A 57,671-nucleotide genomic window follows, 5' to 3' on the forward strand; every position below is an offset into this window, starting at 1 on the left:
AAAATAAAGGAAATCATCCTGATGAATCTTCTTGTCACTTCCTTATTTGGTATTCTCTGGTTCACCATTATTTCCGGAGCTACTGTCAACAGTTTGATGAACAATCCTTCTTCCGGCTTAATCGATGCATTTAACACTGGTTATGAAAATGTAATTTACCAGCTATTTAACAATTTACATCTTGATACCTTCCTGGTCCCTCTTTATCTGGTCGCGGTGCTCATTTCACTTGTCACAGCATCGGATTCTACGACACTGGCAATTTCCAGCCTTTGCAGCAGCGGCATTTCCCCGGACTCACTAGAACCGCCGAAGTTTTTGATTGTAATTTGGGTAGCTGTTGTAGGAATTGTAACATGGATTATGATGTCCATAAGCGAAGGGATTACTGGTATAAAAATGCTCTCAAACATTGGTGGTTTACCTGCAATGTTTTTAATTATCCTAGTAATTGTGTGTGCTGTTAAAATCGCCATCTCTCCCCAAAAATACAACGATATCGACCATGAGTAATAACACAAAAAAGCGGTATACGCCGAAACAGCGTATACCGCTTTTTTCTACTTTTTTACATTAGAAATACACCTTTCCTCACACCCCATTCCGGCTCGTTGCCACCACCTGTATGCTGTCGGCAATGGTGTAGGTCTGGCCCACGGCCACCAGCTGGTCGTATTTGTCGTAGTACTTTTGCTTGAAGTAAAACACTGGCGTGCTCTCCGAGATACTCAGGGCGTTGATAATGTCCTGCGTTGGGCGGATCATGCGTATCTCGAGGGTTTTGTTGATTTCCTTTTCCAGAAAATAGTCGATCCGGCGCAGGTTGTCGTAATAAAACATTTTCTTGGTGTCGCCGCTGAAATGGTGCAGGAGGTACTTAATATCATAGGACACCGGCGCGTCCAGATAGGAGTTGAAGGTGCGCCGGATTTTAATGGTCTGGATATGCTCGCTGTTCTGGCTGTCAAATTCCTCCAGACCATTAAAGTCAAAAATCTGGGAGATGCTCAGGATTTTGGTGTCCAGAATGGTCTCCTTGATGTTGGTGATCTCATTAAAAAACATGTGAAACAGGTCGTTTTCGCTCTCCTTCACATAGCAGCCGGAGCGCTCCCGGGTTTCGATATAGCCCTCATTGGACAGGATGGACAGGCTGTTGCGCACCGTGATGCTGCTCACATTGTAGATTTTGGTCATTTCCTTGATGGAGGGAAGCTTGTCCCCGGCCACCAGTTCATTATTGATGATCTTGTTCTTAATGTCCTCGACAATGTTTTCATACTCTTTCACAGGTACCGCCTCCTATTCTGTCCTGGCAAAAAAACGCGTTTTATCCGGCAGGATATAAAGCTTGCCCCAGCCAAAGGGCAGGCCGCTCTGGTCATAGACGTTTAGCTCGACAAGCATCAGAATACTGCCTGCGGGTATGCGAAGTTTTTCGGCCACATCGGCATCCGCATTGACGCCCTTGATCCTCAAGTCCTGATACATTTCGTACACGGAAATTTTGTTCTTGACAAGGTCTGAGAAGTCCTTGTATTTCAGGCTTTTTTCTGAGATATTGATCCCGGCAAAGTAGGGCAGATACTTTTCATCGTAGGCGATGGGCAGGCCATCCTCATAGATCAGCCATTTTAAGGCCACGACTCTTTCGTTGGGCGCGATGTTCAGATTATAAACCATGTAAACATCCGGTGTTACCAGGCTTGAGGAGATCAGCTTGGCTTCGTCATAGCCATTGTTAAAAATGGTTTTACAGCTGTAACGCATGGAAAACTTGTTTTTCTTAACGTTTTTGATATAATTCCCCTTCCCCTGGATGGAGTAAAGGTGCCCCTCTGAAAGAAGAACGGAGATGGCCTTTCGGACGGTGATCCGGCTGGCACCATACTCGGCGCAGAGGGCCGTCTCCGAGGGCAGCGGGTCGTTATCCTTATAAATATTGGTGGATATTTTATGTTTGATGCTCTCAATGATTTCCTCGTACTTAAATTTAGAATTACTCATTGCTTCTGATCCTGTCTTTTTTCATTAAACTGCTTTTTCAGCCGGATACACTCGGTTACACCTGCTTTGGCGGTCTTGGCAAAGGCGTCAGCCCCGGAGATGGCCGCGATGTCAATATTGACCATGGCGCCGCCGATAATGGTGGTAATATCCCTTGTTTCGGGATCATTCTTCAGCAGGTCTATGGCCCGCTGGATGGCTCCCACCGTGTTGGTCAGCACCGCGCTGATTCCGATAATGCTGGGGTGGCAGCGCTTTGCTTCCTCCACAAAGCGTTCGGCCGGCACGTCCACCCCCAGGTCGATGACGTTAAAGCCAACTGAAACCGCCAGGGAGTGGAAGATCGTCTTTCCGATATCGTGAATATCGCCTTCGATGGTGCCCAGCAGAATGGTGTCTGCAAAGACCTCTGCCTGCTGGCTTGCCGGAAACTGCATCCCCTCCATGTTCAGAATATCCTCAAAAATAACGCCGGCCATCATCAAATCCGAGATGCTGTATTCCCCGCGCTCGTAAAGCAGTCCCACCTTGTCCAGGCCGTCGTTGACGGCATTGACAATTTCCATAGGGGCAGCCCCGAGATCCAGCGCCCGTTCTACAATCCGGGTCACCATTTCATCTTCCAGCTCTACGACTTTTTCGGTCAATGCTGCTAAGTTCATTTGCTTGCCTCCTGTATCTCATATTATATGCTCAAATTTCTTCTTTATTTTACTGATTATATCATAATTTAAAATCTATTGACACGGTAAAGCCCTTTCGGCCACTCTGGCCCTGTCCTTTCCGGTTTTACCCTTCGCCCTTGCTCTCGATATACTGCATGTAGACAATCGCGCTGACGGATATGACCATCCCGATGATCTGAACAGTGGAAAGCCCCTGTCCATAGAGAAAGAACCCCGCGGCGGCCGCAACGGTTGGTTCCAGAACATAGGTCATGGAGGTGTAGGACGCGTCGATAAAGTTATAGGCCGCTGTGGTGGCGCCGTATGAAATGGCGACATTGATAAAGTACAGCAGCAGTACCAGCCACAGCGCAGCGCCGTGCTGGACGGTCATACTGCCAAGCTCCCTAAAAAGATCCAAAACCGAGTAATTAAAGGAGTAGACGATCATGGCGCCCAGACAGGTATAGGTCTGGACCACATAAAAGGGAATCTCTTTCTGTATATGAAAGTAGTCGATGGTATAGGCAAAGGCCAGACTGACGGTTACGGAAACGCCCCACAAAATGCCGATTGTCGTGATCGTGTTATCCCCTCCTGAGAAGATCTCAAGCACAAAGAGGATTCCGACCAGACTGAGCAGACAGCAGATAATTTTTTTAGCGGTAATTTTCTCTTTAAAGAACAAGCGCATCAGAAAGACCAGCACCACAGCGTTGGAAAAGTTAAACAGTGAGGTGATCGCCAGAGGCAGACTCTCGATTGCTTTTACATAGGTAAAATTGTAGGTGGCATACAGAATACCCCCGCTCACACAGATGGTTGTCAGATATAAAAGCTTATTTTTTAAAATCAGGCTTTTAGGATTCTTGATCAACGCTACCGAGAAAAAGCACATAAAAACGAAAAAGGGCGTTAAAATTGTTCGTCCGCTTTCGCTGAGGCCAATGAAATCAAAATAGTTGAAAAAGATTCCAAAGATGCCGGTTGTAACAGCGCCAGCGCAGCCCAAGAGAATCCCAATCATCGGTTTCCTGTTTTTAAAAAGCTCCATTTCTTCACCTTATCCGCACATCTTCTGTGCATAATATTATATGTTCAAAACATATTTTTGGTTGATTCCGCTTTTTTAAATTTTGTTTATTATAACATGATTTTACTCGCGATCACAACAAAAAGTTTTTTTTGGGTTTAAAGCCTCTATTTTAAAGGTTTTCTTAGCTTTTTATTTGTAAATAGAAAATATTTAAGATTTTTCTTGACAAAGCTTTAGGAACGTATTAGAATACAGGTACAGTGTATAACACAATATGCACAAAATTAGGAGGAAAGAAAAAATGAATTTTACTTACGAACCCCTTACACAAAAACAGATCGAAGACGTTCATCAGGCTACCCTGGATGTGCTGGAAAAATGCGGCGTCGAAATGTGTGACGAACGAGCCCATGAAATTTTCAAAAAACACGGCGCCACCGTTGACGGCAACATTATCAAAATTCCGCCGAAGGTGGTTGAAGACTGTATGAAGCTTGCTCCGAGATCCTTCATACTGGACGCGGCCAATCCGGACCGCTCGGTCAACATCGGCGCGACAGACCGTCCGCTCATCGCCCCCAACGCCACATCCCCCTTTATCATTGACGATGAGTTCAAACGCCGCAAAGTCAATTTTGACGACATGCGCAATTTCTTCAAGCTGTCCCAGAGCAGCAGCTGTGTGGACATCGGCGGTCAGCTCATTGTGTTCCCGACCGACAACTGTACTTACAAGGAAGGCGTTATCACTGCGATCTACGAGTATTTCCTGCACATGGACAAGCCCATGAACCTCTGCTCGGTTGACCGCAATACCATCGACATGACCATGGAAATGATGCACCTGCTCACTGAAAAGGATGGCGGCTATCCTCTCTTTGCTTCTCTGTCTCCGATTTCACCGCTCCGTTTTGACGAGGATCTGCTGGACGGCCTCTTTTACGCAGCTGAAAAGAATCAGGTCATGGAGGTTACGCCCTGTTCCGCAGCCGGCCTGACCGGACCAATCACAGGGATCGACAACGTGGTGCTGACCAACGCGGAAAACGTGGCGATGTTTACGCTCATTCAGCTCATTAACCCGGGACTGCCAGTGGTTTATTCGACCTATACCTGTATCACGGACATGCGTACCTTACAGCTCTGTACCGGCGCTGCCGAAAGCATTAAAATGTGCGCCATGGCACGCCAGATGGCCGGATACTATGAAGTGCCCTTTGACATGCCCTCCGGCAGCACCGACGCCAAAAACTGCGACGTTCAGGCAGCGCTTGAAGCCACAGCCGCGATCATGAACGCTTTTGCCGCCAAGCTGGACATCGCCATGTTTATGCTGGGCAGCCTGGACAGCTTTAACAGCGCCAACTACCGCAAGTTTATCCTGGACGAAGAAATCATCAAGCACGTTCAGGCTTACATTAAGCCGGCCAAGGATATGGACATTAACAAAACGGTTGATCTGATCACTGAAGTCGGCCAGCACGGCACGTATGTCAAGCATAAAAACACACTGCGCAACTACCGCAAGGAACACAGCTTCCCGGATTTCGGTGTCCGCAGCACTTACGAGGAATATGTCATCGAGAACAAGGATATCACCCAGCGCATCGACGCTCAGCTGAAAAAACGGATGGACGCTTACGTTGCGCCTGAAATTCCGGAAGACAAAAAAGTTAAGATGAAAGAAATCTTTGACAAATATCTGCATTAAATTTTTTCGGGAGCTCTGGACTGGGCTCCCTTCCCTGCCTGTTTTATAGATTATATTTAAGGAGAGAAAAATGGACGCAACGAAAAAAAGGGGCGTAGGTTTTGGCATCTTTCTGGCCTGCAGCTCTGCTGTGGCTACCGGTACCTTCGGCATTTTCCTGCATTACCTGTCGGTATTCGGCCTCAGTGATGATACCGTCACCCTTATCGGCCCTGTCTTTATGTTTATTGCTTTTTTACTCATCGCGCTTGTCAAGGACCGCAGGCTGCTCCTTGCCCCGAAGAAGCTGTATTATTTTACAATGATTGCGGTCAGCGGTTTTGTGCTGTATCCGCTTTATAATTTTACCTATGTGCGCGTATTCGCCAACCTGCCAATGGCCATCGCTTCCTTATTCCACTTCTCGAACGCCATTGTTCTGGTATTTCTGATGCGGATTCTGTTCAAGCAGAAGATTACCAAGGAAAAGTTGATCTGCTGTATCCTGGCCATTGCCGGTATTATGCTGGTACTTCAGATTATCACCTTTGGCGCGGTGGCTCCGGAGGACAGTGTTCCGATCACTGCCATGGGCATTTTCTGGGGTGTTGCAGTGGCCTGCGCTCTGGCGCTTGTCTACTCCATCGACTATTTTCACATCAGCCACGATGTGCCGGTAATCACCACTCAGATCTATGCCTGCCTGTGCAGCTCCATCATTCTGCTGATTACCTCAAATCCGGCAGCAGTCGGCCAGAATATTATGGAATCAATCTCCGCCAACGGCCCCATCGTCATCGTGGTGTCCCTGATTTACTGCGCGGTGCTCATGTGGTCCTATTATTCCATCACAGCCTGCTACAACTACATCGACGCCTCCTACGGCGCGCTGACCTTTGTGCTGGAGCCCAGTGTCGCGGCTGTTTTAGGCTTTATCATCCTGCATGAAACCCTGACCCCGCTTCAGATGCTGGGGATCGCCATTGCGGTCTGTGCCATTGTATTTATGCAGTACTCTGAAGGCAAACGGGAAAAAGCTGAGCTGGCCGCCCAGGCCCAGTCGGCCGGCAGCACCGACCAGGATTCCAAAGGCGCCAATCCTGAAGTTGACGTCGAATAGCCCAATGCCTGAAGGAGTGTGAATGACCATGCCACTGCTCAAACATAAGGGAACCGCTTACGGTATTCTGTTAGCCGGTTCTTCTGCTGTAGCGACCGGAACCTTCGGCCTGTTTTTAAACTACTTTGACAGCCTTGGCATTTCCGAAAACGCCATGTCGACCTTTACGCCGTTAGCTGTCCTGGTTTTTTACCTCATCTATACCCTGGTCACCCAGCCAAAGGTTCTCAGGCTGCCCAGAAAGCGCTTCTATTTTACCCTCATCGTGTGCAGCGGAATGATCGCCTCGCCGCTTTATATCTATACGTCGATCCGTTCCTTTAACGCGCTGCCCATCGCCGTGGCCTCACTGCTTGACTTTTCCAACGCGATTGTTCTGGTTTTTCTGATGCGCCTTTTCTTTAAATCAAAGATCACAAAAGAAAAGCTTATTTCCTGCGCCATTGCTGTTTTCGGTATGGTGCTGGTGCTTAACCTCCTGGGAACACATGTCAGCGATCTCACGACCATCGGTATTTTCTGGGGGCTGGCCAACTGCTTTAGCTTAGCCGTTGCCTATCTTTTTGATTATTACCACATCACCAACGGCGTTTCCTATCTGGCTTACCTGGTTTATTCCAACGCCATGGGACTCCTTGTCTTCTCCTTTAAGGCAACGCCGCTTCAGGTATTCAGGGAATTTGTGGCCGCTGCCCCTTCCGGCGGCCTGACGATGTGGCTCATGCTCCTCGGCTATTTTGCCGTTCTGGTCATATCCTATGGAACCATCGCGGTTTCCTACAACTATATCGAAGCCTCCACGGCTTCTCTGGCCTTTGTGCTTGAGCCCACCACGGCCGCGCTCCTCGGCTTCTTTGCCCTGAGCCAGCATCTCGGTTCCCTCCAAATCGTCGGGATGATCATCGCCGTGGCCGCCATTGTCTATATGCAGTACACCGGCAGCAAGGCCGACGAAGCCGCCGTAAAAACGAATGAAAAGAAAAAAGTGGTTCAGAACGAGTGATAAATATGGGAATGAAAAAATAGCAGCCGTCCCCATCAGGGTACAGACTGCTATTTTTTATGCTATTTTTTGATAAAGTTTCTCAAAAACATCAGTATAGCTCATGGTGATCCGCTCACATATTTTAGCGGCTGCTTCATCACTATAGAGATGTGAGGTAGCATTGCGGTCATTGAGTATCTGTAACCAGAGTGCTTCGTCCTCTATGAGCCCATCGGCAAAGGCTTCCCGCATGGTTGCTTTAGGACTGTTAAATCCGCTATAGCCCTGGTCAAGGAGATACTCTCTTGTCGTTTTCCAGGCGAGCTCTGTTGTGAATTCAAAGCGCTGAATCACACCATCGCGCATGGTTTTATTGCCGCCGCTGGCTTCAAAATCTGCAATGGCTTCTTTTAAACGAGCGATCGCCAGACCGAAGTTCTCCTTTTTCGTCCCTAGTTTATCCATAATGACTTTTCCTTCTTTATAAATATTATCAAGCAGTGCCGGCTCTGTATCATTATCCACAAAAACAAGGTCAAACTTTTTTAGTGAAGCAAGATTTAAGATATCCTCTGTAAATTGTGTCTGCTCTCTGAGGTTTTCTCCTTTTGTAAAAATGGCGAGATCAATATCGCTGTTTTCTCTGGCGTCTCCCCGCGCAGTTGAACCAAACAGAATTATTTTAACGATCTCCGAATACTTGCTGCCAACCACTGCAATGGCATCCATAAGCTGCTGCATTCTCTCACTCCTTTGTGTCTATTATACCCTACAGGCCCTGTTTTTGCAAAAAACGCAATTTATTTTTTCTTCACCTAAAATTCTTAAAAACATCATAAATTCATCACATTTGTAATGTAAAATTTTTGTAAAGTTTGAAATGAAAGGAAAAACACATGAACACATTATCACAAAACAACAGCGTTTTTCAGCGGATTGAGAAAAAATACCGTCTGTCCGGTGAAAAGTACTGGACGCTGATTCAGGCTTTGAAGCCTTACATACAGATGGATGAATACGGACGCCACACCATCTGCAATATTTATTATGATACCGAGCACTTTGACCTGATCCGGCATTCCATCGAAAAGCCGCCCTATAAGGAAAAGCTGCGGCTGCGCAGCTACGGCGTTCCGGGGCCGCAGGATACGGTTTATATCGAAATTAAGAAAAAGTGGCGGCGTACGGTTTACAAGCGCCGCACCGCCATGACCCTCACCCAGGCCCAGGCCTACCTTAACCACGGAATACGTCCGGAAATGGACAGCCAGATTCTCCGGGAGATCGACTATTTTCTGAATTTTTACCGGCCTGTCCCCAGGCTCTTTCTGGCCTACGACCGCATCGCCTGCTACGGCATTCAGGACGATGACATCCGGATTACCTTTGACGCAAACATCCGAAGCCGCGAGAATGACCTGAAGCTTGCCAGCGGCGACGCCGGCACAGCGCTTCTTGAAAGCCAGGAGGTACTCATGGAAATTAAAATTCCCAACGCCATGCCGCTGTGGCTGACGCGCATCCTCTCTGAGCTTCAGATATACCCAACTTCTTTTTCAAAATACGGAAACATCTACAAGCACAGCCTCGTGCAGGAAAGGAGAACAAGACTTTGTTCACAACAATCATAGATACCGCCACCACCGGCCAGATGACCATCAGCACTGCGCTGATCTGCACCTTTGTCTCTCTGGCGCTGGGATTTGTCATCGCCATCGTTTATATGGCACACGGCACCTATTCCAAAAACTTTGTCATCACACTGGCGCTGCTGCCCGCCATGGTGCAGATCGTTATCATGCTGGTCAACGGCAATCTGGGCACCAGTGTCGCGGTTCTCGGGGCTTTCAGTCTTATCCGTTTCCGGTCTGTACCGGGCAGCTCCCGGGAGATCAGCAGCATCTTCTTCTCCATGGCGGTCGGTCTGGCCACCGGCACGGGCTATGTGGTCTTCGCGGCTGTTATCACCGTGATTATCAGCCTGGTAATGCTGGTTCTCTGCCGTTCTCCCTTTGGCGAGCGCAAGCCGCTGGATAAGGAGCTGCGCATCACCATTCCCGAAAATTTGGATTACTCTGAAATTTTTGACGATATCTTTGAAGTCTATACCAAGAAAGTCTCGCTGGAACAGGTCAAAACCACAAACCTCGGCAGCATGTACGAGCTTTCATATCACATTGTGCTGAAACGGGCCGGGGACGAAAAGGCCTTTATTGACGCTATCCGCTGCCGCAACGGCAATCTGACCGTGGTCTGCGGACGGCCCCAGACCATTTCGGAGGCCCTTTAGGAGATAAACCATGAAAAAGACAAGCTTTTTACTTTTAGCCTTTATACCACTTTTTATAGCACTGCTATTGTTTACTGCTGGCTGTTCCGCGGCCAAAACCGACAGCGCATCAGCCACCGGCAGCACCCCCAGCACCGGCTATGACGCCGAGGATTACGACACCGACTACAGCGATGAAAACCCACAGTCCGTCACCCTGAACGGTAGCACCATCGACTTTTCCGGTGACGGCGCGACCGTAAACGGCAGCACCCTGACCATCACAGGTGCCGGCGCCTATGTGCTCTCAGGCACCCTGAACGATGGCAGTATTATCGTGGACGCTGATAAAAATGCCACGGTCCGCCTGGTACTTAAGGACGCGAACATCACCTCAGGCACCGGTGCGGCCATCTACAGTAAACAGGCCGGAAAAACCCTGATCACCCTGGAGTCTGGTACTCAAAACAGCCTGAGTGACGGCGCGGCGCGGGACGCGGCGGACACCGAAGCACCCACCGCTGCCCTCTACGTCCAGGATGACCTGACCATCAACGGTGACGGTGCGCTGTCTGTCACTGGCAATTATAACGACGCCATCACCTCAAAGGACGACCTTAAAATCATGTCGGGCAGTATCACCATTCCTTCCTCTGTGGATGACGGCATTGTGGGGCGTGACGCCACCAAAATCGCCGGCGGCACCCTGAATATCAGCGCCACCGGCGACGGAATCAAGGCAACCAACGACCAGGACGCCGCAAAAGGCACCATCCAGATTGATGGCGGCACCATCGACATCACAGCCGGCGCCGATGCTGTCCAGGCTGAAACCACCCTGACGGTAAATGGCGGTTCCTTCAAGCTGAACACCGGCGGCGGCAGTGCCAACAGCAGTGACAAGGCCGGAACCGCCGGCAACACCTGGGGGAACTGGCAGCAGGCGCCGCAGACCGCGGCCGACGACACCAGCGACGCAACCCAGAGCGCCAAGGCGCTGAAGGCCGGCAGTGCCATCACCATCAGCGGCGGCACCTTCGACATCGACTCCTCTGACGACTCGATCCACTCAAACGGCACCATCGACATCAAGGACGGAACCTTTAACCTGAGCTCTGGCGATGACGGTATCCATGCCGACACCGCGCTGACCATCGACGGCGGCACCTTTGACATTGCCAAATGCTACGAGGGGCTTGAAAGCATGAGCATTACCTTAAACGGCGGCAAGGGCAGTATTGTGGCCAGCGATGACGGCATCAACGCGGCGGGCGGTGACGGCTCCTCCCAGAACGGCCGGCCGGGCCAGAACCCGATGGAAACCGCCAGCGTGGATGACGGCTCCATTGTGCTGAACATTAACGGCGGCGACTGGGCCATCAACGCCGGAGGCGACGGCCTGGATTCCAACGCCTCCATCAACCAGACCGGCGGCACCGTCACCATCGACGGCCCGACCGACAGCGGCAACGGCGCTCTGGACTATGACGGCACCTATAACCTGACTGGCGGTACCCTGATCGCAGCCGGCAGCTCCGGCATGCTCCAGACACCGTCCACCAGCTCCAGCCAGAACAGCATTTCGCTGACCTTCACTTCGTCACAGGCAGCTGGCACAGCCATCAGCCTGAAAAATGACAGCGGTCAGGAAATCGCAAGCTACACCCCCTCAAAGGCGTTCCAGAACATCATCATCAGCACGCCGGATATCCAGACGGGTACGACCTATACCCTGACCAAAGGCGGGGCTGACCTCACCACTGTAACGTCCTCCTCTTCCGTCACAAGCATTGGCGAGGACGGCAGTACTTATAGCGGCGGCATGGACGGCGGTCCCGGCAATATGGGCGGCCCTGGCGGCACCCAGCCCGGCGGCAGCGCTCCGCAGGATATGCAGGGTGGACAGCCGCCGCAGGGTGGTCCCGGCAATTAAGCATCAAAAAGAGCTGCATCGCAATGCAGCTCTTTTTTAGATGGTTTTATTCATAAATCGTTTTTCAAATTCCTCTACCGGCATCGGCCTGGAATAATAAAAGCCCTGGGCCGCGAGACAGCCGCATTCATTCAGGAATCCCGCCTGGTCGCCAGTTTCCACGCCCTCCGCGATAACCTGAAGCTGCAGGTCATTAATCATGCCGATGGTATGCTCAATGATGGTCTTGCCCTTCTCGGTTGCCACGCTTTCGTTAAAGAACTCGCGGTCCAGCTTGATGGTGTTGACCGGCACATTTTTGAGCATATTGAGCGAGGAATAGCCTGAACCAAAATCGTCCATTGAGAAGGAGATGCCCTCCTCACTGAGCCGCTCCATGCCGTGGTACAGATCCACCGTGTTCTCCACAAAGCTGCTCTCTGTCAGCTCAACCTCCAGCAGCTCCTTGGGAATATCGTAGCGTCTTATGATGTGCAGCAGCTTTTTATAAAAATTCGGGTTATACACCTGCACTCTGGACACATTGACTGATACCGGAACCGCTTCCATTCCCCTGTCCAGCCAGGATTTTATCATTCGGCAGGTTTCCTCCCAAACGTATTCGTCCAGCTTGATAATAAAGCCATTGCGCTCAAAAAGCGGGATAAAACGGTAAGGTGTCAGGAATCCCCTTTCGGGATGATCCCAGCGTACCAGCGCTTCCGCACCGATCACTTCGCCTGTCTGCACATTGTGCTTGGGCTGGAGATACACCTTAAACTGGCCCTTCTTCAGCGCGTCATCCATCTCGTTTTCAATCCGCTGCTCCTCAAGCTGCTTGGCCCTCAGCTTTTTATCATAAAAGGCCCACTGTTTGATCAGACTCCCCTTTATGGTCTTCTGGGCCAGATTTGCCCAGTCACAGAGAATACTGATCTGGACGCTCCGGTCCCTCACAATGCAGATACCGCAGGAGGGCATCACCTGATAGGTTTCTGAATACCGGTTGATTTCTTCGAGTATCTTCTGGATACGCGCAAGCAGAGGCCTGCCGGAGCCGTAGGACACACAGAGGCAGAACACGTCGCTGTTCATGCGCCCAAAGGCGTCCAGCGGGCCCATATGAGACGAAATAACCGTTGCCATAAAACGGAGCAGCCGGTTGCCCTCCTCACGCCCGTACAGATCGTTAATAAACTTAAACCGGTTAACATCCAGGCGCACCACGGCATACTTCTGCTCTGGGTGCTCCTGGATCAGCTTTTCTGCCTGAGTGTAGAAGGTGTTGATGTTATAGATACCGGTCAGCATATCAAATTCTGCCCGGTACTTCAGCGTCTCGTGGGCGCGTTTGGACTCGTCGATGTTGTTCAGAGTGCCGATCACCCGGTTAAGTCCGCCGCCTTCGTTGTACAGCACATTAAATACGATCTTGCACCAGACATAGCGGCCCTTTTTATTGCAAAGGCGGATTTCCAGCTCTACCTGCCCATTGCTGATGGCGTCCATGCTCATTTTCTGCTTTAATGTCTTAATGTCCTCGGGATGGACGACTCCGTCGTTCAGCCAGATTATTTTGATATCCCGGCCATCATAGCGGCCCATAAAATTTTGCGAAAACTCCGGTGCGTAATAGCGCTTACCGGTCTCAATGTTCCACTCAAACACCAGGGTGTTTGTCTGACCCACGACCAGACGGTAGCGCTCGTCGTCCACCTGCTTTTTCTGGAGCGTTTCGTTTTCCTTCTCCACGGCCTCCAGCTGCTTTTTATATTCAATGTCCATGATAAAGCAGAGCAGGATCTCATCCTGCTCGCCCTCAATTTCTGCCGGAAAAACCGTCAGCGAAGCCCAGTGATAAACGCCGTCCACCCACAGCTTTCTAAACTCTCCGATGACACTGGTTTTTCCGGAATCCAAAACCGCGTGTATTTTGTCAATATCAAAAAAATCCAAAAAACGTCTCGAATCCTCCGGATGGATCATGTGAGCAGCCACATCGGCAATGCCGTCTGATAAAGCCCCGTCTTTTGCCGGGATGACGTATTTACCCTCGACATGATAGATGAGCCGATAACGATTTTTGGTCACATTCAGTTCATAGAGCTCGTCGTAAATATTGCGCAAAGCTACACTATAAACATTATTTTCAATGGTTTCATTTGTCTTTTTCCCTGCCATTTCACAGCTCCTATTATGGGTTTAACTGCAGCTGGCTGCCCTACAGTATATCTGTTTAGGCCCTGTAGCTTTGCGTCTCTGTTTTTCAGCAGATTTGCCCTAGTATTAGTTTCGTTTATATTTCATTCTATTATATAATAATTATTTTTGAAACACAACTCCTATTTTTTACAAAAAAAGCAGGCGTAAGCCTGCTGTATTTCGCTTTATTCGCTGTCATCCTCTTCGTTAATCAGATAGGTTAATGTAAACAGGCTGTCGGTGATGTTCACACTCTCAACCACCACATCATCCGGCACTGTCAGGTCCAGAGGCACGAAGTTCAAAATAGCCTTGATTCCGAGCTCTACAACATGGTCTGTGGTTTCCTGCCCAACCTGCTGCGGTACACTCAGGATACAGATGTCAATCTTGTGATGCGCCACAAAGGCGTCGAGATCGTCCATGTGGTATACGGTCACATTGCCCACCTTTTTACCGATCTGATCCGGATCCACGTCAAACATGGCCTTGAAATGAATGCCCTCTTCCTTAAAGCGCTCGTAATTGACAATGGCATGGCCCAGGTTCCCAGAACCGATGATAATGCAGTTATACTGGAGGTCCAACCCCAGAATCTTGCGGATAGCTTCCTTCAGCTCTTTTACCTTATAGCCGTACCCCTGCTGACCGTACGCGCCGAAGGAATTCAAATCCTGACGGATCTGCGAGGCGGTCAGCCCCATCATAGCCGCCAGCTCCTTAGACGAGATTTTTTCAATATGTTGATCCTGTAAATCGGTTAAATACTGGTAATACTTGGGCAGACGCTTAACAACTGTCATCGATACCCTTTTTGAAAAAGTTTGCATTCTGCACTCCCCTCCTGCGTCGTACTTATCCTTTTTATTATATCAAGTTGTTAAAAAAACGTCAATTTTTATGACCGAATTAATTAAAAATTTGTCAAAGTTTTTTGATTCCTTCAGAAATCCCGCAAACAAATGCCTTTGCAGTGTCTTGAAAAGCAATTAATCGGTGATGTCGGACATCAGATTAAGATGCGGACTGCCGATCACCTTGGCCACATCCAGCACAAAGGCGATGCCCATACCCGGCTTGTCGATTTCAATTTTTTTCTGAATCGAGCAGAGCACCGCCTTTCGGATCGCCGCGTCCACCAGAATCAGGACAATCTCCTTTTCCGGCTCAATGGTAATGCCAAAAAACCGCGCGTTTTCATGGATACCGGACCCGCGCCCGTACATGACGGTCGCGCCGTCGGCCCCGCCCTGCTTGGCGGCGTCGATGACCTCGCCGGACATATCCTTTTCCACAATCACCACAATCAGCTCGGTCTTAATTTTATTTCTGTCTTCCATTTTTTCCTCCATCATTCGCTAAGTAATCTACATATTATATATGATTAAAATCTTATGTCAATACGGGTTAAGCATCACGGGCCTGCTTTTCACACTGCCTTTTTCTGTAGGCCTCCTTCTGCCTGTAAAAAAAGCCCAGCAGCAGGGTTGTCAGAATGGGTGCGAGGGCGATCAGCGCCACCACGCCAAAGCCGTCCAGCAGCGGATCGCGCCCCGGCGTCGCACCTGCCACAGCTACTGAAAGCGACAGGATAAAGGTCGAGCACATGGGCCCTGTGGCCACTCCGCCGTTGTCAAAGGCCATGGCCAGAAAATTCGGCTCTACAAAGCGGCCGAGAATAAAGGCCAGGATATAGCCAGGAATCAGAATCCACCACAGCGAAATGCCCACCAGCAGCCGGATCATGGCTGTCATAACCGCCAGCGCCACCCCCAGCGAGATGGCCAGCAGCATGACCCGCGCCTTGATGGCGCCGCTGGTCATTTCCTCAACCTGCTTGACCATGACCTGGACGGCCGGCTCGGCAAAGGCCACCAGAAAGCCGATGGCAAAGCCCAGCGGAATAAGGATCCAGCTGTACTCAAGCTCCGCGAGGGCCGCGCCTAAAAACTCACCTGCGGGCACAAAGGCGATATGTACTCCCTGGAGAAAAAGCACCAGTCCCAGGTAGGTTACCACAAAGCCGCCGATAATCCGCTTAATGACCGGCGGCCGCAGCCGCAGTCCAATGGCGTTCAAAAACAAAAAAATCAGGACGATGGGCAGAATGGCCAGGAAAACCTCCCATGCCACCTCTGTTATACCATCCAATAAATGACTGATCAGGTTCATCTGAAGATCACCCCCAAAATCATGACGGCCAGCACCGGCCCCAGAGAGGACAGGGCGACCATGCCAAAGCTGTCTGTTCCTTCCCTGCTGGTTCTTACACCGCTGGTGATCCCGCTGCCCAGACTCAGGATAAAGGGCACCGTAATGGGACCTGTGGTCACGCCGCCAGAATCAAAGGCGACAGGGGCCATCTCAGGGTTTGTAAAAAAGGACAGGGCAAAAACAGCAATATACCCAATGATCAGAATATGATACAGCTTCATCTGAAAAACAAAACGGAGCAGCGCGATGACCAGAAATACACCAACCCCGACACCGACCACAGCGATGAGCATCGTCCGGTTGATCGTCCCATCCGAAACCGCTGCTACCTGGCCGGCCAGCACCTGCACATCCGGCTCGGCGATGGTCACAAACATGCCCACAAAAAAGCCCGCGGCAACGAGTATTTTCAGGCTTCTTCTGGATACCAGATAATTTCCCACACGCTCGCCCACCTCCATCATGGAGATATCTGCGCCGAACAAAAAAAGTGCCATGCCGATCATCATCATGACAGCGCCGCCGATAAAGGATACAAGCATTTCTGGCGTAAAGGGCGCCCAGATACCGCTGATGATTAAAATCAGAACGGTCATCGGTAAAATTGATACAAGGACTTCTTTAAAGCTATTAAGCAGTTTTTTCATCAAACCTCCTCCTCATGTTGTAATTTATTCTTTTATACCCATTTAGATGCAAAATATTCATCATTTTGCAAATTTCTTTTTCCTGCCGCTGTCCGCAGTCGACACACCTCCTCTTTTTTGGTATCATATATAAGGAATACTATGGAAAGAACAGGCAGAAAACCCTATGCTTATAAATATTGAAAATCTTAGTTTTAGTTACGGCATCAATGAAATCTTTAACCAGCTGAGCCTCTCCATACAGGAAAAGGAGATGATCGGCCTGGTGGGGCGCAACGGCTCAGGTAAGTCCACCTTTCTCCGGCTGCTCGCCGGCAGCCTCACGCCCGACAGCGGCGTCATCAGCAAAAAATCCAGTTTATCCATCGGCTATCTGGCCCAGGAGGCCGATTTTCCGGCAGACACCACCCTGAATACCCTTTTCCTCTCTGTCTTTGATCCGCTCATCAAAATGGAGGAGCGTCTGCGTCAGCTGGAGCACCAGATCGGTGAAACAAGCGGTCCGGAGCAGGAAAAGGTCATGAAAACCTACGGCGAGCTGCAGGACCGCTTCGCAGAGCAAAAGGGCTACGAATACCCCAGCCGTATCCGCGGCATTGCCAAGGGCCTCGGCTTTACCGATGAGGATATGGCAAAGCCCTTTGGCGTTTTGTCCGGCGGTGAAAAGACACGGGCCGCCCTGGGGCGCAACCTGCTTCAGGAGCCTGAGCTGCTGCTGCTCGATGAGCCCACCAACTACCTGGATATCGACTCCCTCCAGTGGCTGGAGCAGTTTTTAAAGGCCTATGACGGCGCTTTTGTCATCATCTCCCACGACCGTTACTTTCTGGATAAGGTCTGCGGCCGTATTCTGGAAGTCTCCCGCCATTCGCTGGACAGCTACATTGGCAACTACACCACCTATGTGGAGAAAAAGGAAAAACAGCTCATGGACCTGGACCACCAGTATGCCCAGCAGATGCGCGAGATTAAACGCCAGCAGGAAATGATCGCCCGCTTCCGCCGCTACAACTCTGTGCACAGCTCCAAACGCGCCGCCAGCCGGGAGAAGGCTCTGGCTAAAATGGAGGTGGTGGAAAAAGTACAGACCGAATCCGACGCCCATTTTAACTTCAAGCCCCGTATCCAGAGCGGCAAGGATGTCCTGACCGTCCGCGATGTGTCAAAGTCCTTTGACGGACAGCCCCTTTTCCAAAATATCTCCTTCGATATCCACCGCGGCGACAAGGTGGGCATCATCGGCGCCAACGGTATCGGCAAAACGACCCTGTTCCGCATTATCCAGGACAAGGTTTCCCGGGACAGCGGTGTCATTGAATACGGACATAAGGTCCATGTTGGTTATTATGACCAGGAAAATAACGACCTTAAGCAGTTTTACAACGAGAACCTGCTGGAGGCCCTGTGGGACATTGACATCCATTTTACCGAGGGCGAGCTGCGCAGCATTCTGGCCGCTTTCCTGTTTACCGGCGACGATGTGTTCAAAGCGGTCAGCTCGCTGTCCGGCGGCGAAAAGGCCCGTCTTCTGCTGGCGCGCCTGATGCTGTCCCAGTCCAACTTTCTGCTCATGGACGAGCCCACCAACCATATCGACATGCGCACTAAGGAGATTCTCGAAAACGCCCTGATCGCTTATCAGGGAACACTCCTGTTCATCTCCCATGACCGATACTTCCTCAACCGGGTGGCGACTAAAATATACAACTTCACCCCAACCGGTATTGAGGTCACGCTGGGGAATTATGATGACTATATCCATTACAAGGACGAAGCCGCCCTGCGTCAGGCCCTGGAGGCTGAGAAAAACCGGACCGTGGTCACCAAAACCCAGCAGAAAGCAGACCGTAAAAAACAGAAGGAGCAGGAAGCCGCATTCCGCAGTAAAAAGAAAGAGCTGAAAACCGTGGAGGCAGATATCGAGCGCCTGGAAAACGAAATCGCCGCCTGTGAAAGCGAGATGTGTCAAAACGATTTTTACGACGATATGGACCGGGTAAGCGCCGTAACAGCTGCCTACAATACCGCCAGAGAGGCTGTGGCCGGCCTGACCGACCGCTGGGAGGAGCTGCTGCTCGAGATTGAGGAATGGGAAGAACAATAATATTCTTCATATCCCGCCAGATAATCTCTTGATTGTCATGGGATAATTGTTATAATAATCTAAAAACAGAAACCAAGGGGATAAAAATATGAAATTAAACGAACAGGAAAAAAGAGTCCTGAACAGTCTGTTCAGCGGCATCACAGGAACGACCCGAAACGAGATGCTCTGTGCGCTTTACGCTGCCAAGCCGGCCAACGACGGCACTGTGGATTCCCAGGAGATTATCACGCTGGTCAACGGGCTCATCTTGAAAATTTACAACGCAGAACCGGAGGAAATGCAGGAGGTATTCGCCGGCATTCCGTACGAGGTTTAGAAAAAAAGCTGCATGGCCATGCACAGGTCATACAGCTTTTTTATTATTCCGCCTTAACGCTCCATTTCATGAGCTCATTATAGTCCGGGTACGCACCCTTTTTCCAGATCTCACCGCCGACGACGGTGATGGGCATCGCTTCGACACCCTCCTGCAGCAGCACCTGCTCCACAGGACGGACCTCTGTCATCAAGCTCGGATTGTCCCAGATATTAAACACGTTAATGGTGATCCCGGCATTCTGGAAAGCCTTCAGAAGCACATCAAAATCAATGACTCCCTGCTCACCGTTATGATTTAATGTCGTTTCATAAATATTAATTTCTGCCATCGCCCAAACCTGCTTTCTTTCGTTTTTATCATTATAACACAAACCGCCGCGGCAGGTTAATGGCAATATCTGTCCTCAAAGAGAAAAATATCGAAAAAAACGGTATACGCCAAAACGACGTACACCGTATTATTTTATCCCATTTTTCAGCATTCAGCGCGAGAGAGCATATTTTTTATTATGTGACCGAGCTCAGAACACACGGCAACACAGCAGTTCAGGCGTTTTTGACGCCAGAATTAGTACCAGCCTTTAAGTTTCATAGCCTTGGCGATTTTTTTGATGGCGTAGTTGAAGGCCGCGGTACGCATGTTGGAAGCTTTTTCATTGACCAGCACGTCGTATACGCCGTTGAAGGCTTTGACGATCAGGTCTTCTTCTTTTTCAAAAACTTCTTCCTTGCTCCAGTAATAGCCCTGAAGGTTCTGAACCCATTCAAAGTAGGATACAGTTACCCCGCCGCTGTTGGCCAAAATATCCGGCACGATGAACACGCCCTTGTTAATTAAAATTTCGTCTGCTTCTGGCGTTAAAGGTCCGTTGGCGCCTTCGCTGATGATTTTTGTCTTAATTTTATCCGCGTTGTCCTTGGTGATGGCTCCGCCCAGACCGCAGGGCAGGAGGATGTCACATTCGATTGAGAAGATTTCGTCCTTATCAAATGGTTTTGCATCTGGGTAACCTGCCAGATCGTTGCCGTTTTCTTCGTAGTATTTCATTAAGGCCGGGATGTTCATACCTTCAGCGTCGTATAAACCATTACGGCTGTTGGCAATGGCGATGATCTTGCAGCCCTGCTTGTAGAGCCATTCTGCCGCAAAGCTGCCGACATTTCCAAAGCCCTGGAGTACGACGGTCGCGCCCTTAAGATCCAGACCGATTTTAGCGGCTGCTTCACGTACAGTAAAGCCTACGCCGTAGCCGGTAGCTTCAGTTCTGCCCAGGGAGCCGCCCAGCTCCAGCGGTTTACCGGTGAACACACCGATATTCTGACTTCTGGTAATGGCATTGTACTCATCAATCATCCAGGACATGATCTGGCCGTTTGTGTTAACGTCCGGCGCCGGAATATCAAATTTTTCTCCGAATGCCGGGTGCATTGCTTTTACAAAGCCTCTTGTCAGGTTTTCAAGCTCACGTTCAGAGAGCTTTTTCGGGTCAACGGTGATACCGCCTTTACCGCCGCCGTAAGGGATACCGGCTACAGCACACTTCATTGACATCCATGCAGATAATGCCTTGACCTCGCCTTCATCCACGCCTGGATGGAATCTCAAACCACCCTTTGTTGGTCCAAGTGCGGAATTATGCTGTGAACGGTAGCCCTTAAAGACCTTTTTGCTTCCATCGTCCATCTGGACCGGGAAAGATACTTCATAAAAGCGGTTTACCTCGCTCAAAAGATCATATACGGCTTCCTTATTATCCAGTTCCATTTCATCAATCGCGTTGCGCAATTGCTGTCGGTACATTTCAAATTCACTCATCATTTTACGTGTTCCTCCTACGTATTGTTTTAAGTTGTTGCTTCCTTGATAAACATTATAATATTAATGTATACATTAGACAATATTTTTTTGCTAATCTTTGGTTTTTTTTTAATACACTAAAGCAAAAGGCCGAATCCCGGACGGATTCGGCCTTGATTTTTTAATTCAATGTTTTTCTGGACCACAGTGTGACGCCTGCGATCATCAGTGTGCATAAAAACAGCGGGATAAGGTCAATCGTATCCTCGATCCCCGTGGACGGCGCTTCAGATGTTTCTGAAATCTCCGGCTGTTCTTCCGGAGACTGCTCACCCGCAGCATTATCGGCGGTTTCCACAATACCTGCCGCTGACTCCAGCTTTTCCTCACTGTTTACAATGGTCTGCTTGTTAATATTGTCAGACGCCGTCGATGTGGTAAAGCTCTGGGCCTCATCACTGGTGTTTTCCTCACTGTTGCCAAAGAAAACAGCGCCTGAAATTCCCTCGGCATTTTCCGGCATCTGGTAATCCTGGGCATTACCCTCATTGCCAAGGGGTTCGATGGCTGTCACAGCGCCATCCTTGGTTTTAACCATCATGTTGACAGACATGAGCTCACTGCCTTCGGCCGGCTCTGTGATCATACGAAAACGGGCCCCTGCCGGTATCACCGCAAGGACCTTGTTGCCAGGGCCGCTGACAATTTCATCCTCCAGCTCAATGCTGATGGTGCTGTTCAGGGCATTGGAATCCACAAAGACCTCCGCCAGGTTTTCCGGTTCTGCCGGAACCGCTGCTTCATCTTCTGGTTCCTGAACCGCTGTCTCCGGCGTTGGCGTTTCGTCTTCCGCCTGCTCCGGTGTGCCTGCCGGCGGCTTATCCGCTTCGGTATTTTCCTCCTGCGCCTCTGTCTCCGGCGTCACTGTCACAGCCGTATCCGGCGTTGCCAGCGGTTCCTGCACAGAGGGTGTTGTCTGAGATTCAACCGTCGTCGACGGCTCTGTTGTCAAGGTCGTTTGCTTTGGCGTCGTTTCCTCTGCCAAAACAGGGAGGCAAACGAATACCAGTAGGCCCGTCAGGACAAATAACATCTTCTTAATACTGTTCATTGCTCCTCCTATCTTTTTCCTTTTTAAAATTCTTAGTCATTATACCACAAGCCTGTTTTTTTGAAAAGTCATTTAAGCTGATCCTTCTTCCACAGCACAAAAGCACTGTGTTCCAGAGACCGAAGCGCTGTCTGAAACGCTCCTGAGCATACTTAAAGGGTTTTAAGCCGGATGGTGAAGACCGTTCCCTCACCCATCTCCGATACCGCGTCGATGGTTCCGCCGTGAGCCTTGATGGTGTACCGGACAATAAAGAGTCCAAGCCCCTGCGAGCCACTGCCCTCACCGCGCGTGGTGAAAAAACGGTCAAAAATTTTGGGCAGAATATCCGGCGGTATTCCCGCGCCGTTATCTGAAAACCGTATGACTGCCCAGCCCTGCTCCAATGTGAGCTCAACCACAATCCTGCCATTCATGGGTGTGAAGCTCATGGCATTATAGAACAGGTTTTCAAACACACGGTAGATCAGTTCCCGATTGCCCATCATCTCGATGGGCTTCCCAGGTTTGATCACACTGAAGCCTACACCGTTAGCCTCCGCGTCGGGCCAGTTATTCTCATAAAAGTCATCCAGCAGTCTGCCGAGATCCATTTTCTCTTTTTTCATGACAGCCTCATCCTGGCTGGTGAACTCCTGGAGGCTGCGCACCTTTGTCTGTACCTCGTTGGATTTCTGATTGATCACTTCAAGGTAGCGCTGGATTTCATCGTCCACCTGCACGTTGCCGTATTTCACCAGCTCGATAAAGCCCTGAATGGCTGATACCGGCGCTTTGAGGTCGTGGGCCAGATCCGAGAGAAATTTTTTACGCTCGTTCATCAGAGTCGTCAGCTCTCTGGTCCGCGCGGCCACCTCCTCCTCAAGATGCGCTGTGAGGCGCTTGTTTTCATTTAAAACCTGCCGGTAGTAAAAGACCATCATACCGCCAAAGATCAATACCAGAATAAAACCGCAGTACTCGCTCTGCCAGCCGGTATAGATGGGCTCAAAGGCATTGCTGCTGGTGATCTGGACCAGCAGGCTGATACCGAACACCGCGTTGGCCGCCATGAGAAAATAGGCCTTTACCTCCCTCTGCTTAAGGGCCAGAACCGCGGCGGCCATCAGATAGACAAAGACCAAAAGCTGGTAAAAATCCAGAAAACCGCCATAGGCACTGACCAGCCAGGGCGCGCCCGGCAGCACCAGCAGGGGCACCACCACCGAGACCACACACAGGGTGGCAGAAAGCGGCAGGATGAAAGCCCGGTAGATGCTTTTCCGGCTCACCTGTGATATAATACTGCTGATAGCAACCACACACAGCAGCATGACGTAGTAGGCGCAGTCCTCAAGGGCATAGAGTGATCCGGTCAGAGGCACGCCGATCCACCGCAGCGGCTGGTAAGCCACGTGCAGCCCAAAGGCCAGCGTCATGAGGCCATAGTAGAAAAAGAGCCGGTCTCTCTTCGGTGACATCCAGACCACCAGCGTAAAAAGCGCGATGACCAGACTGGCAATACACAAAAACGCATAGAACAGCTGATTCATAAAAATCAGGTGGCTGATCTCTGAAGCTTCCCCCAAAATTGGCGGATAATAGATACCGCTGTAATAATGGCTGAAATTGGCGGTGTTAATGAGAATATCTGTTTCTGCCCCTGCCTCAAAGCTGACGACCGTATTTTTTATATAAGGCTTATAGGCCTGGGGATCGGTAACCCCCAGGGATTCCACAAGCTCGCCGTTTATCCAGATATCTGCGCTCGAAAAGATTTCCTGAAAGGCGATGCTTAAAACAGCTGGCTGGCCCTCGTTGATAATTTTCAGATGGTAGGCGCCGGTTCCATAGGGTGAATGCTCACGCCCACCCATGGAGAAATCCGGATATTGACCGATATAGACATATTCTGCCGGCTCAGGCTGCTCAGATCCATCCGTCGCAAAATCCACCGGATTCAGGTGTTTTCCCTGAAAAAAAGCCCAGCCGTCCACCAGACATAACAGCTTGTCTTTAGAAAGAGTATCCGCCGTCAGTGTCAGAACGCCGTTCTCTGCCTGAGGCGTGGTCTGGGTGTACTTATTGTCCACCCGGTAGAGCCACTGTATGAGCGCCAGGCACAGGGCCGCAGAAATGATTAAAATTATCAGCCCGAGTGTAATAGCATTGAATTTCTTTTTCATTTTGTCATTCCATTTCGATTATTGATAAGGAGAACCCTATGTCCGCGATTCGTTCGGTAAAATACTTCATTTTGTTTGTGCTCCTCCTTCTTTTCTTGGGAGCCCTGCCCCGCGAAGCCAGCGCGATGATCCTCGGTCCGACGACTCCGCCCGCGGAGGAATCCCCCAGCTGCGACGCCTTTCAGGCCTGGCTGGACGAAAATCAGGATACCGGCGGAACCTATGTGCTGGACGAGGATCTTGTCATTACCGACTATCTGAGCGTCTACCTGCCCCAGGTGCCCATCATCATCGAAGCCGGACCACACCACATTTACGTTAAGGATACTGCACTGCTCGAGATCATCGGCGGCAATATCACGATCACAGGGGCGGGCGGCGCAGAAGGGCTGATCCGCATATCGCCCATGGGCACCCTTCTCTTTGAAGCCTGCCGCATGACGGCCGAAAATGGCACTGCGCTCTTTTACGAGGGCGGCGATCCCACAAACTGGTCCATTTATGTTGGAGCCTCACTGAATGGGCCCACCACCATTCAGGCTTACGGCGAAAACGCCCGCGGAATTGTCTGCGAACAGCCCGATCCCCTTGTTCTGGCCAACCTGTTCGTCGACACAGACGGTGCGGGCAGCGCCGGGGTTTCCTCAGTTTCGGATATCTCCATGACAAATTGCAGCGTCACGGCCACAGGCCTCAATGCCGCCTCTGTTATTTCACAGAACGGCAGCGTCACAGGAACTCTGTGCCGCCTTATACCGGAAGCTCCTCAGTTTTCCTGTGACAATACCCGTTGGGTCATCACCGGGCTCGACCCGCTAAATTTTGTCCTGCGGCCCTTTACCGCTTTCGAGGAAAGCGGGCTGCCGGATTATGTGACCGTCAGCATCACGAACAGCGAGGATCCATACGACACCGGGCACATTTCGCTGGCTGTCCGCTGGGACCGGGCCGCCTATGACGCCGGCCTTGAAAAAAACGAGCCTTTTACGCTTTTCGGCACCCTGGAGTCCCGCGATGACATTCTTACCGATACTGCCCGGGTGCCCACAGCGGCCATCTCCTTTAAAGAGGCCAGTCCCATTAATGACCTGAGCGTCACAACCACGCCCGATGTCCGGATGTGCAGGCTTGCCTTTGATTTTACGCCACCCGCGGGCGCCTCCTTTGTCAAGCTTCAAAAGTCAGTTGATGACGGCAACAGCTGGATCAGTGAGGATATCACCCAGGCCTACAGTCTGAACGCCGCGGGTAAAGCCTGTTATGAGGATATTCTCAAAGAACCCGGTGCTGTGCTGTACCGGCTGAAGGTAATCGGTTCAGCCTACGCGGGCTATTCCAACACGGTCGCCTGTACCTTTGAATCCCTGCCCCTCACCGGAGAGGAGCCTGAGGATATTGACGGCAGCCGCGGCGGCGGCGGAAGAAGCGAGGCCAGCCGTGACCCCGGCAGCAATATTTTTGAGAACATTCTCCGTTATACACCATTCAGCAGCTCCTCCGGCAGCGGTTCGGACGGTTCGGGGGGCATCGGGAATCTGAACGCTCCGGTCCCCGCCAGAGGCCCCGATGACATGCTGCGGCAAAACACAGCTTCTTCTGCCACAGGCGCAGACGATTCCTCCGGAGGCCAAAGCCATCCCCAGGCCTCCACTGCTGCTTACACCGCCTGGGCGGTGCTGGGGCTGCTGCTTGTCCTTTTGTTTTTCATCGGCGCGGTTCTCTGGCTGAATCCTGCCTTCCGTTCCCGTTTCTTCAAAAAATAAGTTTAAAGCTGAGGCCTCTACACCTCAGCTTTTTTTGTCGCCACAAATTTATAACCTTTTCCCCAGACCGTCTGAATATACTGGTGTTCCTTTGAAAAGGAATTGAGTTTTCTCCTGATCTGCGCCACATGAACCTGAACCGTGTGCGCGTTTCCCAGATCGGGCAGCTTCCATACTCTTTCAAAAATATTTCTCTGGGAAAATACCTGATTCTCATGATTCGCCAGAAAAAACAGGATGTCAAACTCCGCCGCAGTCAGTGAAATCGTCTCACCCTCATAGGATACGCTCCGCGCCGCCTCGTTGATGCTCAGCTTTCCAAAATCCAGGGCTTCGCAGCATTTTGTTATGCCCTCCTGCTGGCGTATGCGCGCGCAGATACGCAGCTCAAGCTCTCTCAGGCTGAAGGGCTTGATGACATAATCATCGCCGCCGGAAACAAAGCCGTTAATCCGCTTGTCCTCCTCTGCGTAGTTTGACACAAAAATAATCGGGACATTCGTACGTTTTTTTACTGCTTCACACACCTCAAAGCCATCCATATCCGGCAGCGCCACATCCAGCACAATGCAGTCCAGGGGAATGTGCGCCGCTGTTTTCAGGCACTCTCCGGCGTTTGGGGCCGTATAAACCTTATAGCCTCGGCCTGTAAAATAAATCCGCGTTACTTCCAGTATCGAAGCATCGTCGTCTACTATCAATATATTATACATTTTGCTCTCTCCTGCCTAAGCTCCAATAAAGCCATTATACATAAAAATGTCCCTTTTGAAAACTAAAAAAGCGGGATATTAAGTTTTTACTTAATATCCCGCCTGTTTTAAAATCATATCATTCTATTTATATTGGTTTTTATTACATCATTGGCATTCCGCCGCCACCCATTGGAGGCATTGCAGGAGCAGCTTCTTCCGGTAAATCAGCTACAGCAACTTCGGTGGTTAAGAACATTGCGCAGATGCTGGCAGCGTTCTGGATCGCTGTACGGGTTACCTTGGTCGGGTCGATGATACCAGCTTCGATCATGTTGACGAATTCGCCTGTCGCAGCGTTGAAGCCGATGCCGTTTTCTTTACTGCGCAGTTCGTTGACAATGACAGAGCCTTCAAGGCCGGCATTTTCAGCAATCTGACGAACAGGTTCTTCAATGGCACGGCGGATGATAGCTGCACCGATTTTTTCGTCGCCTTCCAGAGTATCGATTAAAGCGTCTACCTTGTCTAAGGTTTCGATGAATGCAGATCCACCACCAGGTACCATACCTTCTTCAACACCGGCTCTTGTCGCGTTCAACGCGTCTTCGATGCGGTATTTACGTTCTTTCAGTTCTACTTCAGTAGCAGCACCAACCTGGATAACAGCTACGCCGCCTGCCAGTTTAGCCAGACGTTCCTGTAATTTTTCTTTGTCGTAATCCGATGAGGTTTCAGGGATCTGAGCCTTGATCTGAGCAACTCTTTCTTCAACAACCGCGCGGTCGCCCTGGCCGTCAACAACAATGGTGTTGTCCTTGTCAACCTTAACCTGACGGGCACGTCCTAACATGGACATGTCGGCATTTTTCAGTTCCAGACCAACTTCTTCAGAAATCACCTGACCGCCTGTTAAAGCAGCGATATCCTGTAACATGGCTTTTCTTCTGTCACCGAAGCCAGGCGCTTTAACAGCGACACAGTTGAAGGTTCCTCTTAATTTGTTCAGTACTAAGGTTGTTAAAGCTTCGCCTTCAACATCTTCAGCAATGATTAAAAGCTTAGCGCCCTGCTGTACAATCTGTTCCAGTACTGGGAGTAATTCCTGGATATTTGTAATTTTCTTGTCTGTGATTAAGATATATGGGTTGTCTAATTCTGCAACCATTTTTTCAGTATCAGTTACCATGTAACCTGATAAGTATCCTCTGTCGAACTGCATACCTTCGGTAAATTCCAGTTCGGTTCCCATGCCCTTGCCTTCTTCAACAGTGATAACACCATCGTCGCCGACTTTTGTCATGGCTTCTGCGATTAAATCACCGATTTCGGTGTCAGCGGCAGAGATGGAAGCTACCTGAGCTTTCGCTTCTCTGGTTTCTACAGGTTTGCTGTTGGCTTTCAGTTCGTCAACAACAACTTCTACAGCCTTTTCAATCCCTTTTTTCAGAACCATCGGGTTTGCACCGGCTACAACGTTTCTGTTACCTTCTCTTACAATAGCCTGAGCTAATAAGGTAGCGGTAGTAGTACCATCACCAGCTACATCGTTTGTTTTGGTAGCAACTTCTTTAACCAGCTGAGCGCCCATGTTTTCAAAAGCGTCTTCCAGTTCAATTTCTTTAGCAATGGTAACACCATCGTTTGTAATGGTTGGAGCACCGTAGCTCTTTGCCAGGATAACGTTTCTTCCTTTTGGTCCTAAGGTTACCTTTACAGCGTCTGCTAATTTATCTACACCAGCGATCAGTGATTCTCTGGCGTCTGCACTGAATTTAATGTCTTTTGCCATTTTAATCTTCCTCCTGAAATTTATAATCTATTAAATGTGGTTTTCTGAATTATTCAACAATTGCTAAGATGTCAGACTGTTTCAAAATCAAGAATTCTTCTTCACCGACCTTTACTTCAGAGCCAGCGTATTTAGAATAAATAACTTCGTCGCCTTCCTTGACATCCAACGGCACTTTTTTGCCATCTACGATTTCGCCGGAGCCTACAGCGACAACGGTTCCCTGCTGTGGTTTTTCCTGTGCAGAACCTGGTAACACAATACCGCTAGAAGTCGTTACTTCTTCTTCTTTAACTTTGATTACAACCTTGTCTCCCAATGGTTTTAAACTCATTTTTGATTCCTCCATTTTTAATGATTTATGATTTTTATTATTTTCTTCTTGTTAGCACTCATTACCTCTGAGTGCTAACATTATATTAAACCATTCTCTCAAAATTTGCAAGACCTTTTTAATAAATTTAATGACTTTTTTCAGGATTTCAGGATTGTTTAATATTTTTTTGCAAATAATCTTCTTTCAGGCACTTCCAGACTGCATTATTCCTGCTGCCACCTAAAAACAGCCAGCCGGTTGTTGAGCTTTGCACTTAGAATACCGATAATTTTACTGATCAGCGTCGATTTCCTCAGCTGTTCCGCAAAACTCTTTTCACTGATCAGCTTTATTTTAGCGTCCAGCGCCTCAAATTCCCTTCCGGATTTTGTGCCCCATCCAAACTTAGCGTCGGTGTGCTTGACGGTTTCGTGCTTTTTCTCATCCATCATGGACGGATTCATCATTTCCACCACGAGGAATCCCTTATCAAAAAATGTGGTCAGATTATTGATAATTGTCTTAGTCTGTTCCCTGCTGAAATACATAAACAATCCCTCCGCAATAACAATCACAGGGTTTGTGCCCGCCGCTGTTTTTACCGCCTCTATCCAATCTGTATCAATGACGCTTGCGCCGATCATTCTGCGGCGCTTCGTTTCCTCATACACGCTTTTCCTCACCTTTATTGAAGCTGGAAGGTCCACGTCAAACCAGATCGTCCGCCCGTTATCTACCCTCTGGAATCGGTCGTCCAGACCGCACCCCATATTTACACATACGCCGTCAGGATATTTTTTCAGCAGCTTTTCAACTGCGTTATCAAACATAATCGTTCTGGCGATTACACATTCATGGGTAAACAGCTTGTCGTAATCCTTTGTGTCAATATCAAGCATCCTGATGATTTCCACTGCTTTTTCATCTCTGATGCGGGGATGCTTCCTCAATGTTTCGCTCGCCCTGTTTGAAAGCGGAATCAGCGCTGTTACCCCGACATCACCTAACTGTAGTTCCATTACAAGCTACCTCCAAATTGAAATTAGTCATATCAGTATTCTTTCTGGTTATCCTTATTTAAAAAGTTAGTTTAAACTAACCAAAGAATATCATTGAAGCAGCCATCTGTCAAGATAATCCTGCGCTGCCTTTATCTTCCTGATTATTTCAATCCAAAGTCAGGAATATCTCAAATAAAAAAGCACAAATGCCTGTCAAGCATCTGCGCATTTTTACTAAGACGTTCTGTATCCTCACCATAAACATCATAACCGGGTCTGGCCCTCGCCTAAGCTTTTCAGCAGGCATTTTGCCACAGCCTGTCCCGACATGGGATTCTGCCCTGTTATCAGGTGACCGTCCTGTACCGCAAAAGAACTAAAAGCGCGTTTCTTCACAAATTTTGCTCCGCGCTTCCTGGCCTCTTTCTCAGTACCAAAAGGCACCAATCTGTTTTTTCCGCTCAGAATTTCTTCCGTTTCTGTAAAGCCAGTAATGGTTTTACCCGATATGAGATAGTTGCCATCTGAATTTTTTATATTCAAAAGCCCTGCCAATCCATGGCACACAGAGGTTACATAACCGCCTGCTTCGTAAATCTCCCGGCTGATTGCCTGCAAAGCTTTATTATCCGGGAAATCCCAGACCACCCCATGGCCGCCTGTATAGTAGATCGCCGTATAATCGGAAGCATTGATATCCGATGGCTCAAGGGATTGTGCCAGTGCCCTGTTCTGGAAATCCTCTGAATTATAAAAAGCAAACACGTCCGCATTGACATAAGCGTTTTTCAGACTGCGAGGGTCGATTGGCACATAGCCTCCCCTCGGGCTGACATAATCAATTCCATAACCAGCACGTACCAGCTCCTTCACAAACTCAGTCGCTTCGGACAGCCATAGGCCAGTTGCCTCATTTTTTGCTCCATATTTTGCTGTATTGGTCAAAACTACTAAGATCTTTTTCATTTTTGCCTCCGTTACATCGCAAGTTCTAGTGGATCACTGCAACTTATATACCTTTTTAGATAAAATCTAAACATCTAATCAGGCCGCCTGCAGACCACCAGATCACTTTTCAGATTACGCCTGCCATAAATATGAAAAAGCAGTTCTCGCTCAATACCGATTGAAAGCTTCTGGTCACTGGCATCATAATAATCAATGCTGGTGCATCTTGACAAACTGACTCATAGATAAAAACAAAATTTTTAATACAGCTTCTTTATTTTAGTAATATTTTCTTTTTTACGTAAAATAGACAAATTATTTTACACTTTTCTTCAAAACATAGCCTACTCGGAAGACATAAACTGTATATTTTTTTGTCACTGACAATTACCTTTACGCTTTTTATTCTTTTTACGCTTGGCAACGCTTTAAAACAGACTAAATACTCCAAATTTTCATATTATTTTTGGCATATTCCTTGCTTTATATAAACATAAAGTAAATGGCGCCATACAAAATTATTGAGGAGAATATCGATGAAAGCATACGAAAAATATATTTCTAAGGCAGATATTGAAAAAATACACGCGCATACGCTCACTATTTTAAAAAAGGTAGGCGTAAAATTTGAACACGAAGAGGCTTTATCTGTTTTTAAAGCGCATGGAGCAAGAATTGAAGGTGACAAGGTTTATATCGAAGAAAAAATGCTTGAGGAAGCTTTAAAAACCGTACCAAAGAAGTTTACAATCTATTCGTCAAAGGGCGACGTTCGCATCGGCGGCCACAGTTATGTAAAGCTTCCGGTGTCCGGTTCTGCTTATTTACAGGATGGCAACCGAATAAGAACTTTTACAAACAAAGATATTATTGACTGGGTTAAGCTTTCGGATACAAGTCCTGTTCTAGATTGTGTGATGACGAATCCCTGTTTTACCTCCAAAAAATTTACACAAAATGAGACTGAGCTTGGGTTTTTGGCTTTACTTTTAAAATATGCCAATAAGCCAGTCCCTTTTGCAAACCCAAATACCGCGACGGTTGCAAAAGGCCGGCTCCGCGAGGCCTACAGAAGAGGAATCCGCCTTGTTCAGGATTATGAAGGTATTTACGACAAGGTTGTCGGCTCACACGGCTTTAACCCTATTACACCTCTGTGCTATGACCATGATCCGCTTGAAAGGATGTTTGCAGTCTGTGAGGAAAGACAGGGCGTTTGGTTTGCCACCTGCGCGATGCCTGTGCTCACCGCCCCATTTTCTGTCATCAGTCTGCTGACCGTGGCCAATGCCGAGCTTCTCGCTGGTATTGTTTTATCTCAATTAATTCAGCCTGGCACACCCATTATATATGCCAATGTTTCAGGTTCAACGGATTTGCGTTCTGTACAGCTTTGTATGGGAAATCCCGAAGCTGCGCTTATTTTTTACGCCACTGCCGGCATCGCAGACTATTATGGTATCCCTTTCAGAACCGGAGGCGCTTTTAGCGACGCAAAGGAACTGGATTATCAGGCAGGTATGGAAGCCATGTTATCCATTCGGACAACTTCTGAGGTAAAACCAGATATGGTTTTTCACGCTTTGGGCACAATGGGGACATACAATGTTACTTGCTTTGAAAAATTTATTCTGGACGAGGAAATTTATAATTTCACTGAACGTCTCAATTCTGGTATTGATGCCTCAGAAGAAAAATTCTGTATGGACATTGTCGAAAAAACAGGGTCTCGCGGCAATTTTCTTACCGGGCGCACCCCCAAAATGTTTCGTGAAGAATTCTACGTTACAAAATATCTGAACAAACTCGATCCTAATGAATGGCAAAATCACGGCTCACTTTCTCTGAAAGAAAAAATGCAGGGAGAAGTGAAAAAACGTATTGATTCCTTCAAACCTACGCCTGTCACAAAAGAACAGGAAAAACTGTTAAATCAATATATTCCGATCGAATATCGTAATGGATTATAAAATATATTTTGCCGCAGAGACTGATGTCTGTTCTCTGCGGCTGCATTAAGGAGTTTATCATGTCTAAGATAAAACGTAACTTTTTAGTCGGATTAATCAGTATAATGGTCGGGCTAATCTATTTTATTCCCTATATTCGCTTTTCTTTTTATGATCAGTTTGTCACTGCTTTTCAGCTGACAAACTTTGAGTTTGGTAATTTAGGATCAATCTATGGGCTGGTTTCACTTTTCTGTTACCCGATCGGCGGCGTCCTGGCTGATAAATTCAGCTCTCGTGTAATGCTGGCGGCTTCCTTCTTTGCCAGTATGGCTCTGACTTTCTGGGAAGCTTCATTTCCTGATTATACTTCCCTGGTCATTATCAGCGCACTCTTTGCAGTTTTTAACGCCGGTACCATGTGGGCCGCTTATATTAAACTGCTGCGAAGCCTAGGAAATGAGAACGAACAGGGTAAAATCTTTGGAACAAGCGAGGCTTTACGCGGCATTATCAGTGCCATTGTCGGCTTTATCTTTCTGGGACTGCTGAGCCTTTTTACCAGCCAAATCTCAGGTATGCGTATGATTTTGCTATCATTTGGCGTTATCTATGGCCTTTTCGGTGTTTTAAGCATCATCTTTCTTCCAAAAACCGAAAAAAAGCAGAACGAATTGTCAACGGATACTGAGGACGCTGCGAAGGAATCCAGTATACTCTGTAAAATCAGCAGAGTGCTCAAACTTCCTGGAACCTGGCTGCTCTCCATTTTCATGTTCAGCTGCTATTGTGTCATCATGTCTGGTGTAAACTATCTGGGAACATATGCCACCCAAATTTTAGGAATTTCTGAGGAACTTTCGGCGGGACTCGCTATTTTCAGAAACTATATTGTCGTGGTGCTGGCCGGTATACTTGGCGGTATTTTAGCTGATAAAGCAAAATCAAAATTGATTTTTATTATTTACCTGTTCTGTGGAATCGTAATCTGCTCTGGACTCAGTCCTTTCCTGACATCTGTGGTAATACTTTCTATTGCCGTCTCAATGATATTAGCCTTTTTATACTATAGTGTAAAATCCATATACTTTTCAGTTATGGGTGAAGGTGGAATTCCACTGGAATTAACCGGCATCGCAACAGGTATTATATCCTTTATTGCGTTTATTCCTGACGCATTCATGACTTCGCTCATGGGCTCCTGGATTGACGCCGACCCAGTCAGCGGCTTTAACAAAATATTTATATGGATGGTTGCCTGGTCCATTATTGCCGCTGTATTTGCCTTTATTATTTATCGAAAAGGAAGAAAAAACAGTTGAGCATTACAAAAAGGCTCTCTAAAAAATTTAGAGAGCCTTTAGTTCATATTTGTTGATTTTATGATGCAGTGACTGCCTGGTTATATTAAGCGTCTCTGCCGTTCTTGTAATATTGAAGTTATTTTTTACTAATGCCGCTTCGATCAAATCTTTTTCATATTGATCCAATGTATTTTTCAAGTCCATATTTTCATGTATAACCATTTTTCCAGAAAAATGGTAACTACTTTCAAACGATTGTATATATTCAGGCAAATGTTCCTCATCCAAAACCAGATCATTGTTTTTCATCATACAAATACTCTGATGCAGCACGTGTCTGAGTTCTCTTACATTACCCGGCCAGGAGTACTCTGAAAACTTTTTTCCCACTTCTGGTGAAATACTTGTCACCTTTTTACCCAACACTGGTCCCAGTGTTTCCAGAAAAAAGGCCGTTAGTATTTTTATATCCTGTACTCGTTCTCTTAAAGCTGGAAGATTAATATCAAAGACTGCCAAGCGATAGTATAAATCCGCTCTTAATTTAGCCTCCTGAATTAATTTTTGTGGCTCCCTGTTGACTGCGCTAATAATTCGCACGCTGCAGCTTCTCTCCTCTGTTTCGCCGACTCTCCGGTATTTACCAGTTTCCAGAACACGCAAAAATTTAGACTGCATTCGTATATCCATCGAATTGAGCTCATCTAAGAACAAGGTGCTGCCTTCCGCTTCATACAAGAGGCCCTTTGTATCCAAAGCCCCTGTAAAAGAGCCTTTACGCGTGCCAAAAAGAGTGGACTCCAGTAAATTTTCCGGAATGGCGGCACAGTTTACTGCTACAAAATTTTTCTTGTAATACACACTGGCGTTATGAATACTCTGCGCAAACAGCTCTTTTCCAGTCCCGGTTTTACCATATATCAGAATAGGTTCCAATGTTTTCGATGCAATTTTTGCCTGTTCGATACACTTTTTTATTTTTGGGCTTTCTCCAACAATACTTTCAAAAACATATTTTGTACCATTGTGATATTCAAAATCTTCACTGCTTTTCAGCTCGATCTTTTGTTTGTTTATGACTGAAACCATATTTAAATAATCAGAAATTTCCCTGTACACACACAACACCAGACGAAGTTTTTGCTCTTGGTCAAATAAAGGATAGGTGCTGCAAACCGACGTTATTTTCTGATGATGATTCGTCTCATAAACATTGATTACATTTTTAAGCGATTTTCCTGTTCTCAGTGTTTCCATAATAAGAGATTTCGACTTCTCCTCTTTTCGCGTCTTTGCTTTATGGTACAAATCATTTGGTTTTTTACCAAGAACCTCCCCGTGGTCATAACCTTCAATTAATTCACAACCTTTCGAATAACAGACAAACTCTCCACAACGATTAACAGCGGACAGGCAATAGTCTTCTATCTGTGACAGCTCGTCAAGGTTAATGTTTATAGCATCCTTCATATTAATACCTCTCAAAAAGTTAATGGTTTTCAACCAAAAATAGTATACCATAAAATCCTGTTTTTACGTACTTATTTTAATCTCATTTCAAAAAACGGTATACGCCAAAACGACGCATACCGCTATATATCGTGGTTCATTGCGTTAAAAAATCCAAATTTCACTGAAAGCTGCTCACCAGCAGCATGACATTCAGCGCTGTTACCAGTATTCCGACAATCAGCAGAATCGTAAAGTCGATCTTGCCATTGGCAAATTTCCCCATGATTTTCCTGGAGGTGGTCAGATAAATCTGGAGGAAAATCGTGACCGGCAGCTGGATGGACAGGAGCATCTGACTGTAAACCAGCCCCATAAACGGATCGGTCACAAAGAAGATAATGACCAATGCCGCCAGAAAGATACCAACGATCCCAAGCTGGCTGTGGCGGTCGTGAATATCGTAGGGCTCCTTGAACATCCCCGCCACAATGGTACCGCCTGCCATGCCAGCAGTAACGGATGAGCTGATACCTGCCATCAAAAGAGCAAAGGCGAAAATCAGCGATGCGCCCGAGCCGACCAGCGGTTTGAGCATATCGGCCGCCTGAGAGAGCTCGGTTACCTGCAGGCCCGCTTTGTAGAAGGTCGCCGCTGCCATTAAAATCATGGCGCTGTTGATGGCCCATCCGATAATCATGGACACCAGGGTATCTGTAAACTCAAATTTCAGTTGTTTTTTGATGACAGATTCTTCCTTCGTATTCCACTGCCTGCTCTGGATTATCTCGGAGTGCAGAAAAAGATTGTGGGGCATTACCACAGCGCCCAGCACGCTCATGATCACCAGCATGGAGCCTGGCGGTGTCGATGGTCTGACCCATGAAACAGCAGCAGCGCCCCAGTCGACATGAACCATAAGTATCTCAACCAGAAAGGAGACACCGATCAATGATACAAAGCCGATGATCCAGCGCTCCAGCTTTTTATAGGAGTTGCTTAAAAGCAGGAACAGCGCCAGGGCCGTTACCAGGATGGAGCCGATTTTTATGGGAATTGAAAAAAGCATTTCGAGTGCAATGGCCCCGCCCAGTACCTCTGCCATAACGGTGGCGATTGTCGCCAGGACAGCGGTCGACAGAACCGGAACGCTAAGCCACTTGGGCAGATATTGGCTCGCCGCCTCCGACATACAGTAGCCCGTCGCGATTCCAAGATGCGCGGCGTTATGCTGTAAAATAATGAGCATAATGGTGGAGAGCGTCACCATCCACAAAAGAGAATATCCATACTCTGCCCCGGCCGCCACATTGGAAGCCCAGTTGCCCGGATCGATAAAACCCACGGTAACCAGTAAACCCGGCCCAATGTATTTTAAAATTTCAAGACCGCCTTTATGCTCGCTGTGAGGACCGCCCTGAAGCCATTGCCTGATTCGATTCAAATCAAATGCACCTCTTTCCAGTCACACTGCAAAGCGGTATACGCCGAAACAGCGTGTACCGCTTTACACTGTCGCTTTTAATAATAGAATAATACCCATTATCTGCTGCCAATCTTCAGGCCGGGTACAGCATTTAAATACAAGTCGCTTTTTACATCATTGATATAGTTGTAATAGGCCATGGAGCCGATCATTGCAGCATTGTCTGTACACAGTATGGGCGCAGGGTAATACAGCTCAAGCCCGTTCTCCTCTGCCTTCTCCTGCATCATTTCCCGTAGCAGGCTGTTGGCGGAAACACCGCCGGCCATACAGATTTTATCGACCTTTTGTTCCAGCGCGCAGTGAATCGCTTTTTCAACCAGCACCTCGATGACTGCCAGCTGGAAAGAGGCGGCTACGTCTGCCACCACGATGGGCTCCTCCTTCATCTTTTTACTGTTCAGGTAATTGAGCACCGCGGATTTTAAGCCACTGAAGCTGAAATCGTAGCTGTCCTTTTCCAAAAAAACTCTGGGAAACTCAACCGCGTGGGCGTTTCCCTCCCGGGCGGCCTTATCAATGGCCGGGCCTCCGGGATATCCCAGGCCCAGAACTCTGGAAATTTTATCATAGGCTTCTCCCGCCGCGTCATCCCTTGTCTTTCCAATGATCTCAAAGGTCTGGTAATCCCGCACCATTACCAGGTGGCTGTGCCCGCCGGATACCACCAGTGTTAAAAAAGGCGGCTCCAGATCCGGGTACTGCAGGAAATTTGCGGCGATATGCCCTTCAATATGGTTTACGCCGATCAGAGGCAGTCCCAGGCTGTAGGCCAAAGCCTTGGCTTCGGATACGCCGATCAGCAGCGCCCCCACCAGCCCCGGGCCGTTGGTCACCGCGATGGCGTCAATATTCTGAAATCCCAGCCCACTTTCCTCCAGGGCTTCTTCGATAATATATGGCAGCTTCATCACGTGGTTTCTGGACGCGATCTCAGGCACCACGCCGCCGTATTTTTTATGTATATCAATCTGTGAGTAAATCCGGTTGGTCAGAACCTTTCTTCCGTCCTCAACCACTGCCACCGAGGTTTCGTCACAGGATGTCTCAATGCTTAATATTTTCATAGAACTCACTTTCTAAAATTTTCTTTTTGAATTTTTCATGAATTTCCGCTGAGCAAAACGCCGGCTGAAAAAGCCGCCGCCCACAGCCCCAATCAGATAGACCACTGCTGCGATGATCACGATTCTCAGCCCCAGCGCGATAAAATAAGGTTCAGGCACAATGTTGATCAAAACACTTTCATTCGGGTCAAGATACCAGTAATCATTGGTAAAGATCAGCCGGTGGGCCGCCTGAAAAACAGCTGTAAAATCAAAAACAGCTGCCAGAGCCGCTGCCAGAAGCAGCACCAGACCAAAAACAGAGCCGCCGAGCACGGCCTTGGCAATGGCCGCTCTGTTCCAGAAAAATAACAGGATCAGCCCCGCCAGGAACAGAACACCACACACCACCTGAACAATCACCGCCACCTTTAAAAGACCGAACACATCATCCATGTGAATCCGTTCTTCCTCATTAAAAAGCGGAACGTACAGATCATTTTCCATCTCGGCATAGATATTAAAATCCTCGCGCTGCCCCTTCAGGAAAGCAAAAATCTGATCCGTTACAGCCGGCAGCTCCTTCGACGCAATGCCGGTCGTCTGGGAAACATTGTTTTTATCCAGCTGATCCAGAAAAAAGCCGCGGTCAAACACCGCCCATTCCATCGAGGTTATAAGTACAAAAACAGGGAACACAATCCCCATGATAATGGCTGTTGCCAAAGATTTTTTATCCAAGATCACCCCTCCTCATCATAAGGCCGTTTGCGTGGTCCGGGTAATAATTCTCACGAATGCTGGCGGCCGAAAAGCCCATTTTTTTATAGAGACGAATTGCAGCCACATTGGTTTCCTTGACCTCCAGTGTCATGCAGCTGCACCCCTGGGCTCTGGCGGTTTTGATCAAAGCCGCCATGAGCTGGGTACCCAGGCCGTTTTGTCGGTATTTCCCGAGAATACCGACATTCATCACCTGCGCCTCGTCCACCACACACCAGATGCCCGCAAAGCCGACAACCTGTCCCTCCGCTTCCACCACCAGATATTTGGCAATGGGGTTATTGTATTCATTGACATACGACTCGAGCGACCATGAACCCAAGCCGCACGCCTGTCCGATTTCATATAAGTTGGAAGCGTCCTGCTTCCGCATTTCACGTATTTCTGCCGTCATCCTATTTTTTATGCTCTTCAGCATAGGAAGGACGGATATAAACTGGTTCGACGCTTTTATAGTCCTGCCACTGCTTTTTAAGCGCGCGCTCAACTGCCAGAGTTCCCGCCGACGAAGCCCGGTTCATGGATAAATGCTGCTTCACCTTGATTATTCCCGGCAGGGCTTCGGCCATTGTCTCGTAAAAGCGCGGAACGCCGTCCCCCAGCAGGTAAATCGGGCCGTCGGAATAATCCTGCAAAATTCCGATGAGGACCTCAATATCCATAACCGAGTCCTCAAGCTCGGCCACCATGCCCTCCTCCTCATTAAAGCGGAACAAGCCCGTATAAACCTGTGACCGCTGGGCGTCGAGGATCGGACAGACCACACCGTCTGCGTAGGGCAGATTGCAGGCCAGCGCCTCCAGCGTGGAAACTGGAATCACCGGTTTATCAAGCGCCTGGGCAAAGCCCTTGACCGTCGCCATACCGATGCGCAGCCCCGTAAAGGAGCCCGGCCCGTTAACAATGCCAAAGGCGTCCATATCCTGAATGGTCAGGCCGGCGTCCTTGAGCATATGGTCGATGGCGGGCATCAGCTTTTCAGAATGCTTTTTCTGAAAATTGACGATGGTCTCACAAACCAATTTATTCTCATCCACCACTGCCGCGGTCGCGACAATCGTGGCAGTATCAACTGTCAAAACTTTCATGATTAACCTTCTTTATCTTTCTTTTACCTTTTATTATAGCCCAAATGCTCTGAAATTAAAACTAAAAAAGCCTAAACCGCAAAAACAGGCGCGTGCCGCCCTGGCACACGCCTGTCTTAACTTACTTTGCTCTTAAATTCTAGTCGCCCCTTTTTTGAAGGCGCTTTTCAGCGACATGGAGTCCCTCCTCATAATGCTCAATCTTCTGGTTTAAACGCTCCAGCGTGGTCTGCATTTCCTTCATGCGCTCAACCAGCACATCCCGCTGTTCAATCAGAATGGTCTTCCGGGCCTCAACGGTCATTTCTCCCTGCTGGAAAAGAGCGACGTAGTCGATCAATGCCTCAATGGGCAGCCCGGCTCCGCGCATACATTTGATAAACTCCACCCAGCCGCAGTCTCTTTCCGTAAAATCCCGAATCCCGCTGGCGCTTCGGTTTACTCTGGGAATCAACCCAATCCGTTCATAATAGCGGATTGTATCCGCTGAAAGCTCGTATTTTTTTGCCACTTCCGAAATGGTCATGCTTCTCTACCTCCAAACTAAAATCCGCTTTGCTTCTCTGTACAGCATAACACCTGGAGTCCACTTCAAGTCAAGCAAAATTTATTTTTCTTCTTTTTTATCTTTTTTAATGCGCCTCAGCTCTTCATCAATGGTGGTCAGCAGGCTGTATGGATAGTATTCATCTGGGATCAGCTTCTGCACCTTGCGCATGGTAACCCCCATACTGATGATCATGTCCATAATTTCGCCCTTCATGTACTCATCGGGACAGTATTTGGCCAGCACAGCCCTGGTTTCAGGATTTGCCATCAGATCACGGACTGAGCAGTCGACCGTATAAAAATCACTGTCATCTTTTTTGCCGAAGATTCCCTCCAGCATGGACTGGAACCAGTTTTTTCTTTCCGCTTTATCTTCGAAAAGACAGCGAATGTCAAAAGTCTCACTGTCGTCCTCGCCATTGACAAACTCCAGAATCCGGTTCACGCTTTTATCGCTCAGCAGTCCGTTGGTAAAGGTCACGATTTTGGAAACCGGGGTGCCGTGGAGCATGGTCATAAAAAAGGCATCCTCGGTATCAATGGCCTGCCCTGTCACATTCTGGAACTGGGACATGATGACCTCGATCACCTGCCGTCCCCTCGGATTTGCCATAAAATCGTCCATATAAGAATAGCGCGTAAGCTTTGGCAGCGGCGGCTTTGGCAGCGCAACCTCAGCTTCGAGACGGATATCCCGGCTCGAGGCGCCAATGGAAATCCGGTGCAGGCCCTCTTCCTGTGTCCACGCGTTGGTGGTTGGATTAAAATAAGTAAAGTCGTCCTGAGACAGCTCAAAGGCCACGACCTTCTCCTCGCCGGGTGCCAGTGCAATTTTAGTAAAGCCCCTGAGCTCCCGTACCGGACGCTGGACTTTTCCGTCCGACTTTCCGGTATAAAGCTGAACCACTTCCTTGCCCGCGCGCGCTCCGGTATTCTTTACCCGGCAGCTGGCCAGCACTGTGCCGTCATCCGAGGCCGATGCCTTCATATCACTGTACTCAAAGCGGGTATAGCTGAGCCCGAAGCCAAAGGGGTGGCGGACCGGCCGGTCCACATAGTCGTAATAGCGGTATCCCACAAAAATACTCTCGCCGTAGTTGACGCAGTCCTCTGTGCCGGGAAAGTTAATATAGGCAGGCGTATCCTCAAGACGCATGGGGATGGTCTCCGCCAGCCGCCCCGACGGACTGACCCGTCCAAAAAGAATATCCGAAACCGCCGCGCCTACAGCCTGTCCGCCAAGCCAGGCTTCCAGAACTGCCTTTGGCTGGCTCTCAAATTCCAGGTCTACCACACCGCCGTTAAACAATACGACAACCGTATTGGGCTGTTTCTCACAGACAAGCCGGATCATCTCCAGCTGGTTCTCCGGCAGCTTAAGGGATGTCCGGTCATAGCCCTCCGACTCCAGCTTATCCGGCAATCCGGCAAACACCACCGCCACATCGGCTTTTCCAGCTGTTTCCGCTGCTTCCAGTACAATTCTTTCATGTTTTTCGTCGGAGCTGTCCGAATAGCCCTGGGCGGTCAGCAGCTTAACCCGGCCTTCGGTCTCGTTCACAATGGCGTCGTAGGGCGCCTCAATCCGGTAGGGGTTGATCTTTGAGCTTCCTGAACCCTGGTACCTGGGGTCAAAAGCCATTTTCCCGATAACGGCAATTCTTCTCAGTCCCTCACAATCAAGGGGCAGGAGATTTTCTTCGTTTTTGAGCAGCACCATGCTCTCAGCCGCAACGCGCCGGGCAATCAGATGCTGCGCGTTGACATCCACCGCCTGCGGTGTCCCGGCTGCCTGACGGTTTTCCTCCGCTTCAAGGGCAAAGGCAATCAGGCGCTCTGCCATCTCGTTGAGCTTTGTCTTTTTAAGTTTACCTTCCTTGACGGCATCAAAGATTTTTTTGTCATTCACACCGCCGCTTCCGGGCATTTCCAGGTCAAGACCGGCCTTTACGCCTTTCACACGGTCGTAAACAGCGCCCCAGTCTGTCATCACAATGCCCTCAAAGCCCCATTCGTTTCTCAGGATTTCGGTCAGAAAGCGCTTATTCTGAGATAAGAACTCGCCGTTTATGCTGTTGTAGGAGCACATAACCGCCATTGGCTTTCCCTGCTTAACCGCAATTTCAAAGCCTTTCAGATAGATCTCACGCAGAGCGCGTTCATCAATCAGCGCGTCGACGGTCATTCGGTGTGTTTCCTGATTATTCCCCAGGAAATGCTTTAAGGTCGCTCCAACATGCTCCTGCCGGGCGCCCTCCACAAAAGCCTTTGCCAGGTGGCCGGACAGGTAAGGATCCTCCGAATAGTACTCAAAATTCCGGCCGCACAGAGGCGAACGCTTGATGTTCAGACCGGGGCCTAAAATCAAATCCACACCGGCCATACGGGCCTCCTGCGCAACCGCCGCGGCCATTTCCCGGATCAGCTCCTCATCAAAGCTGCAGGCCGCAAGGGCGGCCGGAGGAAAGCAGGTGGCCGGGGCGCTGCCGCCCACACCGATCTTACCCTCTTCGTTCTTCACCTCAACCCGCAGGCCGTGAGGGCCGTCAGACATTACGACCTTGGGGATTCCAGGCTCCTCATAGGATTTCGTTTCCCAGTTGTTTTCACCGGAGCAGAGCGATGTCATCTGCTCCAAATTCAGTTTTCTTCTCAATTTAGTAATTAAAGAAGAATCCATGCTCAAAACCTCTTTTCGTTTATTTCTTCAGTAAGCTGATGGACTTGAGTGCGCACGCGTCGACCGCTGAGATGACAGCGTCCCTGAAGCCTGAAGCCTCCAAGGCGCGCACCGCCTCAATGGTCGTGCCGCCAGGTGTGCAGATCTGGTCCTTTAAAACCGCCGGATGCTCTCCTGTCTCCAGCACCAGCTTTGCCGCGCCATATACGGACTGGGCTGCCAGACGGTAAGCCTGATCCCTTGGAAAGCCGTGCAGCACCCCGCCGTCGGCCATGGCTTCAATCAAAAGCATGGTGTAAGCCGGAGCGGAGCTGGCGATGGCCGGCACCACATTCATCAGCTTTTCGCTGATGATCTCGACCTTGCCAAAGCTTTTAAAAATCGTCGTGACCGCATCAATATCCTGCTCTGTCATTAAATCATCCGGACAGATCGTAGAGTCGGACTCACCGACAAAGGCAGGCGTGCTCGGCTGTGTCCGGACCACCTTAGTATCCATACCCAAAATATCCTTAACATCACTAAATTCCACGCCCACTGCGATCACAATCACAATCACACCCTTTTTGATGTGACCGGCAATCTCCCGCAGGACATCGGCATAGACAAAGGGCTTAACCGCCAGCACCAGATAGTCGGCTTTGCCGGCTACCTGGATATTGGATTCGGCTGTCCGGATACCGAATTTTTCACTCACCTTCTGGCGCTGTGCTTCCGATGGATCATAGGCGATAATATGATCGCCGCTAAAAAGTCTGCTGTTTACCACACCGCCGATCATGGCCTGAGCCATATTGCCGCATCCAATAAAACCAATTATTTCTTTCATTACTAACCCTCCGTCAGTTCAATTATTTCTAAATTGTAAACCCAAAAACTCAATTACACCTTTATTTTAAACCTCTTTGGCCCTTTATACAAATAAAAAATATGCGCTTTTTACTCATTCTTTCCTTTCCTGTTCACCGTATAATAAAAACCAGCTTATTAAAAACAAGGAGAACAAAACCATGTCTGTTTTACTGAACGCACAAAATCTGACAAAATACTATGATAAAAACCAGCCGCCAGCTCTAGATCACGTCTCATTCAAGGTCGCCTCCGGCGAGTTTCTGGGGATTATGGGCGCCTCGGGCTCTGGAAAAACCACGCTGCTCAATGTCCTTTCCACCATTGATGTCCCCTCCGAGGGGCGTATCACCCTCGGCGGTGTTGATATTCAGGACCTGAAGGACAACGCTGCCGCCGACTTCCGGCGTGACCGACTTGGGTTTATCTTTCAGGAATATTTTCTGCTCGACAGCCTGACTGTGCAGGAAAACATCGCCGTACCGCTGACGCTCATCGGCACTCCAGCCCACAAGGTTGACACAATGGTTCGGAAGCTGGCAGCGCGTTTTGGCATTGCCTCTTTCCTGAACAAGTATCCCGCCCAGCTTTCCGGCGGACAGCGCCAGAGAACTGCCGCCGCAAGGGCTTTGGTTAAGAATCCGGCCATCCTCTTTGCTGACGAGCCCACAGGGGCTCTGGATTCCGCCTCGGCCGCCGCGCTGCTGACAAAGCTCAGCGAAGTAAACGTCGATCTTAAGACCACCATTCTCATGGTGACTCACGACGCCTATGCCGCCAGCTTTGCAAACCGGATCCTTATCTTTAAGGATGGCCGTATCGTCAGGGCATTACACCGCAAGGATCAGACACCTGCCCATTTTCACAGCCAGATTCTTGCCGCTGTCTCAGCCTTAGGACAATAGGAGGCTTTTATGAAACTCTTTTTTCTTGCCTGTAAAAACCTGAAACAAAATTATGGCTTCTATCTGCTGTATTTTCTATCAGTCACCCTCGTTCTCGCTGTCTACAGCTGCTTTAAAGCCTTTTCCATGAATACCTTAATCCTGGAAAAAATATCTGAGGACGGACGGGTCGAGGCCATGACCAGCGTGGTCTCCGTTATTCTCATGGCCTTTGTTCTGTTCTATATGGTCTATTCCAACAGCTTCTTCACAAAGCGGCGCATGGGAGAGCTCGGTGTCTACGCTCTGCTCGGCTTTCGAAAGACCCGAGTCATGGGCCTGCTCTTCTTTGAAAACCTTCTGATCATCTCTGCTGCTCTGCTCTCCGGCCTTTTCATCGGCAGCCTTCTCCACAAGGGTGTGGTTCTTCTGCTTTCCGCCTTTCTGGATTTGAAAATTGATCTGTCGTCCGTTCTGCTTTTTAATCCTGACGCCCTGCTGCAAACCACGCTTTTCATCGCTGCTGTTCTGCTTTTTCTGCTCTTGTCAAACGGCGCCATTTTAAGAAAGGTCCGTATTTTATCAATGGTGAGACTTGAGAAGAAAAGCGAAAAGCCCCTGAAACTGAGCCCCGTATCCGCTGGTATGGGACTGGTATTCCTGGCTTCTGGCTACGGTCTGGCCTTCAATATTACCGCCGGTGTCCGTTCACTCTGGGTAACTGTTGGATTTCTGCCCATGGCAGGGCTGACTTTTCTTCTCGTAACCATCGGAACGGTTTTCTTTATACGCTCCTTTCTGCCCTTTGGCGTCCAGAGTATCCGCCGGTGCGAAAAATGGTTTTACAGACCCGACACCATTGTGGTTTTACCAAAATTTGTGCACCGCATCCGCAGCAACGCGCGTATGCTCATTTTGCTCACCCTGCTCTCCGCCGCCACCCTTGGTATACTGGGCTCCACGCTCTGCACCTACTCCTTTTCAGAGCAGGGGCTTTCCAGAATCACACCCGCTGCCCTTGAGTTTCCCGGAGAAAACCAACAAAAAGTGTCCGAAGCCCTCGATCTCATCCGCCGCTGCCATGCCCAGGAAGATTATCAGGTCATTGAAACCCGTCTGCTCCTCGCCGCCTCCGATTCGCCGGATCTTCCGGATTTTGAGTACGCCCGAAAAAACAACGGCGCACACTTTGCCCTTATGCGTCAGTCCGACTACAACCGCCGTATGACCGCCATGAAAAAACCCGTTATTTTGTCCCTCTCCCAAAATGAAGCGGTCCTCGTCCGCTATCTAAGCGGCAGCGATCCGCTTGCCGGCACCGTCTATGATCTGACCCTGCCAGACGGAGCCACACAGCGCATCCAAATAGATAGAACCACCCTGGAGAATGCCACTGGCTTTGCCAACGAAGGCGTGGGAACGCTCATTGTCTCAGATGCCCTCTACGCCGTTTTGGCTCAGTCAGGCCTAGAAGCGGCCTCTGTTGTCAGTATTTTTGGCGGCAGCCTGTCAGAGGATTCCGCCACCGCCCAAGCTCTTGCGCCGCTTTTCGAGGGTGACTACCGTTTTGCCAGCGCCTGTCTTAAAAAGGATGAATTTTTGATCGCCAGCAGCCCAAACCTGCTTTTAACCGCCTTTGGCGCATTGATATTCTTTATTGCCATGGGCTGTATCCTTTATTTTAAAAGCCTTTCTGACACCCGCTATGACCTGAAGGATTTCGAGATTTTAAAAAAGCTGGGCTATCAAAAAAAGGCGCTGCACCGGATTATCGGAAAACAGAACCTGATTCTTTTCAGCATTCCCTGCGTTCTCGGTGGACTGCACAGCTTTTTTGCCTTGCAGTGCTACAATGCCCTTATGCCGCAAATCATCAGCGGTACAGCCCTTCTGCAGCCTTTTATACTGTCCTATGCGCTGTACCTGCTCGTTTTTGCACTGTACTATATCCTCACACAATTGGCCTGCTGCCACGTCGCAGACAATGCCTGAATTATGCTATAATAAAAAATAGTGGAATGGTTTATGTAGGGGGGGATGCCCACAGCCCGCCGAAACCCGCATGAATACTGTATTACTGCGACTTTTTGCATTCTCATGTGGGTAGCTTCAAAAGGTACTTTGACGCTTTTTTGACGCCCGCACTCCGTGAGGACTTATAAAAAGGATTAAGAAGATATGAGGAAATAGACTCCATTTGGGAGCAAAAAACTGCTTTTCCCCGTGCCACGTTGGAAATTCATTTTCGTTCCTTTCCATTCCCCTTTTTGAAGTTGAAAACTTCCGTAGCAAGCATAGGAAGAGGGTACCCTCTTCCCAAAAATGACTTATTGCGAATGCTCCCAAGCCCTCTTTGCTTTTTACAAATGCCTAGCCGTGAGAATATGCCAAACGAAGTGGAACTTCAGTTGGAAATAATGTACAATAAGAATTCACAGAGGCATTGATACACTGTGCCAGCCGATAGCCTTCAGTTGGAAATAATGTACAATAAGAATGAAAATTCAACAACGTAAGCTTATATTTTGCAAAAGGAGGAAATTATATGTCTGATATATTGTTTAAGACCGACGATTATGTGTTTTCGTATCGAGTAGCTGGCATCTGTATACAAAATGGCAAGGTTCTTCTTCAAAGGCCCACAAACGACAGTGGATTCTCTTTTCCTGGAGGACATGTTGCGTTTGGGGAAACAAATAAAGAAACGCTAATGCGTGAATTCAAAGAGGAAATTGGCGCTGATATTTCAGTTAGTGAATTAAAATGGGTTGGCGAAATTTTCTTTTCATGGGGAGGAAAGCTTTGTCATCAGATTTGCTTATATTATACAGTTGTAATTGAAGATGGAGATACACCAAAAAAAGGCATATTTATGGCACAAGAACAGCTTGAGGGCCGAAATTTTGAGATTGAATTTCACTGGGTTCCGATTGATAAATTAAGTGATATTGAAATATATCCTACAAATGCAAAACAACTCTTGGAAAATCTCGATGACAGTGTTCAACATTTTGTTTATCGAGAATAATGGCGGCCGTTTTGGTGCTGGCAGAGCCAGCCGCCCTTGTTAACGATAAAATGAACGGACTGCGCCCGTGTTGACAAGCCCATCTGTCCCCCGCCTATGTGGTTAATCAAGCGAGCGAAAGCAATGAGTGCTTTCGCTCACTACTAATTACTGGGGTAGCATGTTCCCAAGTAGAGCGTCACAAGTGCAGCATTCATGCAGCCTTGCAGGTGCGAAAATGAGTCGACAAGGGTTTATGTTCCCACACCTCAAAATGCCGTTCTACCGCGTAACAATTCATTTCTATGTTGACGCTTTTTTGACGCCCGCGCTTACAAAGAGAAGAGATAAAGAGATATAAGCGGATTTAAGACAATACGTGAAAGAACCTGTATTCAAGCCATTTTGCGGCGAAACTTATAAACACGTTTAAGAAGTTACGAGGCTATTTTGACTATTCAACCAATAAAAAAAACATCAGAAAGGAGGCTCCCATGAAAAACCACTATCTCAACTCACAGCTGCTGCTTATGATCAACCAACTGCTTCTGACCGTTTTTTTATGCTGGGAGTTCCGGCTTCATCTGGATTTTGGCGCTGATGCGCTGATGCCCATGGCTGTCATTTTTCTGACAGATCTCGGCGCCGTCCTCATCCAGCTTCAAAACTACCGCAGCAATGCCTTTTTAAGGCGCTACACTCTGGTTCTGGTCTTTATCACCTGGTGTATGCTTTTCCTGAGGCTGGAGCTCCGGGTTTTCGCAGACCTCGGCCTCCTGCTCTATGCGCTTCTGCCGCTGGTTCTATCCTGGTTCTTCCTGAATTTTATTTTTCAGGACTCTGCCTACACGGGCAGGCGGCCCATTCTGTATCTTCAGCTGGCACTTGCCCTGCTGACACTGGTAAATCTTCCAAACCCCCGCCTCTTTAATCTGCTTCTGGCTGTTCAGTGGCTGTTCAGCACCGGAGCCTTTGGCACCATTCTTCTGGTTAACAGAAAAAGAAGCCGGTACTTTTTCAGACAGGAGCGCCGCAGTCTGCTGATTTCTATGCTGCTGATCCTCTTTCCCGCGGTTTTTTACAGCCTTGCTTTCAGGCACAGCCCTGTCTTTCTGTCCAACACTGGGCTCTATGTTCTTATAGGCCTGCCGCTTATCAGCGTTCAAAGGATTTTAAAAAACAGCCGGGAGAGCGCCGCCACTGGCCGTCCTCCTGTGGCCTCCTTGTCCCTCCTCGCCCTTGGTGCAGCGGCTGTCCTGTCGCTGCTCGGCTGGTTTTTCTCGCTGCCGCTCATCGCCATTTTTATTTTGCTGCACACAGCCCTTTGCTTTGTCCTGCTCTGTTATTTTTACACCACCTATCAAACGCTGTCGCATTCCGGCAGAAATACCGCCGCGCTTTACAGGGACCCTCTCATCTGGCTTAACCGGGAGGAGCGCCTGAAAAAAGCATTTTCAGACTATCTGCACGACGCAGTCCTTCAGGATCTTTTATCTGTCAAAAACCTGACTGCCAAAGCGGACCGTCCCGAGATCAGAGCCTTGATCACCAGCACCCTGGATCAGCTTAACACCTCGATCCGCAATGAAATGCAGGAGTACTCACCGGCGCTGCTGCGTTCAATGACACTGAAGGAAAACTACGAAAGGCTGCTGGAAGGCATTGCTGAAACCTACCCTTTAAGAAAGGTGCAGGTTCAGCTGGTCTGTCCGGATGACCTCTTTCTCATCGAGCCCTACAACCGCATTGTTTTCCGTCTGATAAAAGAGCTGGTGAACAACGCGTACAAGCACTCTGACGCGGCAGAAATCAGCGTCAGCTTAACACTGAAAGACCGCTGCATCCGCCTGTCTGTCCTCGACAACGGAACCGGCTTCACTGCGCTGCCTGCCGACCTTTTCAACCACAAGGGCCTTGTTTCTGTTTCCGAGACCCTCACCGCGGCCGGCGGCGAGCTGCGAATCACCCCAAACCAGCCCTCCGGCCTCTGCGCCACTGCGCTTCTCCCCGTGAAAGGAGATATTTCCTATGAAAATTTTATTGATTGATGACCACGCCCTTTTTGCCAAAAGCCTTGAAATTGTTTTGGAGGATGCGCCCGAAATCGAGGACTTCACAACGCTTCAGGATCCATCGGAGGCTGCCGCACAGATACGCCGGCTTCAGCCGGACATGCTTCTCCTCGATATCAACCTCGACACGGTCAGCAATGAGGACGGCATCACGCTGGCTTCCAGCCTTAAACAGGAATTTCCCGGCCTGAAGCTTGTATTCTTAACCGGCTATGACCTGCCCGTTTACCGCCACGCCGCCGAAAAGCTGGGCGCCTGCGGTTTTTTAAACAAAAATCTTGATCCTGACAAGCTGCTCGAAAGCCTGATTCAAATTGACAGGGGCGCCCTTGTTTTTCCCAGAACAGCCGAGTACATCGAGGAGCTGACCGCAACAGAAACAAAGATTCTACAGCTTTTGTCTGAGGGGTATAAGCGCAGAGCCATCGCTGACAGGCTTTACTCCAGTGAGCGTACAGTTTCAAACCACATCCAGCATATTTTTGACAAGCTCGGCGTTTCTTCCTCTCTCGAGGCTGTTACAAAAGGCATAAAGCTGGGCTATATCCGCCCCTCTTTCCATAAAAAATAAGCCTGACCCACAACGGGATCAGGCTTATTCTACGCTACATCAGCATAAACATGGCAAAGCTGAACATCTGCTCCTCAAGCCCCTGGAAGGTATCCTCCGCCATGGGAATATCCTCCGCAGCGATGCCGTATTTTTCCATATTTTCGTCTAAATTATTGTAATACTCTGATTGAATATCCATTTCTGCCTCCTAATAAACCGCGTATTCCTTCACAAAGCGCAGCAGCGCCTGATATTTATCAATTTCCACATCACTGACCCTGAGAATGGATTTGTCCAGGCTGAAGATATAACGCCCTCCGGGCGCCAGCACATCAATGATCTCTTTAGCCTTATCCTGAATTTCATCCATTGTTCCTGTTTTCAGCATCGACAGCGGATAGAAGCCGGTCAGTATAAACTTATCTCCCAGCTTTTCCTTAAAGACCTTCGGGTCTCCGAACTCCGCCATCAGCTGACACCCTGCGGGCAGCTCACGAATATAGTCGAGAAAGCGCGTGAAATCATGTTCAAGGAAAATTGAAACGTTCGTATTGGTCTTTACCAGCTCTTCCACGAGCTTTTTAAAGGTTGGCCAGTAAAAGCGCTCAAAATCCTTTTCTTTCATATAGGGCGCCATGTGCAGCGGGATCATACAGCCGCCCGCCTTTTCTGGTGTCCCCTTGGCGCCAGCCTTGATCATCAGCGGCAGGATGGCCTCACAGGCTGCCACCACCTTGTCCGGTACGCGGCGGATATCCATCATCATACCCGTGAAGGATCTCAGCAGGTCCGCTATAAAATCAAAGGGGGCGTCTGTCTGGGCGAAAGGGCCGCCTAGATTTGACTTGCCGTATTTCAGGCACAGCCCGTTTTTCGCTGCCCCTATCTGCCCCATGGTGCTGTAAAAGGTGTGAAAGCCCTTGGCCAGTGCTGACGAGGATAAGGGCCATGGCCTGTCCAGCTCTGTATAAAGTCTGGGAATCACGCAGTCCCACAAAAATTTGTAGGGCTCTGCGATCAGCGCATCGTATTCCTTCGGGTCCATGGCCGCAATCTCAGGGTGCTGTAAAAAGCCATCTGCGCCCATCACAAAGTGCCGCGCCCCCAAAATTTTATAAAAATGTGCAAACCGAACCGCGGTTACGCCGAGATTGTCACTCTCAAAATCCTGGGCGGCCCTCTCCATGGCGCCGATCAGATATTTTACGTCATACTGGTGTTTATTAAGGTCGTATCCGGCGTACTCTAAGGCCGCCGCGCCATCCATGTTCAGATTGATGGGCACCCGCTTTGGTATTTTACCGGCGCGCACGTCCGTATAAAGCTCATTGCGCTCTTCTGTCATTTTCTGTAAATTACTCTCCATTTGTCTCCCTCTGTTCCACCTGGAATTATTTTTTCCGGCTCATAATTGTTTCACGCATTTCCGGCAGCTCTTTTTCATTGATATTGTAGAAAAACAAGAACACAATACCAACCAGGAGTAAACCTGCCGGCAGCAGCATTGAAATCATGTTAATGCCGCTTACCACCTGAGTCGTTGGTTCAACCCCGGCCTGGAATCCTGTTGACGCCAGCCCAAAGGCCGCAATACTGGTCGAAAAGACCGCAGCGACCTTAATGGACAGCTGGAATACACTGAAAATAGCCGCCCTGGCATTCTTGCCGGTTCTGTATTCGCCGAAATCCACAATGTCCGCATACATGGCAGTATTCACAACATTCCCAAGGGAGTAGCCAAGGTACCCGATGGATGCCAGCACGGTCACCAGTGTCGGATTCCCGCTGTTTAAGAACATCAGCACAAAGCACACGGCCATCACGGCATTACCACACATATAGGTTGTTCTCTTGCTGAGCTTTTTGGTGATAAACGGTACCAGTGTCGCCCCAATAAACAAAAGAATATTGACGGAACCGAAGAACACCGCGACCTTGGCCGGGTCATTGACCACATATTTAAAGAAATACGGGAACATTGAAAATACCAAAAGACTGGCCAGAATCCGGGTAACATCGGTCAGGAAAAGGAGCAATAGCGGCCGTGTTGTCACGATCTGCCTGAGCATATCCCTTACGGAAGGCCCGTTATTCTTTGCATCCTTGATTTCTTCCTTGCTGCTCATCACCTTACGGTCCTTGGTTGCAAAGAAAAGGGTCAGATAGGTAAAGACGATCATCAGCCCCACCAAAACAGCTGTCACCAAGAAACCCTGTTCCGTATAAGCGTCCGCGCCGCCGAAGAAGTAAATCATCGGGATCAGTGTCCAGCCGGCAATAATTTTACCGATGGCAGCCCCCTGGCCGCGGAAGGTAGAAAGCTGTACCTTTTCCTTTGGATCGTCGGTCAGCGATGAGTTCATGGACGTATAGCCAATGTAAGCCACATTTGTTGAGATGCAGAACACAGCATAGACGACTGCGCCTACCGCAATCAGTGCTACCTGGGGCAAAAAGCTCAGATTCACAAATAAAATCGCGTTGGTGATAAAAATACAAATCGCACCGATAAACAGCCATGATCGGTACTTGCCCCATGGCAGATGGCTTTTTTCGATAAAAGGTCCCAAAATCGGAACACTGATGGTGTCGATAATCCGCCCTACGGTCATAATAATCCCTGCCGTTACCGCTGAAATACCCGCGACGTCGGTAAAAAAGATCAGCAGATAGGAATTTGACAAGGTTACCATCATCTGGAATCCAACATCCGCAAAGCCATAGGAAAATTTCACAAAATTACTCAGTTTTCCTCTCGTATCATTCATTATTTTTTCTCTCCCTCTCTCCCATTTTCTTTCATATCAGCAGCTTGATGATAAATCCAAACAGTTTTTCCTGTGTTGCCTGCCAGTAGGACTCCAGGTAAGCGTTGTCCTCATAATCCAGACCGTTGGCCTCACAATACTCTTCCCAGCTCGCCAGATAATTTACTTCCTGATTCATAATTGACCTCCTAGTATTTTCCATAATCTTCCACAAAATCGTACAACGCCTTAACATTTTCAGGGGTTCCGTCGTTGGGATAGGTAATGCCCTTGGAAACCGTGAAAATATAGCCGCCACCCGGCGCCAGAATATCCATCTGCTTTTTGGCTTCATCAATGACTGCCTGCCGTGTTCCGTACTGCAGCAATGATACATCGTAGCCGCCGGTAATGCACATGACCTTACCCAGCTTGTCCTTGGCCAGCTGATGGTCCATGTATTCAAAAACGCCAAGTATACGGCCTTTTGGTAAGTCCTGAAGATAGTCATAGTAGCGCGTCCAGTCCCCTTCAAAATAAATGCGCATATACTGTCCTCTTACGGCCATTCGTTCCACCAGCGTTTTAAAGCTTGGCCACCACAGCTTCGCGAAGTCCTTTTCCCGCATAAATACCGGCATATGGAGCGGCATACTGATCAGCTTGCCTGGCACTGCCGGAAGCTGCGCTGCCAGGCGGTCCATCAGCGGCATAACCGCCTCGGCGGCTGCCGCCACCTTTTCTGGCTGTCTCCGGATATCCATGGTCATGGCCGAAAAGCCGCGGATCATATCTGCGATATAGTCCATCGGCGCCTCGACAAGGCCGCCGCCTGTCAGTGGCAGTCCATATTTTTGGCTCACCCGGGCCGCCTCCATCAAAATCGGCGTGTTCATATCATTCTGAATATTCATGGCCCGTACCAGTGAAAGACCACCGCCGCCGTTATCCGGATCTAAAGCTTTGTAAACTCTTGGCAGAATCTTGTCGACAATACATTTAAAAGGATCTGCGATCAGCGCATCATATTCCTCTGCTTTCATGCAGCAGACCTCCGGATGCTGCATAATGCCTGTTTTCCCCTCACTGAAGCTCTGTGATTGTAAAGATTTGTAAAATAAAGGATTTCTTGAAAACAAAAACGGTGCCGTATCTGTGGCAAAATCCTGGGCCAGCTTTTCCATGGCCTCCCCCATGATCTGAGGATTAACCGTAGATCCCTTAATCGGATAACCCGCGTAAACAATGGCCCAATACTCTCCAAACCGCGTCTCATGAGGTACTCTGTCTGGCTGCTCGAGCTTCACAGCCTGGATATAACGCTGTTCTCTTTCCTCATACAACTTCATTACGTTCGCATCACTCATAATTTCCCCTCCATATTTTTGAATATAAAATAATATATTCAATTTTATATTCAACATGATACATCGTAACCGTTTTTTTGTCAAGCGTTTTATCTTAAATTTATTTTTTTTACAAAATAACATTTTCAACCTTTAAATCGTGCGGTTTGTAAACAATTATGTTATAATAGTTAAAATAGTTTAAAATCGAGGATACTATGGCACAATATAAAAATGGCATTGAAACAAAAAAAAGAATTTTACAAACTGCAAAGGAGCTTTTTTATGAGCATGGTTACCGCCAGACAACCATTGCAATGATCGCTGAAAAGGCGGAAATACCCGTCGGGCTGGTCAATTATTATTACAAAAAAGAAGCTCTGGTTGGCAATATCTATCACGAATTTATCCTTGCGATCAATGAAATGGTTGAGGCGCAGCTCTCTGAGCAGCTGGAAAACCATCTTCAAAAGCATATTTTGTTCAATCATATTTTTTATATCAAAATTTTTGAAGACTCAGCCAGCAAAAGCCTCTACGAGCTCCTTCTGACCAAGGATCTGGTCTTAAAAGAGACTCATCAGTATGTGCGGGAGTCCATGATGGCCGTTATTTCAGAATTTAACCTGCACATCCAGAAGGAAGTTTTTCAGAAGCTGATGATTGCTGAATACGGCGCGAGAAAATACCTTTTAAAAGACTGCTTTGAAACGCTGGACCCTTCAAAATCAAAGAATTTTATCAACTTTCTGGCAACCATCACGGTGCGGTTGGCCGGTGTTGACACAAATATTATTGAAAAGAATTTAAAAAAAGCGGACAGACTTCTCAAACTTCTCGATACATCTGACATCAGCTTTTTAGTTAACCAAGACTGCTAATTGATATTAAGGACATTTATCATGAAATCTATGCTATGCCAATTTAAAAAAGTTCAGACAAAACCCCTTCCTCATATTCTTAAAGTGATGAACATCAGCGAAAAAAAGCTTTTTGAACTCTTTGAAATGTGGATTAATCAGGGAAACATCACACCTGTTCATCCGGTTTTTAAAGAGCTCAAGAAAAGGCGCGACGCCGAAATCAAGAGAAAACGCCAGGAAAAACAGGAGCTTGAGCTTTTAAAGTACAAGGAGCTGCGCCAGCGGAAATACTCAAACAAACAAATCGCGAGAGAAATGCACTACCCCTATGACAAGCTCAATTCCTTTTTGAAAAAATGGTACAATACTCTCCGGCGCCAAGGTCTCAGCAACGAGGCCATCGCCATAGAATTAAACGCCAGCAAAGCTGAGCTGAAGCCCATTATCCTGGCCTATGAAGAACGTCAGCGCATGCATGAGGAAATGCGCAAGCGCCGTATTGCGGAAAACAAACGCTATGCCCGAACCCATCTCAAGCGTATCCGCGAAGACCTGAAAGGACCCTCCGAATACTTTATTTTTGATACTGAGGCTGTCCAGTGCCCGGATGAGCTCATCGAGATTGCCGTCATTGACTGTAAAGGCGCCACGGTGTATAACAGCCTGGTAAAGCCCAGCCATAAAATCAACTGGCGCATCAGCTCGCTTACCGGTATCACCAACCAGATGGTGATGGACAAACCCTCCATTCATCAGGTTATGCGCGACCTGCACGACCTTATTGCCGGAAAAACACTCATGTCCTGGGGCATTGACTATGACTCTATCCTGCTGAAAAAATCCACTGACTTCACCGGTATCGACCTTGACTGCAAATTCTGCTGCGCCCAAAAAATTCATATGGGGCTGGTGGAAGACATCAATCAAATCGCGCTCCAAAGGGCAGCTGACTGTGATATGCAGAACCACCGCGCGCTGGACGACTGCAAGCTTGTACTGGATGTGCTCAGAAAAGATATCGACATAATTGACAGCAAGTCACCTAACTTCAAGCCGCGCACCGCTTCCGAAAGCAACAGCGCCAGCACGATCTTTGTTCCGAGACCGGAACCACTGGCTGCAACTACCTAGAGAAAGGAACCGATTCATGGACAACACAGAAAAACTGGCCTACGCCTACCCCGCTGTTTTTACACTTAAGAGTGAAAATGAGATCACCTTTGGTTTTCCAGACCTTGACGTTAAGGATATTCCCATAAAGGCCGGGGATCTCCCAAACGCTTTTGATATCGCGGCGGACGTTTTGGGTAAATGGATAAACGAATGCTTTATTTTGGAAAAACCGCTTCCCGAGGCCACAGCTTTAGAGAATCTCGAACTGACCCCTGATCAGAAGGGGCTTTGGATTGAAATTGTCGAAGCATAAAAACCTCTTGGCAAAGTAACCAAAAGCAGGCGCACCTTTAAAAGGGTACGCCTGCTTTTTCGTTCTGGCAGCTAAAGTATGCTCCACATAAAGCGCACAGCATTGAGCCAAAAATGCCGCTGCAGCTAAAATGTAAAATGTTTAATTTGACAGATCCTCTAAACAAATGATTTTACTGCCCTTACTTTCATAATAGCGCAGCATCTCCTCTATTTTCTTTTTGTCATAACTGGCAATGCAGTCTGAGAGTACGCTGACACCATAGTTCGCTTTGCGTAAATTGTAGCAGGTTGATTTAACACAGGCAACAGCATCTGCCCCCGCCAGGTAGAAATCACATATTTCATTTTCGCTGATAAATTCGGCAAACGCTTCACTGGTTAAGGCGTTTCCTTTGCATTTTGTAAAAATATTCTCTGACACGACTCTCAAATCTGGAGTTAATTCAGACCCATATGTATTGGGTTTAAAAGTCCTCGTGCCCGCTGATAAATTTTCATGTCTTATATAAACCACATGAATCTTATGATCGACTGCCCAATCAACCGCTTTATTGATATTACCAATAATCTCCTTATAATTCTTTGTTATGTCATTTTGAATGTCTATTATGACCAGGGCTTTCTTCTGCATCGCGTCTCCTCCTGACAGGTCAATTGATTTTTGTTTAATTATACCTTGTGATTGTTGACAGCAGCGTGTCAGCAATCTATAATGAAAAAAGAATTTTGGGAAGGCGGTAACCGATGAGAGTAGACAGGCTTGTCAGCATTATTATGATACTCCTTGATAAAAAACGGGTAGGAGCCCAGGAGTTAGCAGATATGTTTGA

55 protein-coding genes and 1 riboswitch (2 of these 56 running past the window's edge) are annotated in these 57,671 nt (G+C 48.5%); of the genes, 21 read left to right on the forward strand and 34 right to left on the reverse strand.

Annotated features, from left to right (window positions below):
• Nucleotides 1-513 carry the 3' end of a BCCT family transporter gene (locus I2B62_RS12445; RefSeq protein ID WP_195269390.1) on the forward strand. 1,020 nt of this gene lie to the left of the window's left edge, so 513 of the gene's 1,533 nt are visible here — the last part of the coding sequence; its start codon lies off the left edge, out of view; the stop codon is at nt 511-513.
• Between the two features lie 78 nt (nt 514-591).
• Here I2B62_RS12445 and I2B62_RS12450 read toward each other — a convergent pair whose 3' ends face one another.
• The 4 genes from I2B62_RS12450 to I2B62_RS12465 form a co-directional block, all read right to left on the reverse strand.
• Entirely contained in the window at nt 592-1,290 is a 699-nt protein-coding gene (locus I2B62_RS12450; RefSeq protein ID WP_195269391.1) for a GntR family transcriptional regulator, read from the reverse strand.
• A gap of 12 nt (nt 1,291-1,302) precedes the next feature.
• Entirely contained in the window at nt 1,303-2,007 is a 705-nt protein-coding gene (locus I2B62_RS12455) for a GntR family transcriptional regulator (protein WP_195269392.1), read from the reverse strand.
• Entirely contained in the window at nt 2,004-2,669 is a 666-nt protein-coding gene (locus I2B62_RS12460; protein ID WP_195269393.1) for a cobalamin-dependent protein, read from the reverse strand. Before I2B62_RS12460 ends, I2B62_RS12455 begins: the two co-directional genes overlap by 4 nt.
• A gap of 127 nt (nt 2,670-2,796) precedes the next feature.
• The gene (locus I2B62_RS12465) at nt 2,797-3,726 is read right to left on the reverse strand and encodes a DMT family transporter (RefSeq protein ID WP_195269394.1); all 930 of its coding nucleotides are present in this window, start codon (nt 3,724-3,726) and stop codon (nt 2,797-2,799) included.
• Nucleotides 3,727-4,009: 283 nt separating this feature from the next.
• On the opposite strand from I2B62_RS12465, the gene I2B62_RS12470 reads away from it, so the two are divergent.
• The 3 genes from I2B62_RS12470 (at nt 4,010) to I2B62_RS12480 (ending at nt 7,521) form a co-directional block, all read left to right on the forward strand.
• Nucleotides 4,010-5,419 carry a trimethylamine methyltransferase family protein gene (locus I2B62_RS12470; protein WP_195269395.1) on the forward strand — a complete coding sequence of 470 codons (1,410 nt, stop codon included), beginning with the start codon at nt 4,010-4,012 and terminating at the stop codon, nt 5,417-5,419.
• Between the two features lie 70 nt (nt 5,420-5,489).
• A complete protein-coding gene (locus I2B62_RS12475) occupies nt 5,490-6,518 on the forward strand; it encodes a DMT family transporter (RefSeq protein ID WP_195269396.1) in 1,029 nt (342 codons plus the stop codon).
• Between the two features lie 22 nt (nt 6,519-6,540).
• A complete protein-coding gene (locus tag I2B62_RS12480) occupies nt 6,541-7,521 on the forward strand; it encodes an EamA family transporter (protein WP_195269397.1) in 981 nt (326 codons plus the stop codon).
• Between the two features lie 57 nt (nt 7,522-7,578).
• Here the strand turns inward: I2B62_RS12480 and I2B62_RS12485 are convergent, their stop codons facing one another.
• Complete coding sequence (locus I2B62_RS12485) at nt 7,579-8,244, reverse strand: HI0074 family nucleotidyltransferase substrate-binding subunit (protein ID WP_195269398.1); 666 nt, start codon at nt 8,242-8,244, stop codon at nt 7,579-7,581.
• A 155-nt stretch (nt 8,245-8,399) separates the two neighbouring features.
• On the opposite strand from I2B62_RS12485, the gene I2B62_RS12490 reads away from it, so the two are divergent.
• From I2B62_RS12490 to I2B62_RS12500, 3 genes are read left to right on the forward strand one after another with little or no spacing between them, the layout of a single operon-like run.
• Entirely contained in the window at nt 8,400-9,134 is a 735-nt protein-coding gene (locus I2B62_RS12490) for a polyphosphate polymerase domain-containing protein (RefSeq protein ID WP_195269399.1), read from the forward strand.
• A complete protein-coding gene (locus tag I2B62_RS12495) occupies nt 9,116-9,793 on the forward strand; it encodes a DUF4956 domain-containing protein (protein WP_195269400.1) in 678 nt (225 codons plus the stop codon). The genes I2B62_RS12490 and I2B62_RS12495 overlap by 19 nt, the downstream gene beginning before the upstream one ends.
• A gap of 10 nt (nt 9,794-9,803) precedes the next feature.
• The gene (locus I2B62_RS12500; RefSeq protein WP_195269401.1) at nt 9,804-11,705 is read left to right on the forward strand and encodes a carbohydrate-binding domain-containing protein; all 1,902 of its coding nucleotides are present in this window, start codon (nt 9,804-9,806) and stop codon (nt 11,703-11,705) included.
• Nucleotides 11,706-11,741: 36 nt separating this feature from the next.
• Here the strand turns inward: I2B62_RS12500 and I2B62_RS12505 are convergent, their stop codons facing one another.
• The 5 genes from I2B62_RS12505 to I2B62_RS12525 all read right to left on the reverse strand — a co-directional run bounded on the left by I2B62_RS12505 (nt 11,742) and on the right by I2B62_RS12525 (nt 16,747).
• On the reverse strand, nt 11,742-13,865 hold the full coding sequence (locus tag I2B62_RS12505; RefSeq protein WP_195269402.1) for an EAL domain-containing protein: 2,124 nt from the start codon (nt 13,863-13,865) through the stop codon (nt 11,742-11,744).
• Between the two features lie 23 nt (nt 13,866-13,888).
• A riboswitch (cyclic di-GMP riboswitch) is annotated at nt 13,889-13,974 on the reverse strand.
• A gap of 97 nt (nt 13,975-14,071) precedes the next feature.
• Nucleotides 14,072-14,716, reverse strand: a complete 645-nt coding sequence (locus I2B62_RS12510; RefSeq protein WP_195269403.1) for a redox-sensing transcriptional repressor Rex — start codon at nt 14,714-14,716, stop codon at nt 14,072-14,074.
• A gap of 159 nt (nt 14,717-14,875) precedes the next feature.
• The gene (locus tag I2B62_RS12515) at nt 14,876-15,226 is read right to left on the reverse strand and encodes a P-II family nitrogen regulator (RefSeq protein WP_243259511.1); all 351 of its coding nucleotides are present in this window, start codon (nt 15,224-15,226) and stop codon (nt 14,876-14,878) included.
• A 67-nt stretch (nt 15,227-15,293) separates the two neighbouring features.
• A complete protein-coding gene (locus I2B62_RS12520; protein WP_195269405.1) occupies nt 15,294-16,058 on the reverse strand; it encodes a DUF1538 domain-containing protein in 765 nt (254 codons plus the stop codon).
• Entirely contained in the window at nt 16,055-16,747 is a 693-nt protein-coding gene (locus I2B62_RS12525) for a DUF1538 domain-containing protein (protein ID WP_243259514.1), read from the reverse strand. Before I2B62_RS12525 ends, I2B62_RS12520 begins: the two co-directional genes overlap by 4 nt.
• 166 nt (nt 16,748-16,913) lie before the next feature.
• Here I2B62_RS12525 and abc-f point away from each other — a divergent pair, with 166 nt between their 5' ends.
• Both abc-f and I2B62_RS12535 read left to right on the forward strand, forming a co-directional pair.
• Entirely contained in the window at nt 16,914-18,851 is a 1,938-nt protein-coding gene (gene abc-f / locus I2B62_RS12530; RefSeq protein WP_195269406.1) for a ribosomal protection-like ABC-F family protein, read from the forward strand.
• An 88-nt stretch (nt 18,852-18,939) separates the two neighbouring features.
• Nucleotides 18,940-19,170 (forward strand): hypothetical protein, encoded by a 231-nt coding sequence (locus I2B62_RS12535; protein WP_038354041.1) that lies wholly within the window; start codon nt 18,940-18,942, stop codon nt 19,168-19,170.
• A gap of 43 nt (nt 19,171-19,213) precedes the next feature.
• Here I2B62_RS12535 and I2B62_RS12540 read toward each other — a convergent pair whose 3' ends face one another.
• From I2B62_RS12540 to I2B62_RS12555, 4 genes are all read right to left on the reverse strand, one after another.
• A complete protein-coding gene (locus tag I2B62_RS12540) occupies nt 19,214-19,501 on the reverse strand; it encodes an arsenic metallochaperone ArsD family protein (RefSeq protein ID WP_195269407.1) in 288 nt (95 codons plus the stop codon).
• A 239-nt stretch (nt 19,502-19,740) separates the two neighbouring features.
• Entirely contained in the window at nt 19,741-20,991 is a 1,251-nt protein-coding gene (locus I2B62_RS12545) for a Glu/Leu/Phe/Val dehydrogenase (RefSeq protein ID WP_195269408.1), read from the reverse strand.
• 160 nt (nt 20,992-21,151) lie between these two features.
• Nucleotides 21,152-22,081: a hypothetical protein gene (locus I2B62_RS12550; protein WP_195269409.1), complete on the reverse strand. Its 930-nt coding sequence runs from the start codon at nt 22,079-22,081 to the stop codon at nt 21,152-21,154.
• Between the two features lie 152 nt (nt 22,082-22,233).
• On the reverse strand, nt 22,234-24,246 hold the full coding sequence (locus tag I2B62_RS12555; protein ID WP_195269410.1) for a sensor histidine kinase: 2,013 nt from the start codon (nt 24,244-24,246) through the stop codon (nt 22,234-22,236).
• 38 nt (nt 24,247-24,284) lie between these two features.
• Between I2B62_RS12555 and I2B62_RS12560 the strand changes: the two genes are divergently transcribed.
• Nucleotides 24,285-26,009: a hypothetical protein gene (locus I2B62_RS12560; protein WP_195269411.1), complete on the forward strand. Its 1,725-nt coding sequence runs from the start codon at nt 24,285-24,287 to the stop codon at nt 26,007-26,009.
• Between the two features lie 17 nt (nt 26,010-26,026).
• Here I2B62_RS12560 and I2B62_RS12565 read toward each other — a convergent pair whose 3' ends face one another.
• From I2B62_RS12565 to I2B62_RS12585, 5 genes are all read right to left on the reverse strand, one after another.
• Nucleotides 26,027-26,722 (reverse strand): response regulator transcription factor, encoded by a 696-nt coding sequence (locus tag I2B62_RS12565; protein ID WP_195269412.1) that lies wholly within the window; start codon nt 26,720-26,722, stop codon nt 26,027-26,029.
• A 142-nt stretch (nt 26,723-26,864) separates the two neighbouring features.
• Nucleotides 26,865-28,493 (reverse strand): chaperonin GroEL, encoded by a 1,629-nt coding sequence (groL, locus tag I2B62_RS12570; RefSeq protein WP_195269413.1) that lies wholly within the window; start codon nt 28,491-28,493, stop codon nt 26,865-26,867.
• Between the two features lie 49 nt (nt 28,494-28,542).
• On the reverse strand, nt 28,543-28,827 hold the full coding sequence (gene groES / locus I2B62_RS12575; protein WP_013379350.1) for a co-chaperone GroES: 285 nt from the start codon (nt 28,825-28,827) through the stop codon (nt 28,543-28,545).
• Between the two features lie 206 nt (nt 28,828-29,033).
• Nucleotides 29,034-29,828 carry a class I SAM-dependent methyltransferase gene (locus I2B62_RS12580; RefSeq protein WP_195269414.1) on the reverse strand — a complete coding sequence of 265 codons (795 nt, stop codon included), beginning with the start codon at nt 29,826-29,828 and terminating at the stop codon, nt 29,034-29,036.
• A 246-nt stretch (nt 29,829-30,074) separates the two neighbouring features.
• On the reverse strand, nt 30,075-30,776 hold the full coding sequence (locus I2B62_RS12585; protein WP_195269415.1) for a type 1 glutamine amidotransferase domain-containing protein: 702 nt from the start codon (nt 30,774-30,776) through the stop codon (nt 30,075-30,077).
• Nucleotides 30,777-31,294: 518 nt separating this feature from the next.
• On the opposite strand from I2B62_RS12585, the gene I2B62_RS12590 reads away from it, so the two are divergent.
• Nucleotides 31,295-32,728 (forward strand): trimethylamine methyltransferase family protein, encoded by a 1,434-nt coding sequence (locus I2B62_RS12590; RefSeq protein WP_195269416.1) that lies wholly within the window; start codon nt 31,295-31,297, stop codon nt 32,726-32,728.
• Between the two features lie 59 nt (nt 32,729-32,787).
• Nucleotides 32,788-34,029 (forward strand): MFS transporter, encoded by a 1,242-nt coding sequence (locus I2B62_RS12595; protein ID WP_195269417.1) that lies wholly within the window; start codon nt 32,788-32,790, stop codon nt 34,027-34,029.
• A 27-nt stretch (nt 34,030-34,056) separates the two neighbouring features.
• On the opposite strand, the gene I2B62_RS12600 is transcribed toward I2B62_RS12595, so the two are convergent.
• From I2B62_RS12600 to proC, 9 genes are all read right to left on the reverse strand, one after another.
• A complete protein-coding gene (locus I2B62_RS12600) occupies nt 34,057-35,481 on the reverse strand; it encodes a sigma 54-interacting transcriptional regulator (protein ID WP_195269418.1) in 1,425 nt (474 codons plus the stop codon).
• A gap of 160 nt (nt 35,482-35,641) precedes the next feature.
• On the reverse strand, nt 35,642-36,895 hold the full coding sequence (locus I2B62_RS12605; protein WP_347707819.1) for an Nramp family divalent metal transporter: 1,254 nt from the start codon (nt 36,893-36,895) through the stop codon (nt 35,642-35,644).
• A gap of 107 nt (nt 36,896-37,002) precedes the next feature.
• Complete coding sequence (gene tsaD / locus I2B62_RS12610) at nt 37,003-38,013, reverse strand: tRNA (adenosine(37)-N6)-threonylcarbamoyltransferase complex transferase subunit TsaD (RefSeq protein WP_195269420.1); 1,011 nt, start codon at nt 38,011-38,013, stop codon at nt 37,003-37,005.
• Between the two features lie 12 nt (nt 38,014-38,025).
• Nucleotides 38,026-38,733 (reverse strand): TIGR01906 family membrane protein, encoded by a 708-nt coding sequence (locus I2B62_RS12615; RefSeq protein WP_195269421.1) that lies wholly within the window; start codon nt 38,731-38,733, stop codon nt 38,026-38,028.
• A complete protein-coding gene (gene rimI, locus I2B62_RS12620; protein ID WP_195269422.1) occupies nt 38,726-39,169 on the reverse strand; it encodes a ribosomal protein S18-alanine N-acetyltransferase in 444 nt (147 codons plus the stop codon). The genes I2B62_RS12615 and rimI overlap by 8 nt, the downstream gene beginning before the upstream one ends.
• Nucleotide 39,170: 1 nt before the next feature.
• Entirely contained in the window at nt 39,171-39,863 is a 693-nt protein-coding gene (tsaB, locus tag I2B62_RS12625; RefSeq protein ID WP_195269423.1) for a tRNA (adenosine(37)-N6)-threonylcarbamoyltransferase complex dimerization subunit type 1 TsaB, read from the reverse strand.
• A 139-nt stretch (nt 39,864-40,002) separates the two neighbouring features.
• Nucleotides 40,003-40,389: a MerR family transcriptional regulator gene (locus I2B62_RS12630; RefSeq protein ID WP_195269424.1), complete on the reverse strand. Its 387-nt coding sequence runs from the start codon at nt 40,387-40,389 to the stop codon at nt 40,003-40,005.
• Nucleotides 40,390-40,470: 81 nt separating this feature from the next.
• Nucleotides 40,471-43,092, reverse strand: a complete 2,622-nt coding sequence (locus I2B62_RS12635; RefSeq protein WP_195269425.1) for a glycoside hydrolase family 3 C-terminal domain-containing protein — start codon at nt 43,090-43,092, stop codon at nt 40,471-40,473.
• A 19-nt stretch (nt 43,093-43,111) separates the two neighbouring features.
• A complete protein-coding gene (gene proC / locus I2B62_RS12640) occupies nt 43,112-43,921 on the reverse strand; it encodes a pyrroline-5-carboxylate reductase (protein WP_195269426.1) in 810 nt (269 codons plus the stop codon).
• 181 nt (nt 43,922-44,102) lie between these two features.
• Between proC and I2B62_RS12645 the strand changes: the two genes are divergently transcribed.
• The 5 genes from I2B62_RS12645 (at nt 44,103) to I2B62_RS12665 (ending at nt 50,475) form a co-directional block, all read left to right on the forward strand.
• Nucleotides 44,103-44,846: an ABC transporter ATP-binding protein gene (locus I2B62_RS12645; RefSeq protein ID WP_195269427.1), complete on the forward strand. Its 744-nt coding sequence runs from the start codon at nt 44,103-44,105 to the stop codon at nt 44,844-44,846.
• Between the two features lie 9 nt (nt 44,847-44,855).
• Nucleotides 44,856-46,817 (forward strand): FtsX-like permease family protein, encoded by a 1,962-nt coding sequence (locus tag I2B62_RS12650; RefSeq protein WP_195269428.1) that lies wholly within the window; start codon nt 44,856-44,858, stop codon nt 46,815-46,817.
• Nucleotides 46,818-47,370: 553 nt separating this feature from the next.
• Nucleotides 47,371-47,853: an NUDIX hydrolase gene (locus I2B62_RS12655; protein ID WP_195269429.1), complete on the forward strand. Its 483-nt coding sequence runs from the start codon at nt 47,371-47,373 to the stop codon at nt 47,851-47,853.
• 473 nt (nt 47,854-48,326) lie between these two features.
• On the forward strand, nt 48,327-49,880 hold the full coding sequence (locus I2B62_RS12660) for an ATP-binding protein (RefSeq protein ID WP_195269430.1): 1,554 nt from the start codon (nt 48,327-48,329) through the stop codon (nt 49,878-49,880).
• Entirely contained in the window at nt 49,861-50,475 is a 615-nt protein-coding gene (locus I2B62_RS12665; protein ID WP_195269431.1) for a response regulator transcription factor, read from the forward strand. Before I2B62_RS12660 ends, I2B62_RS12665 begins: the two co-directional genes overlap by 20 nt.
• A 34-nt stretch (nt 50,476-50,509) precedes the next feature.
• On the opposite strand, the gene I2B62_RS12670 is transcribed toward I2B62_RS12665, so the two are convergent.
• From I2B62_RS12670 to I2B62_RS12690, 5 genes are read right to left on the reverse strand one after another with little or no spacing between them, the layout of a single operon-like run.
• Entirely contained in the window at nt 50,510-50,656 is a 147-nt protein-coding gene (locus I2B62_RS12670) for a hypothetical protein (RefSeq protein WP_195269432.1), read from the reverse strand.
• Nucleotides 50,657-50,665: 9 nt separating this feature from the next.
• Entirely contained in the window at nt 50,666-51,823 is a 1,158-nt protein-coding gene (locus I2B62_RS12675) for a uroporphyrinogen decarboxylase family protein (RefSeq protein WP_195269433.1), read from the reverse strand.
• A 25-nt stretch (nt 51,824-51,848) separates the two neighbouring features.
• Nucleotides 51,849-53,225 carry an MFS transporter gene (locus tag I2B62_RS12680; RefSeq protein WP_195269434.1) on the reverse strand — a complete coding sequence of 459 codons (1,377 nt, stop codon included), beginning with the start codon at nt 53,223-53,225 and terminating at the stop codon, nt 51,849-51,851.
• Nucleotides 53,226-53,256: 31 nt separating this feature from the next.
• Complete coding sequence (locus tag I2B62_RS12685; protein ID WP_195269435.1) at nt 53,257-53,403, reverse strand: hypothetical protein; 147 nt, start codon at nt 53,401-53,403, stop codon at nt 53,257-53,259.
• 10 nt (nt 53,404-53,413) lie between these two features.
• Entirely contained in the window at nt 53,414-54,571 is a 1,158-nt protein-coding gene (locus tag I2B62_RS12690) for a uroporphyrinogen decarboxylase family protein (protein ID WP_195269436.1), read from the reverse strand.
• A gap of 197 nt (nt 54,572-54,768) precedes the next feature.
• On the opposite strand from I2B62_RS12690, the gene I2B62_RS12695 reads away from it, so the two are divergent.
• Genes I2B62_RS12695 through I2B62_RS12705 form a run of 3 tightly spaced genes read left to right on the forward strand, consistent with a single transcriptional unit; the run spans nt 54,769 to nt 56,839 of the window.
• Nucleotides 54,769-55,431 (forward strand): TetR/AcrR family transcriptional regulator, encoded by a 663-nt coding sequence (locus tag I2B62_RS12695; protein WP_195269437.1) that lies wholly within the window; start codon nt 54,769-54,771, stop codon nt 55,429-55,431.
• Nucleotides 55,432-55,452: 21 nt separating this feature from the next.
• Complete coding sequence (locus I2B62_RS12700) at nt 55,453-56,544, forward strand: 3'-5' exonuclease (RefSeq protein WP_195269438.1); 1,092 nt, start codon at nt 55,453-55,455, stop codon at nt 56,542-56,544.
• Between the two features lie 16 nt (nt 56,545-56,560).
• Nucleotides 56,561-56,839, forward strand: coding sequence for a hypothetical protein (locus I2B62_RS12705; protein WP_195269439.1), 279 nt, complete (start codon nt 56,561-56,563; stop codon nt 56,837-56,839).
• A gap of 141 nt (nt 56,840-56,980) precedes the next feature.
• Here the strand turns inward: I2B62_RS12705 and I2B62_RS12710 are convergent, their stop codons facing one another.
• A complete protein-coding gene (locus I2B62_RS12710; protein WP_195269440.1) occupies nt 56,981-57,472 on the reverse strand; it encodes an isochorismatase family cysteine hydrolase in 492 nt (163 codons plus the stop codon).
• A 113-nt stretch (nt 57,473-57,585) separates the two neighbouring features.
• Between I2B62_RS12710 and I2B62_RS12715 the strand changes: the two genes are divergently transcribed.
• Nucleotides 57,586-57,671 carry the 5' end (the start) of a YafY family protein gene (locus I2B62_RS12715; protein WP_195269441.1) on the forward strand. It continues 847 nt past the right edge of the window, so 86 of the gene's 933 nt are visible here — the first part of the coding sequence; the start codon lies at nt 57,586-57,588; its stop codon lies beyond the right edge, outside the window.

The sequence above is a fragment of the Eubacterium sp. 1001713B170207_170306_E7 genome, from assembly GCF_015547515.1.
In the GTDB taxonomy this organism is placed as follows: domain Bacteria; phylum Bacillota; class Clostridia; order Eubacteriales; family Eubacteriaceae; genus Eubacterium.

Bases quoted from the DNA above. Each gene is read 5' to 3' on its own strand.
- I2B62_RS12515 (WP_243259511.1), bottom strand. From the start codon at position 15,226: ATGGAAGACAGAAATAAAATTAAGACCGAGCTGATTGTGGTGATTGTG.
- I2B62_RS12655 (WP_195269429.1), top strand. From the start codon at position 47,371: ATGTCTGATATATTGTTTAAGACCGACGATTATGTGTTTTCGTATCGA.
- I2B62_RS12675 (WP_195269433.1), bottom strand. From the start codon at position 51,823: ATGGAGAGTAATTTACAGAAAATGACAGAAGAGCGCAATGAGCTTTAT.
- I2B62_RS12560 (WP_195269411.1), top strand. From the start codon at position 24,285: ATGTCCGCGATTCGTTCGGTAAAATACTTCATTTTGTTTGTGCTCCTC.
- I2B62_RS12505 (WP_195269402.1), bottom strand. From the start codon at position 13,865: ATGGCAGGGAAAAAGACAAATGAAACCATTGAAAATAATGTTTATAGT.
- I2B62_RS12680 (WP_195269434.1), bottom strand. From the start codon at position 53,225: ATGAATGATACGAGAGGAAAACTGAGTAATTTTGTGAAATTTTCCTAT.
- I2B62_RS12590 (WP_195269416.1), top strand. From the start codon at position 31,295: ATGAAAGCATACGAAAAATATATTTCTAAGGCAGATATTGAAAAAATA.
- I2B62_RS12500 (WP_195269401.1), top strand. From the start codon at position 9,804: ATGAAAAAGACAAGCTTTTTACTTTTAGCCTTTATACCACTTTTTATA.
- I2B62_RS12535 (WP_038354041.1), top strand. From the start codon at position 18,940: ATGAAATTAAACGAACAGGAAAAAAGAGTCCTGAACAGTCTGTTCAGC.
- proC (WP_195269426.1), bottom strand. From the start codon at position 43,921: ATGAAAGAAATAATTGGTTTTATTGGATGCGGCAATATGGCTCAGGCC.
- I2B62_RS12645 (WP_195269427.1), top strand. From the start codon at position 44,103: ATGTCTGTTTTACTGAACGCACAAAATCTGACAAAATACTATGATAAA.
- rimI (WP_195269422.1), bottom strand. From the start codon at position 39,169: ATGACGGCAGAAATACGTGAAATGCGGAAGCAGGACGCTTCCAACTTA.
- I2B62_RS12510 (WP_195269403.1), bottom strand. From the start codon at position 14,716: ATGCAAACTTTTTCAAAAAGGGTATCGATGACAGTTGTTAAGCGTCTG.
- I2B62_RS12475 (WP_195269396.1), top strand. From the start codon at position 5,490: ATGGACGCAACGAAAAAAAGGGGCGTAGGTTTTGGCATCTTTCTGGCC.
- I2B62_RS12545 (WP_195269408.1), bottom strand. From the start codon at position 20,991: ATGATGAGTGAATTTGAAATGTACCGACAGCAATTGCGCAACGCGATT.
- tsaD (WP_195269420.1), bottom strand. From the start codon at position 38,013: ATGAAAATATTAAGCATTGAGACATCCTGTGACGAAACCTCGGTGGCA.
- I2B62_RS12685 (WP_195269435.1), bottom strand. From the start codon at position 53,403: ATGAATCAGGAAGTAAATTATCTGGCGAGCTGGGAAGAGTATTGTGAG.
- I2B62_RS12705 (WP_195269439.1), top strand. From the start codon at position 56,561: ATGGACAACACAGAAAAACTGGCCTACGCCTACCCCGCTGTTTTTACA.
- I2B62_RS12485 (WP_195269398.1), bottom strand. From the start codon at position 8,244: ATGCAGCAGCTTATGGATGCCATTGCAGTGGTTGGCAGCAAGTATTCG.
- abc-f (WP_195269406.1), top strand. From the start codon at position 16,914: ATGCTTATAAATATTGAAAATCTTAGTTTTAGTTACGGCATCAATGAA.
- I2B62_RS12550 (WP_195269409.1), bottom strand. From the start codon at position 22,081: ATGAACAGTATTAAGAAGATGTTATTTGTCCTGACGGGCCTACTGGTA.
- I2B62_RS12630 (WP_195269424.1), bottom strand. From the start codon at position 40,389: ATGACCATTTCGGAAGTGGCAAAAAAATACGAGCTTTCAGCGGATACA.
- I2B62_RS12540 (WP_195269407.1), bottom strand. From the start codon at position 19,501: ATGGCAGAAATTAATATTTATGAAACGACATTAAATCATAACGGTGAG.
- I2B62_RS12460 (WP_195269393.1), bottom strand. From the start codon at position 2,669: ATGAACTTAGCAGCATTGACCGAAAAAGTCGTAGAGCTGGAAGATGAA.
- I2B62_RS12480 (WP_195269397.1), top strand. From the start codon at position 6,541: ATGACCATGCCACTGCTCAAACATAAGGGAACCGCTTACGGTATTCTG.
- I2B62_RS12490 (WP_195269399.1), top strand. From the start codon at position 8,400: ATGAACACATTATCACAAAACAACAGCGTTTTTCAGCGGATTGAGAAA.
- I2B62_RS12555 (WP_195269410.1), bottom strand. From the start codon at position 24,246: ATGAAAAAGAAATTCAATGCTATTACACTCGGGCTGATAATTTTAATC.
- I2B62_RS12660 (WP_195269430.1), top strand. From the start codon at position 48,327: ATGAAAAACCACTATCTCAACTCACAGCTGCTGCTTATGATCAACCAA.
- groES (WP_013379350.1), bottom strand. From the start codon at position 28,827: ATGAGTTTAAAACCATTGGGAGACAAGGTTGTAATCAAAGTTAAAGAA.
- I2B62_RS12520 (WP_195269405.1), bottom strand. From the start codon at position 16,058: ATGAACCTGATCAGTCATTTATTGGATGGTATAACAGAGGTGGCATGG.
- I2B62_RS12600 (WP_195269418.1), bottom strand. From the start codon at position 35,481: ATGAAGGATGCTATAAACATTAACCTTGACGAGCTGTCACAGATAGAA.
- I2B62_RS12665 (WP_195269431.1), top strand. From the start codon at position 49,861: ATGAAAATTTTATTGATTGATGACCACGCCCTTTTTGCCAAAAGCCTT.
- I2B62_RS12465 (WP_195269394.1), bottom strand. From the start codon at position 3,726: ATGGAGCTTTTTAAAAACAGGAAACCGATGATTGGGATTCTCTTGGGC.
- I2B62_RS12565 (WP_195269412.1), bottom strand. From the start codon at position 26,722: ATGTATAATATATTGATAGTAGACGACGATGCTTCGATACTGGAAGTA.
- I2B62_RS12635 (WP_195269425.1), bottom strand. From the start codon at position 43,092: ATGGATTCTTCTTTAATTACTAAATTGAGAAGAAAACTGAATTTGGAG.
- I2B62_RS12695 (WP_195269437.1), top strand. From the start codon at position 54,769: ATGGCACAATATAAAAATGGCATTGAAACAAAAAAAAGAATTTTACAA.
- groL (WP_195269413.1), bottom strand. From the start codon at position 28,493: ATGGCAAAAGACATTAAATTCAGTGCAGACGCCAGAGAATCACTGATC.
- I2B62_RS12455 (WP_195269392.1), bottom strand. From the start codon at position 2,007: ATGAGTAATTCTAAATTTAAGTACGAGGAAATCATTGAGAGCATCAAA.
- tsaB (WP_195269423.1), bottom strand. From the start codon at position 39,863: ATGAAAGTTTTGACAGTTGATACTGCCACGATTGTCGCGACCGCGGCA.
- I2B62_RS12595 (WP_195269417.1), top strand. From the start codon at position 32,788: ATGTCTAAGATAAAACGTAACTTTTTAGTCGGATTAATCAGTATAATG.
- I2B62_RS12650 (WP_195269428.1), top strand. From the start codon at position 44,856: ATGAAACTCTTTTTTCTTGCCTGTAAAAACCTGAAACAAAATTATGGC.
- I2B62_RS12710 (WP_195269440.1), bottom strand. From the start codon at position 57,472: ATGCAGAAGAAAGCCCTGGTCATAATAGACATTCAAAATGACATAACA.
- I2B62_RS12585 (WP_195269415.1), bottom strand. From the start codon at position 30,776: ATGAAAAAGATCTTAGTAGTTTTGACCAATACAGCAAAATATGGAGCA.
- I2B62_RS12690 (WP_195269436.1), bottom strand. From the start codon at position 54,571: ATGAGTGATGCGAACGTAATGAAGTTGTATGAGGAAAGAGAACAGCGT.
- I2B62_RS12580 (WP_195269414.1), bottom strand. From the start codon at position 29,828: ATGGAACTACAGTTAGGTGATGTCGGGGTAACAGCGCTGATTCCGCTT.
- I2B62_RS12700 (WP_195269438.1), top strand. From the start codon at position 55,453: ATGAAATCTATGCTATGCCAATTTAAAAAAGTTCAGACAAAACCCCTT.
- I2B62_RS12670 (WP_195269432.1), bottom strand. From the start codon at position 50,656: ATGGATATTCAATCAGAGTATTACAATAATTTAGACGAAAATATGGAA.
- I2B62_RS12470 (WP_195269395.1), top strand. From the start codon at position 4,010: ATGAATTTTACTTACGAACCCCTTACACAAAAACAGATCGAAGACGTT.
- I2B62_RS12525 (WP_243259514.1), bottom strand. From the start codon at position 16,747: ATGAAAAAACTGCTTAATAGCTTTAAAGAAGTCCTTGTATCAATTTTA.